55 protein-coding genes (1 of these 55 only partly in view) are annotated in these 56,892 nt (G+C 58.7%); 35 read left to right on the forward strand and 20 right to left on the reverse strand.

Going from position 1 to position 56,892, the window contains the following annotated elements:
• Window positions 1-320: 320 nt before the first annotated feature.
• The 5 genes from AACY11_RS19545 (at window position 321) to AACY11_RS19565 (ending at window position 8,253) form a co-directional block, all read left to right on the forward strand.
• Window positions 321-1,748 (forward strand): di-heme oxidoreductase family protein, encoded by a 1,428-nt coding sequence (locus AACY11_RS19545; RefSeq protein WP_339495556.1) that lies wholly within the window; start codon window positions 321-323, stop codon window positions 1,746-1,748.
• A 26-nt stretch (window positions 1,749-1,774) separates the two neighbouring features.
• A complete protein-coding gene (locus tag AACY11_RS19550; RefSeq protein WP_339433472.1) occupies window positions 1,775-2,839 on the forward strand; it encodes an imelysin family protein in 1,065 nt (354 codons plus the stop codon).
• A gap of 14 nt (window positions 2,840-2,853) precedes the next feature.
• Window positions 2,854-3,954, forward strand: a complete 1,101-nt coding sequence (locus AACY11_RS19555) for a DUF1513 domain-containing protein (protein ID WP_339433473.1) — start codon at window positions 2,854-2,856, stop codon at window positions 3,952-3,954.
• A gap of 101 nt (window positions 3,955-4,055) precedes the next feature.
• Window positions 4,056-5,204: an efflux RND transporter periplasmic adaptor subunit gene (locus AACY11_RS19560; protein WP_339433474.1), complete on the forward strand. Its 1,149-nt coding sequence runs from the start codon at window positions 4,056-4,058 to the stop codon at window positions 5,202-5,204.
• Between the two features lie 13 nt (window positions 5,205-5,217).
• Window positions 5,218-8,253 carry a multidrug efflux RND transporter permease subunit gene (locus tag AACY11_RS19565; protein WP_339433475.1) on the forward strand — a complete coding sequence of 1,012 codons (3,036 nt, stop codon included), beginning with the start codon at window positions 5,218-5,220 and terminating at the stop codon, window positions 8,251-8,253.
• 83 nt (window positions 8,254-8,336) lie between these two features.
• Here AACY11_RS19565 and AACY11_RS19570 read toward each other — a convergent pair whose 3' ends face one another.
• The 5 genes from AACY11_RS19570 to colR all read right to left on the reverse strand — a co-directional run bounded on the left by AACY11_RS19570 (window position 8,337) and on the right by colR (window position 12,065).
• Complete coding sequence (locus AACY11_RS19570) at window positions 8,337-8,564, reverse strand: hypothetical protein (protein ID WP_339433476.1); 228 nt, start codon at window positions 8,562-8,564, stop codon at window positions 8,337-8,339.
• Between the two features lie 2 nt (window positions 8,565-8,566).
• Window positions 8,567-9,283, reverse strand: coding sequence for a lipopolysaccharide kinase InaA family protein (locus tag AACY11_RS19575; protein ID WP_339433477.1), 717 nt, complete (start codon window positions 9,281-9,283; stop codon window positions 8,567-8,569).
• Window positions 9,284-9,287: 4 nt separating this feature from the next.
• Window positions 9,288-9,956 (reverse strand): class I SAM-dependent methyltransferase, encoded by a 669-nt coding sequence (locus AACY11_RS19580; RefSeq protein ID WP_339433478.1) that lies wholly within the window; start codon window positions 9,954-9,956, stop codon window positions 9,288-9,290.
• Between the two features lie 161 nt (window positions 9,957-10,117).
• Window positions 10,118-11,392: a sensor histidine kinase gene (locus AACY11_RS19585; protein ID WP_339433479.1), complete on the reverse strand. Its 1,275-nt coding sequence runs from the start codon at window positions 11,390-11,392 to the stop codon at window positions 10,118-10,120.
• Window positions 11,382-12,065, reverse strand: a complete 684-nt coding sequence (colR, locus tag AACY11_RS19590; protein ID WP_221732077.1) for a two-component system response regulator ColR — start codon at window positions 12,063-12,065, stop codon at window positions 11,382-11,384. The genes AACY11_RS19585 and colR overlap by 11 nt, the downstream gene beginning before the upstream one ends.
• 218 nt (window positions 12,066-12,283) lie before the next feature.
• Between colR and AACY11_RS19595 the strand changes: the two genes are divergently transcribed.
• A complete protein-coding gene (locus AACY11_RS19595; protein WP_339466350.1) occupies window positions 12,284-13,027 on the forward strand; it encodes a phosphatase PAP2 family protein in 744 nt (247 codons plus the stop codon).
• Between the two features lie 108 nt (window positions 13,028-13,135).
• Here the strand turns inward: AACY11_RS19595 and groL are convergent, their stop codons facing one another.
• The 4 genes from groL to AACY11_RS19615 form a co-directional block, all read right to left on the reverse strand.
• Complete coding sequence (gene groL / locus AACY11_RS19600; protein ID WP_339433481.1) at window positions 13,136-14,782, reverse strand: chaperonin GroEL; 1,647 nt, start codon at window positions 14,780-14,782, stop codon at window positions 13,136-13,138.
• A 50-nt stretch (window positions 14,783-14,832) separates the two neighbouring features.
• Window positions 14,833-15,126 carry a co-chaperone GroES gene (locus tag AACY11_RS19605; protein ID WP_007916610.1) on the reverse strand — a complete coding sequence of 98 codons (294 nt, stop codon included), beginning with the start codon at window positions 15,124-15,126 and terminating at the stop codon, window positions 14,833-14,835.
• 259 nt (window positions 15,127-15,385) lie between these two features.
• Entirely contained in the window at window positions 15,386-15,862 is a 477-nt protein-coding gene (locus tag AACY11_RS19610; RefSeq protein ID WP_339433482.1) for an FxsA family protein, read from the reverse strand.
• Window positions 15,863-15,927: 65 nt separating this feature from the next.
• Window positions 15,928-16,659, reverse strand: a complete 732-nt coding sequence (locus tag AACY11_RS19615) for a HugZ family pyridoxamine 5'-phosphate oxidase (RefSeq protein ID WP_339495557.1) — start codon at window positions 16,657-16,659, stop codon at window positions 15,928-15,930.
• 162 nt (window positions 16,660-16,821) lie between these two features.
• Between AACY11_RS19615 and AACY11_RS19620 the strand changes: the two genes are divergently transcribed.
• Entirely contained in the window at window positions 16,822-17,580 is a 759-nt protein-coding gene (locus AACY11_RS19620; RefSeq protein WP_339433484.1) for an SDR family oxidoreductase, read from the forward strand.
• A 65-nt stretch (window positions 17,581-17,645) separates the two neighbouring features.
• On the opposite strand, the gene apbC is transcribed toward AACY11_RS19620, so the two are convergent.
• Window positions 17,646-18,740, reverse strand: coding sequence for an iron-sulfur cluster carrier protein ApbC (apbC, locus tag AACY11_RS19625; protein WP_339433485.1), 1,095 nt, complete (start codon window positions 18,738-18,740; stop codon window positions 17,646-17,648).
• A 155-nt stretch (window positions 18,741-18,895) separates the two neighbouring features.
• On the opposite strand from apbC, the gene metG reads away from it, so the two are divergent.
• The 8 genes from metG (at window position 18,896) to AACY11_RS19665 (ending at window position 25,912) form a co-directional block, all read left to right on the forward strand.
• Window positions 18,896-20,947: a methionine--tRNA ligase gene (metG, locus tag AACY11_RS19630; protein ID WP_339495558.1), complete on the forward strand. Its 2,052-nt coding sequence runs from the start codon at window positions 18,896-18,898 to the stop codon at window positions 20,945-20,947.
• Between the two features lie 131 nt (window positions 20,948-21,078).
• Window positions 21,079-21,648 (forward strand): electron transport complex protein RnfA, encoded by a 570-nt coding sequence (locus AACY11_RS19635; protein WP_339433487.1) that lies wholly within the window; start codon window positions 21,079-21,081, stop codon window positions 21,646-21,648.
• Window positions 21,645-22,853, forward strand: a complete 1,209-nt coding sequence (rsxB, locus tag AACY11_RS19640) for an electron transport complex subunit RsxB (RefSeq protein WP_339466346.1) — start codon at window positions 21,645-21,647, stop codon at window positions 22,851-22,853. The genes AACY11_RS19635 and rsxB overlap by 4 nt, the downstream gene beginning before the upstream one ends.
• Window positions 22,840-23,823: an RnfABCDGE type electron transport complex subunit D gene (locus AACY11_RS19645; protein WP_339495559.1), complete on the forward strand. Its 984-nt coding sequence runs from the start codon at window positions 22,840-22,842 to the stop codon at window positions 23,821-23,823. Before rsxB ends, AACY11_RS19645 begins: the two co-directional genes overlap by 14 nt.
• Window positions 23,820-24,425, forward strand: coding sequence for an RnfABCDGE type electron transport complex subunit G (locus AACY11_RS19650; RefSeq protein ID WP_339495560.1), 606 nt, complete (start codon window positions 23,820-23,822; stop codon window positions 24,423-24,425). The genes AACY11_RS19645 and AACY11_RS19650 overlap by 4 nt, the downstream gene beginning before the upstream one ends.
• Window positions 24,422-24,991, forward strand: coding sequence for an Rnf-Nqr domain containing protein (locus AACY11_RS19655; protein WP_339495561.1), 570 nt, complete (start codon window positions 24,422-24,424; stop codon window positions 24,989-24,991). Before AACY11_RS19650 ends, AACY11_RS19655 begins: the two co-directional genes overlap by 4 nt.
• A complete protein-coding gene (gene nth, locus AACY11_RS19660; protein WP_339433492.1) occupies window positions 24,988-25,626 on the forward strand; it encodes an endonuclease III in 639 nt (212 codons plus the stop codon). Before AACY11_RS19655 ends, nth begins: the two co-directional genes overlap by 4 nt.
• A gap of 106 nt (window positions 25,627-25,732) precedes the next feature.
• The gene (locus AACY11_RS19665) at window positions 25,733-25,912 is read left to right on the forward strand and encodes a PA3496 family putative envelope integrity protein (protein WP_339433493.1); all 180 of its coding nucleotides are present in this window, start codon (window positions 25,733-25,735) and stop codon (window positions 25,910-25,912) included.
• A 90-nt stretch (window positions 25,913-26,002) separates the two neighbouring features.
• On the opposite strand, the gene AACY11_RS19670 is transcribed toward AACY11_RS19665, so the two are convergent.
• Window positions 26,003-26,629, reverse strand: a complete 627-nt coding sequence (locus AACY11_RS19670) for a response regulator transcription factor (protein ID WP_042560733.1) — start codon at window positions 26,627-26,629, stop codon at window positions 26,003-26,005.
• Between the two features lie 516 nt (window positions 26,630-27,145).
• Here AACY11_RS19670 and AACY11_RS19675 point away from each other — a divergent pair.
• Window positions 27,146-27,859 (forward strand): hypothetical protein, encoded by a 714-nt coding sequence (locus AACY11_RS19675; protein ID WP_339433494.1) that lies wholly within the window; start codon window positions 27,146-27,148, stop codon window positions 27,857-27,859.
• 133 nt (window positions 27,860-27,992) lie between these two features.
• Here AACY11_RS19675 and AACY11_RS19680 read toward each other — a convergent pair whose 3' ends face one another.
• Both AACY11_RS19680 and AACY11_RS19685 read right to left on the reverse strand, forming a co-directional pair.
• A complete protein-coding gene (locus tag AACY11_RS19680) occupies window positions 27,993-29,210 on the reverse strand; it encodes an argininosuccinate synthase (RefSeq protein WP_186622245.1) in 1,218 nt (405 codons plus the stop codon).
• 129 nt (window positions 29,211-29,339) lie between these two features.
• Window positions 29,340-30,248 carry a flagellar protein MotY gene (locus AACY11_RS19685; protein WP_339433495.1) on the reverse strand — a complete coding sequence of 303 codons (909 nt, stop codon included), beginning with the start codon at window positions 30,246-30,248 and terminating at the stop codon, window positions 29,340-29,342.
• A 159-nt stretch (window positions 30,249-30,407) separates the two neighbouring features.
• On the opposite strand from AACY11_RS19685, the gene pyrC reads away from it, so the two are divergent.
• Together pyrC and rnt are read left to right on the forward strand one after the other, a co-directional pair.
• Window positions 30,408-31,454: a dihydroorotase gene (pyrC, locus tag AACY11_RS19690; protein WP_221732093.1), complete on the forward strand. Its 1,047-nt coding sequence runs from the start codon at window positions 30,408-30,410 to the stop codon at window positions 31,452-31,454.
• Complete coding sequence (gene rnt, locus AACY11_RS19695) at window positions 31,451-32,128, forward strand: ribonuclease T (RefSeq protein ID WP_095190452.1); 678 nt, start codon at window positions 31,451-31,453, stop codon at window positions 32,126-32,128. The genes pyrC and rnt overlap by 4 nt, the downstream gene beginning before the upstream one ends.
• Before the next feature lie 74 nt (window positions 32,129-32,202).
• Here rnt and AACY11_RS19700 read toward each other — a convergent pair whose 3' ends face one another.
• Entirely contained in the window at window positions 32,203-32,805 is a 603-nt protein-coding gene (locus AACY11_RS19700; protein WP_003227723.1) for a peroxiredoxin, read from the reverse strand.
• 314 nt (window positions 32,806-33,119) lie between these two features.
• On the opposite strand from AACY11_RS19700, the gene AACY11_RS19705 reads away from it, so the two are divergent.
• Together AACY11_RS19705 and bfr are read left to right on the forward strand one after the other, a co-directional pair.
• On the forward strand, window positions 33,120-33,338 hold the full coding sequence (locus AACY11_RS19705) for a bacterioferritin-associated ferredoxin (RefSeq protein WP_003227725.1): 219 nt from the start codon (window positions 33,120-33,122) through the stop codon (window positions 33,336-33,338).
• A gap of 201 nt (window positions 33,339-33,539) precedes the next feature.
• Window positions 33,540-34,013: a bacterioferritin gene (gene bfr / locus AACY11_RS19710; RefSeq protein ID WP_003227727.1), complete on the forward strand. Its 474-nt coding sequence runs from the start codon at window positions 33,540-33,542 to the stop codon at window positions 34,011-34,013.
• A gap of 106 nt (window positions 34,014-34,119) precedes the next feature.
• Here the strand turns inward: bfr and grxD are convergent, their stop codons facing one another.
• The 3 genes from grxD to AACY11_RS19725 all read right to left on the reverse strand — a co-directional run bounded on the left by grxD (window position 34,120) and on the right by AACY11_RS19725 (window position 37,088).
• A complete protein-coding gene (gene grxD / locus AACY11_RS19715) occupies window positions 34,120-34,461 on the reverse strand; it encodes a Grx4 family monothiol glutaredoxin (RefSeq protein WP_016773402.1) in 342 nt (113 codons plus the stop codon).
• Between the two features lie 97 nt (window positions 34,462-34,558).
• The gene (locus AACY11_RS19720; RefSeq protein WP_339495562.1) at window positions 34,559-36,664 is read right to left on the reverse strand and encodes a molybdopterin oxidoreductase family protein; all 2,106 of its coding nucleotides are present in this window, start codon (window positions 36,662-36,664) and stop codon (window positions 34,559-34,561) included.
• Window positions 36,665-36,797: 133 nt separating this feature from the next.
• Window positions 36,798-37,088 (reverse strand): hypothetical protein, encoded by a 291-nt coding sequence (locus AACY11_RS19725; protein WP_339433497.1) that lies wholly within the window; start codon window positions 37,086-37,088, stop codon window positions 36,798-36,800.
• 404 nt (window positions 37,089-37,492) lie between these two features.
• On the opposite strand from AACY11_RS19725, the gene argF reads away from it, so the two are divergent.
• On the forward strand, window positions 37,493-38,413 hold the full coding sequence (argF, locus tag AACY11_RS19730; protein ID WP_339433498.1) for an ornithine carbamoyltransferase: 921 nt from the start codon (window positions 37,493-37,495) through the stop codon (window positions 38,411-38,413).
• Window positions 38,410-39,519 carry an ABC transporter ATP-binding protein gene (locus AACY11_RS19735; RefSeq protein ID WP_339433499.1) on the forward strand — a complete coding sequence of 370 codons (1,110 nt, stop codon included), beginning with the start codon at window positions 38,410-38,412 and terminating at the stop codon, window positions 39,517-39,519. The genes argF and AACY11_RS19735 overlap by 4 nt, the downstream gene beginning before the upstream one ends.
• 119 nt (window positions 39,520-39,638) lie before the next feature.
• On the opposite strand, the gene AACY11_RS19740 is transcribed toward AACY11_RS19735, so the two are convergent.
• Together AACY11_RS19740 and ybaK are read right to left on the reverse strand one after the other, a co-directional pair.
• The gene (locus tag AACY11_RS19740) at window positions 39,639-40,421 is read right to left on the reverse strand and encodes a PhzF family phenazine biosynthesis protein (RefSeq protein WP_339433500.1); all 783 of its coding nucleotides are present in this window, start codon (window positions 40,419-40,421) and stop codon (window positions 39,639-39,641) included.
• Between the two features lie 95 nt (window positions 40,422-40,516).
• A complete protein-coding gene (ybaK, locus tag AACY11_RS19745; RefSeq protein WP_339495563.1) occupies window positions 40,517-40,987 on the reverse strand; it encodes a Cys-tRNA(Pro) deacylase in 471 nt (156 codons plus the stop codon).
• A gap of 361 nt (window positions 40,988-41,348) precedes the next feature.
• On the opposite strand from ybaK, the gene AACY11_RS19750 reads away from it, so the two are divergent.
• The 4 genes from AACY11_RS19750 to glpD all read left to right on the forward strand — a co-directional run bounded on the left by AACY11_RS19750 (window position 41,349) and on the right by glpD (window position 46,462).
• A complete protein-coding gene (locus tag AACY11_RS19750; RefSeq protein ID WP_221732101.1) occupies window positions 41,349-42,200 on the forward strand; it encodes an MIP/aquaporin family protein in 852 nt (283 codons plus the stop codon).
• A 77-nt stretch (window positions 42,201-42,277) separates the two neighbouring features.
• A complete protein-coding gene (gene glpK / locus AACY11_RS19755; RefSeq protein WP_221732102.1) occupies window positions 42,278-43,780 on the forward strand; it encodes a glycerol kinase GlpK in 1,503 nt (500 codons plus the stop codon).
• A gap of 95 nt (window positions 43,781-43,875) precedes the next feature.
• The gene (locus AACY11_RS19760; protein WP_007916700.1) at window positions 43,876-44,631 is read left to right on the forward strand and encodes a DeoR/GlpR family transcriptional regulator; all 756 of its coding nucleotides are present in this window, start codon (window positions 43,876-43,878) and stop codon (window positions 44,629-44,631) included.
• A 295-nt stretch (window positions 44,632-44,926) separates the two neighbouring features.
• The gene (glpD, locus tag AACY11_RS19765) at window positions 44,927-46,462 is read left to right on the forward strand and encodes a glycerol-3-phosphate dehydrogenase (protein WP_339466339.1); all 1,536 of its coding nucleotides are present in this window, start codon (window positions 44,927-44,929) and stop codon (window positions 46,460-46,462) included.
• Between the two features lie 89 nt (window positions 46,463-46,551).
• Here the strand turns inward: glpD and AACY11_RS19770 are convergent, their stop codons facing one another.
• A complete protein-coding gene (locus AACY11_RS19770; RefSeq protein WP_339495564.1) occupies window positions 46,552-47,439 on the reverse strand; it encodes a LysR family transcriptional regulator in 888 nt (295 codons plus the stop codon).
• A 105-nt stretch (window positions 47,440-47,544) separates the two neighbouring features.
• Here AACY11_RS19770 and AACY11_RS19775 point away from each other — a divergent pair, with 105 nt between their 5' ends.
• From AACY11_RS19775 to AACY11_RS19815, 9 genes are all read left to right on the forward strand, one after another.
• Window positions 47,545-48,912, forward strand: coding sequence for an MFS transporter (locus AACY11_RS19775; RefSeq protein ID WP_339495565.1), 1,368 nt, complete (start codon window positions 47,545-47,547; stop codon window positions 48,910-48,912).
• A complete protein-coding gene (locus AACY11_RS19780) occupies window positions 48,893-49,309 on the forward strand; it encodes a DUF4440 domain-containing protein (protein WP_339433505.1) in 417 nt (138 codons plus the stop codon). Before AACY11_RS19775 ends, AACY11_RS19780 begins: the two co-directional genes overlap by 20 nt.
• A complete protein-coding gene (locus AACY11_RS19785; RefSeq protein ID WP_339433506.1) occupies window positions 49,306-50,238 on the forward strand; it encodes a flavin reductase family protein in 933 nt (310 codons plus the stop codon). Before AACY11_RS19780 ends, AACY11_RS19785 begins: the two co-directional genes overlap by 4 nt.
• A 13-nt stretch (window positions 50,239-50,251) precedes the next feature.
• Window positions 50,252-51,550 carry a Rieske 2Fe-2S domain-containing protein gene (locus AACY11_RS19790; RefSeq protein ID WP_339433507.1) on the forward strand — a complete coding sequence of 433 codons (1,299 nt, stop codon included), beginning with the start codon at window positions 50,252-50,254 and terminating at the stop codon, window positions 51,548-51,550.
• Window positions 51,531-52,016 carry an aromatic-ring-hydroxylating dioxygenase subunit beta gene (locus AACY11_RS19795; RefSeq protein WP_339495566.1) on the forward strand — a complete coding sequence of 162 codons (486 nt, stop codon included), beginning with the start codon at window positions 51,531-51,533 and terminating at the stop codon, window positions 52,014-52,016. The genes AACY11_RS19790 and AACY11_RS19795 overlap by 20 nt, the downstream gene beginning before the upstream one ends.
• Before the next feature lie 19 nt (window positions 52,017-52,035).
• Window positions 52,036-53,745 carry an NAD(P)/FAD-dependent oxidoreductase gene (locus AACY11_RS19800; RefSeq protein ID WP_339433509.1) on the forward strand — a complete coding sequence of 570 codons (1,710 nt, stop codon included), beginning with the start codon at window positions 52,036-52,038 and terminating at the stop codon, window positions 53,743-53,745.
• A gap of 31 nt (window positions 53,746-53,776) precedes the next feature.
• Window positions 53,777-55,111 (forward strand): amidase family protein, encoded by a 1,335-nt coding sequence (locus AACY11_RS19805; RefSeq protein ID WP_339495567.1) that lies wholly within the window; start codon window positions 53,777-53,779, stop codon window positions 55,109-55,111.
• 160 nt (window positions 55,112-55,271) lie between these two features.
• The gene (mtr, locus tag AACY11_RS19810) at window positions 55,272-56,531 is read left to right on the forward strand and encodes a tryptophan permease (RefSeq protein ID WP_339433511.1); all 1,260 of its coding nucleotides are present in this window, start codon (window positions 55,272-55,274) and stop codon (window positions 56,529-56,531) included.
• Between the two features lie 263 nt (window positions 56,532-56,794).
• Window positions 56,795-56,892, forward strand: the start of a protein-coding gene (locus AACY11_RS19815; protein ID WP_339433512.1) for a glutamate/aspartate ABC transporter substrate-binding protein. It continues 817 nt past the right edge of the window; the window shows 98 of its 915 coding nt (coding positions 1-98); it begins with the start codon at window positions 56,795-56,797; the stop codon falls past the right edge of the window.

Here is a 56,892-nt window from a genome sequence, read left to right on the forward strand (position 1 = left end):
CAAACGCCCCGAACAAGTCGGGGCGTTTTGTTGGGCCTTCATCAGTGTGTTTTCACACAGTCTGTTCGGCCGGTTTTTTTGTGTCCGTTACTCACAGGCGCCACAGTCCAAAGGTGGGTGGGCTTGCCCGCGAAAGCGGCAGGTCAGACACAGATGAATTGACTGACACACCGCTTTCGCGAGCAAGCCCGCACACAGAGGGGAAACTGCGTTTCTCTAAATCACGGCCTCACATCAAGTAAACGATAATTCCTCTTATTCAAACTCCTGCGCCCTGTTAGACTTTGCGCCTTTGTTTTTGCCCGTCCGCAGGATGTCTGATGCTCTCGCTGCCTCTTCGTTTGTCCGCACTGTTTCTGGCTCTAGGCCTGAGTGCCTGCGATGACGCCCCGCGCTTCACCAAAGCCGAGCCCGGTGAAGCACGCTCAGGCGGTGCGGCGACCGTGCGCAAGACCGATCAAAACGCGTTTTCCCTGCCCTCGGCCAACCTGCCGCCATCGCGCCGGGTGGATTTCAGCGTCGGCAACAGCTTCTTCCGCAGCCCCTGGGTGATCGCCCCATCGACCACCACCGCTCGTGACGGCCTCGGCCCGTTGTTCAACACCAACGCCTGCCAGAACTGCCACATCAAGGACGGTCGCGGTCATCCACCGACACCGCAGGCAAACAATGCAGTGTCGATGCTGGTAAGACTATCGATCCCCAACACCCCGGAACTGGCCGACGTCATCGAACAGGTCGGCGTGGTGCCGGAGCCGGTCTACGGCGGCCAACTCCAGGACATGGCCGTGCCTGGCGTGGTTCCGGAAGGCAAGGTGCGCGTCGAGTACACACCGGTGCCGGTGCGCTTCAAGGACGGCACCGAAGTCGAACTGCGTAAACCGGAGCTGCAAATCACTCAACTCGGTTACGGGCCGATGCACCCCGATACGCGTTTCTCCGCACGCATCGCCCCCCCCATGATCGGCCTCGGCCTGCTCGAAGCGATCCCCGAAGAAGCGATTCTCGCCAACGCCAGCGCTCAGGCCAAAGACAAGAACGGCATCAATGGCCGACCGAACCAGGTCTGGGATGACGTCCTGCACAAAACCGTGATCGGTCGATTTGGCTGGAAAGCCGGGCAACCGACCCTCAACCAACAGAATGTTCATGCGTTCGCCGGGGATATGGGCCTCACGACCAGCATGCGACTGTTCGATGACTGCACCGAAACGCAAACCGCCTGCAAACAGGCGCCGAACGGCAATGGCCCGGACGGTGAGCCGGAAGTCAGCGACAACATCCTGCGTCTGGTGCTGTTCTATAGCCGCAACCTCGCCGTCCCCGCGCGCCGGGACGTCAACGACGCCCAAGTGCTGGCCGGCAAGAACCTGTTTTACCAGGCCGGCTGCCAGTCGTGTCATACCCCGAAATACACCACCGCCGCCAACGCGGCCGAACCTGAACTGGCCAATCAAGTGATTCGCCCGTACAGCGATCTGCTGCTGCATGACATGGGCGACGGTCTGGCCGACAACCGCACTGAATTCCAGGCCTCCGGCCGCGACTGGCGCACGCCGCCGTTGTGGGGCATCGGCCTGACGCAAGCGGTCAGTGGCCACACCCAGTTTTTGCATGACGGCCGCGCACGCAATCTGCTTGAAGCCGTGCTTTGGCACGGTGGCGAAGCGCAAGCGGCGCAGCAACAGGTTTTGTCTTTCAATGCCGAGCAGCGCACCGCGTTGCTGGCGTTTCTGAATTCACTTTAAACACTTAAAAGAATCGGGAGCCCGACATGTTCCGTCCCAAGCTACTGTTCACCAGCCTGGCCGCGCTCGCCCTCGGCGCTTGCTCGCCACAGGATCCGCAAGCCGTCACTTCGGCCGCTATCGCCAAATCGGTGATTCTGCCGACGTATACCCGTTGGGTCGAAGCCGACAAGCAACTGGCGGTCAGCGCCCTCGCCTACTGCCAGGGCAAAGAGACGCTGGAAACCGCTCGCGCCGACTTCCTGCACGCGCAGAAAGCCTGGGCCGAGTTGCAACCGCTGCTGATCGGCCCGCTGGCCGAAGGCAACCGCTCGTGGCAAGTGCAGTTCTGGCCGGACAAGAAAAACCTCGTCGGCCGTCAGGTCGAGCAACTGGTCGTCGCCCAGCCGCAGATCGATGCTGTCGCACTGGCCAAGTCGAGCGTGGTGGTTCAGGGGCTGTCGGCTTACGAGTACATCCTGTTCGACGCCAAGCCTGACGTCGCCAACGCCGACCAGAAAGCCAAGTACTGCCCGCTGCTGATCGCCATTGGCGAACGCCAGAAGCAACTGGCCGAGGAGATTCTGCAGAGCTGGAACAACACCGACGGCATGCTCGCGCAGATGACCAAGTTCCCGAACCAGCGTTACGCCGACTCCCACGAAGCGATTGCCGATCTGCTGCGCGTACAAGTCACCGCACTCGACACCCTGAAGAAAAAGCTCGGCACCCCAATGGGCCGCCAGAGCAAAGGCGTGCCGCAGCCATTGCAGGCCGATGCATGGCGCAGCCAGTCGTCGCTGACAGCCCTGGAAGCGAGCCTCGCCGCCGCCAAGACCGTTTGGGAAGGTGTCGACAACAAAGGCCTGCGCAGCCTGCTGCCAAGCGATCAGAAGCCTCTGGCGGACAAGATCGACGCCGCTTATGCCGCCTCGCTCACCCTGTTCGACAGCACGCAGCGCTCGCTCGGCGAAATGCTCGAAGACGACGCCGGCCGTCAGCAACTGAACGACATCTACGACAGCCTCAACGTCGTCCATCGCCTGCACGAAGGCGAACTGGCCAAGGCGCTGGGCATTCAACTGGGCTTCAACGCCAACGACGGTGACTGATGAGGGCAAGTGCCATGCTGCGACGCCAGGCTCTGACTTTAGGTAGTTTGCTGCTGGGAGCAGTGACACTGGGCGGCTGGACGCTGTTCAAGCGCAAGGATCAGAGCCCGCTGTTGCTCTCGGCGCGCGATGACACCGACGGCAAGCACTACGCCGTCGGCTATCGGCTCGATGGCACACGGGTGTTTGCCACCGAAGTCGGCCAGCGTTGCCACGACATCATCAACCACCCGACGTTGCCGATTGCGCTGTACGTCGCCCGTCGTCCGGGCACCGAAAGCTACCTGATCGACCTGCGCGACGGTACGCTGCTGCAAACCGTGACGTCGCAGCCGAACCGGCACTTCTACGGCCACGCGGTGATTCACAAGGACGGCGAGTACCTGTACGCCACCGAAAACGACACCACTGACCCAGGCCGTGGCCTGCTCGGGGTGTACCGGTTCGAGGGCGAGCGGCTGGTACACCGCGGCGAGATTTCCACCCACGGCCTCGGCCCGCATCAGGTGTCGTGGATGCCCGATGGCGAGACATTGGTGGTGGCCAACGGCGGCATTCGTACCGAAGCCGAAAGCCGCGTCGACATGAATCTCAACGCCATGGAACCGAGCCTGGTGCTGATGCAGCGCGACGGCACCTTGCTGAGCAAGGAAACCCTCGCCCAGCAAATGAACAGCGTGCGCCATCTGGGCATCGCCAGCGACGGCACTATTGTCGCCGGTCAGCAATTCATGGGCGCGTCCCACGAACGTTCCGAACTGCTGGCGATCAAGCGTCCCGGGCAGCCGTTCGTGGCATTCCCGGTGCCGGAACATCAGTTGCAATCGATGGGTCACTACACCGCCAGCGTTGCGGTGCACAGTGAGTTGCGTCTGGTGGCACTGACCGCACCGCGTGGCAATCGCTTCTTCATCTGGGATCTGGACAGCGGCGAAGTGCGCCTTGATGCGCCATTGCCCGATTGTGCCGGCGTGGGTGCGGTAAAGGACGGTTTTGTCGTGACCTCCGGTCAAGGGCGTTGCCGCTACTACGACTGCCGTCAGGATCAACTGTTGGCCAAACCGCTGGAATTGCCGGCAGGGCTCTGGGACAACCATCTGCACTTGATGGCGTGAAATGCCTTTATTGTTTTGCAGAAACTGCCAGTTGGAATACCCCCTGTACTCGGAGTAATGTGCCCGCCTGTCTCACCTGATTTATCCAAGGAACTGGAAATATGCTGCGTCGCCGCATGCTGATCATGTTGGGTGTTGTTTTGCTGGTCGTCCTGGTGCTGGGCGGGTACAAAGCCTTTTCGATCTACACGATGGTCCAGGGCTTTTCCAAGCCGAAACCAGCGATCAGCGTCGCCGTGGCCATTGCCACGGAACGCCCGTGGCAGATGCGTTTACCCACCGTCGGTACCCTCAAGGCACTGCAAGGCGTCGACCTGAGCCTGGAAGTCGCCGGTACCGTCACCGACCTCAAGTTCGAATCAGGGCAGAAGGTCAAGGCCGGGCAACCGTTGCTGCAACTCGACAGCGCTGTCGAAACCGCCCTGCTGGAAACCGCCAAGGCCGATCTGGGGCTGGCGCAACTGGACTTCGGTCGCGGCAGCCAACTGATCGACAGCCGGGCCATCTCCAAAGGCGAGTACGACCGGCTCTCGGCGGTCCTGCAAAAGAGCCGGGCGACGGTCAATCAGCTCAACGCCTCGCTGGCCAAAAAACGCATCCTCGCGCCGTTCAGCGGCACCATCGGCATTCGTCAGGTCGATGTCGGCGACTACCTCGCCAGCGGCACCAAAATCGCCACACTGCAGAATCTGAGCAGCCTTTACGCCGACTTCTATTTACCGGAACAATCGGTGCCGAAACTGGCCATCGGCCAACCGGTGCAAATCTCGGTGTCCGCCTACCCCGGGGAAAACTTCGCGGGCAAGATCAGCGCCATCAATCCGATTGTCGAAAGCACGACGCGCAACATTCTGGTACGCGCCACACTCGCCAACCCCGACGGCAAATTGCTGCCGGGCATGTTCACCAGCCTCGACGTATTGCTGCCGGATCCGCAGACGCACGTCGTGGTGCCGGAGAGCGCAATCACCTACACCCTTTACGGCAACTCGCTGTACGTGGTCGGGCAGAAAAAAGCCGAGGACGGCAGCGTCGAAAAAGACGACAAGGGTCAACCGGTGCTGATCGCCGAGCGCCGCTTCATCGAAACCGGTGAGCGCCGCGATGGCCTGGTGATGATCAACAAGGGCGTGCTCAAAGGCGAACAAGTGGTGACCGCTGGCCAGATCAAACTGGACAACGGCGCGCACATTGCCATTAGCGACGACAAGACCCTCGGCGAGCAGAACAGTCCGCCCCGCGCCGACTGATCAAGGAATCCCCATGGCTTTTACCGATCCGTTCATCCGCCGCCCGGTGCTCGCCACCGTGGTCAGCCTGTTGATTGTGCTGCTGGGCTTCCAGGCCTGGAGCAAGCTGCCGCTGCGCCAATATCCGCAGTTGGAAAACGCCCTGATCACGGTGACCACCGCCTACCCGGGGGCCAACGCCGAAACCATCCAGGGCTACATCACCCAGCCGATGCAACAGAGCCTGGCCAGTGCCGAGGGTATCGACTACATGACCTCGGTCAGTCGCCAGAACTTCTCGGTGATCTCGATCTACGCGCGCATCGGCTCCAACAGCGACCGCCTCTTCACCGAGTTGCTGGCCAAGGCCAACGAGGTGAAAAACCAACTGCCGCAAGATGCCGAAGATCCGGTGCTGAGCAAGGAATCCGCCGACGCCTCGGCGCTGATGTACATCAGTTTCTTCAGTAAGGATTTGAGCAACCCGCAGATCACCGACTACCTGTCACGGGTCATCCAGCCAAAACTGGCGACCCTGCCGGGCATGGCCGAAGCCGAGATTCTCGGCAATCAGGTGTTTGCCATGCGCCTGTGGCTCGACCCGGTCAAGCTCGCCGGGTTCGGCCTCAGCGCCAGCGACGTCACCAACGCGGTGCGCCAGTACAACTTCCTCTCCGCCGCTGGCGAAGTGAAAGGCGAGTACGTGGTCACCAGCATCAACGCCAACACCGAACTGAAATCCGCCGAAGCGTTCGCCGCGATTCCACTCAAGGTCAATGGCGACAGCCGCGTATTGCTCAGTGATGTGGCGCGGGTCGAAATGGGCGCGGAGAACTACAACTCCATCAGCTCCTTCGGCGGCACCCCGTCGGTGTACATCGGCATCAAGGCCACGCCCGGCGCCAACCCGCTGGACGTGATCAAGGAAGTGCGCAAGATCATGCCGCAGCTCGAAGCCCAGCTACCGCCGAACCTCAAAAGCGAAATTGCCTACGACGCCACCCTGTTCATTCAGGCCTCCATCGACGAAGTGGTGAAAACCCTGTTCGAAGCGGTGCTGATCGTGATCGTCGTGGTGTTCCTGTTCCTCGGCGCGCTGCGTTCGGTGGTGATCCCGGTTGTGACCATTCCGCTGTCGATGATCGGCGTGATGTTCTTCATGCAGATGATGGGCTATTCGATCAACCTGCTGACCTTGCTGGCGATGGTGCTGGCGATCGGGTTGGTGGTCGACGATGCGATTGTGGTGGTGGAAAACATTCACCGGCATATCGAGGAAGGCAAGACGCCGTTCGAGGCAGCCCTGGAAGGCGCACGGGAAATCGCCATGCCGGTGGTGTCGATGACCATCACCCTGGCGGCGGTGTACGCACCAATTGGTTTCCTCACCGGGCTGACCGGGGCGTTGTTCAAGGAATTTGCCTTGACCCTGGCCGGCGCCGTGGTGATTTCCGGCATCGTTGCCCTGACGCTGTCACCAATGATGTGCGCCTTTTTACTGCGTCACGATGAGAACCCCAGTGGCCTGGCCCATCGCCTCGACCGCATCTTTGACGGCCTCAAGCGCCGCTACCAAAGCCTGTTGCACGGCACGCTCAATACGCGGCCGGTGGTACTGGTCTTTGCGGTGATCGTGCTGTGCCTGATTCCGGTGTTCCTCAAGTTCACCAAATCGGAACTGGCACCAGACGAGGATCAGGGCATCATTTTCATGATTGCCAACGCCCCGCAGCCGACCAACCTCAATTACCTGAACACCTACACCGACGAATTCATCAAGATCTTCAAGCAATTTCCGGAGTACTACTCCTCGTTCCAGATCAACGGCTACAACGGCGTGCAGTCCGGCATCGGTGGCTTCCTGCTCAAACCGTGGAACGAACGCAGCCGTACACAGATGCAAATACTTCCCGAGGTTCAGGGCAAACTCCAAAACATCCCCGGCGTGCAGGTCTTCGGCTTCAATCTGCCGTCACTGCCCGGCACCGGTGAAGGCTTGCCGTTTGATTTCGTGATCAATACCGCCAATGACTACGAGCAGTTGTTGCAAGTGGCTGACCGGATCAAGAAACGCGCCATGGAATCGGGCAAATTTGCATTCGTCGACCTCGATCTGGCGTTCGACAAACCAGAGGTGGTGGTCGACATCGACCGTGCCAAAGCGGCGCAGATGGGCGTTTCGATGCAGGATCTGGGCGGCACGCTGGCCACCCTGCTCGGTGAGGCTGAAATCAACCGTTTCACCATCGAAGGACGCAGCTACAAGGTCATCGCTCAGGTTGAACGGGCTTACCGCGACAATCCGGGCTGGCTGAACAACTATTACGTGAAAAACACCCAGGGTGAGTTGTTGCCGCTGTCAACGTTGATCACCGTGACTGACCGGGCGCGCCCGCGACAACTCAATCAATTCCAGCAACTCAACGCCGCGAAGCTGTCCGGATTCCCGTTGGTGAGCATGGGTGAAGCCATCGACACTGTCTTGCAGATCGCCCGGGAAGAGGCACCCGTCGGTTTTGCCTTCGACTATGGCGGCGCGTCGCGCCAGTTCGTCCAGGAAGGCAGCGCATTGTGGGTGACGTTCGCGCTGGCGCTGGCGATCATCTTTCTGGTGCTGGCGGCGCAGTTCGAGAGCTTTCGCGATCCGCTGGTTATTCTGGTGACGGTGCCGTTGTCGATCTGCGGGGCGCTGATCCCGTTATTCCTTGGCTGGTCGAGCATGAACATCTACACCCAAGTGGGCCTGGTGACGCTGATCGGGTTGATCAGCAAGCACGGGATCCTGATCGTCGAGTTCGCTAACCAGTTGCGCAAGGACAAGGGGCTGTCGGTGCGTGAGGCGGTGGAGGAAGCGGCGGCGATTCGCTTACGGCCGGTGTTGATGACCACCGCCGCAATGGTCTTCGGCATGGTGCCGCTGATACTGGCAACAGGTGCCGGGGCGGTCAGCCGGTTTGATATCGGGATGGTGATTGCGACAGGGATGTCGATCGGGACGTTGTTTACCTTGTTCGTCCTGCCCTGCGTTTACACCTTGCTGGCCAAGCCGGATCCAAAGAAAACCGCATAACACCCTGTGGGAGCAATTCCCGAAATCTGCACAATAAAAAAGGCCTCGCAACGGCGAGGCCTTTTACTTGGGCTTCAATCGGTTCAACTTTGTGGCCTCATCCCTTGAGAAAGTCCGAACATGAACAACAGCAGATCATGATCGGGTTCGGTCGCCACGGAGGCTTTCGCCGCCCGTGGCACCACGCAATGGGCATCCGCTAGGGATGCACCGATAACCTGCATGCGTGGCTGCTCCCAGGCAGCCACCGCGAGTGATGCAACTGCCAAGGCTCCAGCCAAAAACAAACCTCGTGCAATTTCGAGTTTCATCGCTATAAACCTTTGATAGCGCTGCCAAACGCCGTCTCGTAAAAGTAGACGAGTTTTTTCCAGTCCGTATCCCGGAACGACGAATGGCGACGCAATTGCTTCATGTCGTGAGAGGCGGCGCGATAGGCCGTCAGACGCTGGCGGCATTTCTCCAGGTCGATCAAGGCCACTTCGACCTCGGCGGATTCGCCTTCGCCGGTCACTCGCACAAACACATGTTTGATGTAAATGCAGCTGTGCTGCCAGCGGCCCTTGTGCATGCGCGCCAGGTTTTCGGCGAGATCCTTGAGCACACGCTCATAGATCACATCACCACACTGATCGCGCCCACCGGCTGCCGCCAGCCAATGTTCCAGTTCCTGGAAACCATCCAGAGACTTGGTCACCAGCAGTGCGCGCCACTTGTGCTGCGGATCAGGCTGGGCACCACAGAAAACGATTTGCGGTACTCGCACACCCAGTTTGCTGACGCCGGTCAGTGCATCAAGCTCGCGCAAGACGGTCGGGCGTCCGAAGGGGTGCAACCAACTGCGATAAATGTGTCCAGTCTGGCGTTTGGCATACAGCAATTGGCCGTCCTTGCCCACGATCCGTTGCACACCACTTTCGCCACCGCGGCGCACGTTGGGTTCTTCCACCCATTCACCGCGCTGAGCCCAGTAGTAGTCGAAGCGGTCCTGCGGAGCGACTTCCGTTTCTGCTGCAAATTGCACTGCCATCCTGTTACCTCTTGCGTAATACGTAAACCCGCCACATCGCATAGAGCGGAATAAAGTCCAGTTGTTCCTGAATGCGGAAACCCGCCTCTTCAAATTCTTTTTCGACCGTAGCAGCCGGTAACACAAAGCGATTCTGGTAATCGCGACTGGCACGTTTCTTCTCGGCGCGCTGGCGTTTCCAAGCCTTGAAATTGCCATCGACCCACAATGAAATGATCACGCTGTCACGGGTGACGCGCTCGAATTCACGCAGAATGGCCCGACGATGCTCGGCGTCTCCGATGTGATGCAGCAGGCGCATACAGAAAATGCTGTCGACGGCGTTATCAGGCAAGGCAATGTCGAACGCAGATGTGTGCAAGGGTTGTACCCGTTTCACCACATCGGCGGGTTGCGCCTGCATGGCCGTCTGGATCATCGATTCGGAATTGTCCGCCCCGATGATCACGCGATTGGCTTTTTCACCCAGCAATGGCCAGAAACGCCCCGCACCGCAAGGCAGATCCAGCACCAGCCCCGGCTCACCGGCCAACGCCAGCGCCTTGCGAGCCAACTGTTCGTCCCGCCAGAGGGAGAGACGACGACCAAGGCTGTCTTTATGCTTGCGCAGGTATTTCTGCGCATGTTGATCATCGTACTTTTCGGAAAAATCGAGCTTGATCGGGCCGGCCATCACCAGAACTCCTGAATTACTGATGTCACCACCTTAAGGCGAGGTGTGTCAGCGTCAGGTCATCCAGCTGTGAAAATTTCGTAAGGCCAACCGACAAAGTATTGCAGCGTTATACAGGATTCAGACAGGTTGGCGGGAGTATCATCGAGCCACTATTTGCGTCAGATTTTGCCTAGATCAACTTCGAAACGACAGCCATTGGGTTGCATCGTACTCAAGCTGACACTCCAGCCCTGGTTCTCGCAAATGCGCTGCACCAGCGATAATCCAAGCCCCAGGCCTTCACCGCGTTTTTCACCGCCGCGTACAAACGGCTCGAACATCGCCTCGCGTTTTTCCTCGGGAATACCCACACCGGAATCCTCGACGACAAACCCGTTGGCATTGAGCGTCAGGCGAATGAAACCCTGCTCGGTGTAATGGCAAGCGTTACGCAACAGGTTACCCATCACCGCCGTCAACAGCGTTGCGTTGTAGCAGGTGGCGGGTGGATTACCGGGCTCGAACTGCAAGGTCAAACCTTTGCTTTCGATCGATTCGCGCCATACGCAAAGCAGACTGTCGGCGACCTGACTGAGGTTCTGTTGTGGCGCCATCCCCGCGTCTTCGCGCTGGGCGCGGGCGAGCATCAGGAAGGTCTGTACCAGCTCGCGCATTTCCTCACTGGCCCGCGCAATACGCTCGACCTGTGCACGACCGCGCGTGTCGATTGCCGGGTTTTCCAGCAGCAGTTCGCAGGAACTCGCCAGCACCATCAGCGGTGTACGCAATTCGTGGCTGACATCGCTGGTGAACAGCCGCTCGCGGGTCAATGCCTGTCGCAAACGCCCCAGCGTGGCATCGAACGCCACCGCCAGTTCGCCGACTTCATCAGCCGCGTAGTCCGGCGCCAGCGGTGGTGCCAGCCCGAGCAATTGGTCGCGATGACGCACCTGGCGCGCCAGCCGAACCACCGGAGCCATCACTTTGCGCGCGAGCACCCAACCGAGGAGAACCGCCAAGGCCAGGCTGAGCACGAACCCCACCAGCACCACGGCAAACAACACGCGCTCGCGCTCTTCGAAATCGCTTTGATCCTGCAGCAGCACATACCGCCGCCCATCGACGACCTCGACCATTGCATGATACGAAAGCTGCTCGCGGAACACTTCGTGGAAGCCGGAATCGAGGTGACGCAAGTCCTTGGGCAGTTCGAAATCGCCCGGTCCACCACTGAAGTAGAACAATTGATCCGGTTCTGGCCGATGGCTCCAGTCGGAAACACTGTCCATCAGCAACAGGCGCTGCAGATCGCCGCCCAGCCCTGCCGAAATCAGTTTTTCCTCCACCAGATGCACCGTGGCGACAATGCCCATGGCGAAAGCGCCGGCCACCAGTGCGCTCATCAACGCAAAGGCAATGATGATGCGCTGTGAAAGGCTTTGCTTAAACTCCATCACGCCCCTCGGCCAAACGGTAACCCACGCCGTGCACGGTATGCAGCAGTGGCTTGGCAAATGGCTTGTCGATCACCTGACGCAATTGGTGAACGTGACTGCGCAGGCTGTCGCTGTCCGGGCAGTCATCGCCCCACAGCGCCTCCTCGAGGACTTCACGGCGAAGCACATGCGGGCTCTTCTGCATCAACACCGCCAACAGCTTGAGGCCGACCGGGTTGAGTTTCAGCAGTTTGCCTTCACGGGTCACTTCCAGAGTGTCGAGGTCATAACTCAGGTCACCGACTTGCAGTGCACGGCGTCCTCCGCCCTGGGCACGGCGCATCACCGCCTCGATCCGTGCAGCGAGCTCGGACAAGGCAAATGGCTTGACCAGGTAATCGTCAGCCCCCGACTTGAAGCCCTGAAGACGATCGTCCAGTTGATCCCGGGCGGTCAGCATGATCACCGGCGTGTCCCGACGGGCATCTTCGCGCAGGCGTTTGCACAGGGTGTAGCCGTCGATGCCGGGCAGCATGATGTCGAGCACAATCAGGTCATAGTGCTCGGTAGCCGCCAGATGCAGGCCCGACAGACCGTCCTGGGCGCAATCGACGGTATAACCCTTGAGTCCCAGGTAATCGGCCAGATTGGCCAGGATATCGCGGTTGTCTTCGACCAATAGAATTCGCATGGGCACCTCTTCTTACACAGTAACGGCCGTCATGGCCCGCGCAGCTTACGGCCAAGTGCGGCTCAGGGCTAGGCATGCGTCGGATTGTTTACCCACAAGGATGCTGGCTGTGCCTGCCAACGTATTTTTCACTTTCGGTTAACAAATCGCCGACGCCAGCGGGTGCAGACTCCGCGCGGTAGCGCTCATCGAACACACTAACCGACCAGGGAATTACCATGGTGTCGACCTCTGCCCGCCCCGCTTCACGGCCTCTGAATTTCTGGTTGTGCCTGGGTATACCCACCTTCGCGGCAATTATTCTGCTGCTACTCGAACTGACCGATCTGGACATGGACCTGGCCAGGCTGTTCTACGATCCGGTCGCTGGCGATTTCATCGGCCGACACAGTTTTTTCCTCGAAGACATCCTTCATGATCGAGCCAAGCAGGTGGTGATAGCGTTCTCGGTGTTTGCCATTCTCGGCTTCATCGGATCGTTCTTCATCGCACGACTCAAGCCGTTCAAGCGGGAATTGGGCTGCCTGGTGCTGTCCCTCGGGCTGGCCACTTCGTTCGTGACGCCGGTCAAAGCCGTCACTGCCGTGCAATGCCCTTGGAGCCTGGAGCAATTCGGCGGCCATGAAACCTACAGCAAGTTACTTGATCATCGTCCGCCGACCAACAAACCGGGCCGTTGCTGGCCGGGAGGGCATGCGGCGACGGGGTTCACCTTGTTTGCGCTGTTCTTCGTGCTGCGTGATCGCCGTCCGCGCCTGGCCAGACAAGCGTTCATCTTTGCCTTTGCATTGGGTTCAGTATTCTCGATCAGCCGGATGATGCAGGGAGCGCACTTCTTTTCCCACAACGTGTGGACAGCGATCTTCTGCTGGCTGATTTGTCTGGGGTCGTATTACTGGGTGTTGTACCGCCCGGCGCTCAAGGCTGAAGCGGCAGCGAAAGCACAACCCGTCGGCGCCTGAAACACAGTTCTCTCCCACAGGTTGTGGGTGCGGACGTGAATGGCGGGCAATAAAAAACCCCGCCTGCTCATCGCAGGCGGGGTTTTTCGTTACGGGGGTAAGGCTGGCTTACATCATGCCGCCCATGCCACCCATGCCACCCATGTCTGGCATACCGCCGCCAGCAGCACCTTCTTTCTTCGGTGCGTCGGCAATTGCAGCTTCGGTAGTCAGGATCAGACCACCGATCGACGATGCAGCTTGCAGAGCGGAACGGGTAACCTTGGTTGGGTCCAGGATGCCCATTTCGATCATGTCGCCGTATTCGCCAGTCGCAGCGTTGTAACCGAAGTTACCTTTGCCGTTCTTGACTTCGTTGACCACAACGCTTGGCTCGTCACCGCTGTTGGCAGCGATCTGGCGCATCGGTGCTTCAACAGCACGACGCAGAACAGCGATACCGACGTCCTGATCAGCGTTGTCGCCTTTCAGGTCCAGGATGGCTTCCAGAGCACGGATCAGCGCTACGCCACCGCCAGGTACCACGCCTTCTTCAACGGCTGCGCGGGTTGCGTGCAGGGCGTCTTCAACGCGGGCTTTCTTCTCTTTCATTTCGACTTCGGAACCAGCGCCAACCTTGATCACTGCAACGCCGCCGGACAGCTTGGCCAGACGCTCTTGCAGTTTTTCACGGTCGTAGTCCGAGGAAGTTTCGGCAACCTGGGCACGGATCTGAGCGATACGCGCCTGGATGTCTGCTTCTACGCCAGCACCGTCAACGATGATGGTGTTTTCCTTGGAGATGGTCACGCGCTTGGCGCTGCCCAGGTTTTCCAGGGTAGCGGCTTCCAGGCTCAGGCCGATCTCTTCGGAGATCACGGTACCGCCGGTCAGAACAGCGATGTCCTGCAGCATGGCCTTGCGACGGTCGCCGAAACCTGGAGCCTTGACGGCCGCCACCTTCACGATGCCACGCATGTTGTTCACTACCAGCGTCGCCAGGGCTTCGCCTTCAACATCTTCCGATACGATCAGCAGTGGACGGCCGGCTTTGGCAACGGCTTCCAGTACTGGCAGCATTTCGCGGATGTTCGAGATTTTTTTGTCGACCAGCAGGATCAGCGGGCTGTCCAGCTCGGCAACCATGGTTTCCGGCTTGTTGACGAAGTACGGGGACAGGTAGCCACGGTCGAACTGCATGCCTTCTACAACCGACAGTTCGTTTTCCAGGCCAGTGCCTTCTTCAACGGTGATCACGCCTTCTTTACCGACTTTTTCCATGGCTTGGGCAATGATGTCGCCAATGGAGCTGTCGGAGTTGGCGGAGATGGTGCCGACCTGAGCGATAGCCTTGGTGTCAGCGCATGGCTTGGACAGGTTTTTCAGCTCTTTGACAATGGCGATGGTCGCCTTGTCGATGCCGCGCTTGAGATCCATCGGGTTCATGCCGGCAGCGACGGCTTTGAGGCCTTCGTTGACGATCGACTGAGCCAGAACAGTGGCGGTGGTAGTACCGTCACCAGCGTCATCGTTGGCACGGGAGGCAACGTCTTTGACCAGCTGCGCGCCCATGTTTTCGAAGCGATCTTCGAGTTCGATTTCTTTGGCGACGGAAACGCCGTCCTTGGTGATGGTCGGAGCGCCGAAGCTCTTCTCGATGATCACGTTACGGCCTTTCGGGCCCAGGGTCGCTTTTACTGCGTCAGCCAGAACGTTAACACCGGTGAGCATTTTCTTACGGGCGGAATCGCCGAATTTAACTTCTTTAGCAGCCATGATCGATATTCCTTAAATACTTTGTAGTAGCGGGAAAATGAACGGAGGTATCAGCCTTCGATAACAGCGAGGATTTCGTTCTCGCTCATTACCAGCAGGTCTTCGCCGTCGACTTTCACAGTGTTGCTGCCGGAGTAAGGACCGAACACAACCTTGTCGCCTTCCTTCACGGAAAGTGCGCGCACTTCGCCGTTTTCCAGAGCTTTGCCCGGGCCTACAGCGAGAATCACACCGTGGTTGGCTTTTTCAGCAGCCGAACCTGGCAGGACGATACCGCCAGCGGTTTTCTTTTCTTCTTCGCTGCGACGGATAACGACGCGGTCATGCAGAGGACGAAGCTTCATTGTCGATCTCTCCTAATTGTGGTTTTCATCGGCCGGTGTAGTCCCGGCGGGTTTAACAAATCCGGCCTGCGCCGGTTGCGGTTCGTCGAGCGAGCCGCGCAAGTCTGTCCGACTCAAATATCGGAAACCTTTCGGTGACCGATACATAAGGGCGCACAAGCTTATTACAAGGGCGCCGCTAAAAAATTTTACTGATGTTCTTTACAAAAGCAGCCCATTAACGAGCACGGCACCCGAAGGTGCCGTGTCGATGCAAGCGCTACTTGGAGTCGCGATGTTCGAACTCACCTTCGATCACATCGCCCTCGCGGCCCACAGGCTGTCGCGGTGCAGGACCGCCACGAGGTTGCAGGTCATCGGCGAACGCACGCTGGCGCATGGCTTGTTCTTCAGCACGCTGGCGCATCTTGTTGGCCAGCAGGCGACGAGTGAACGGCAACAGCATCACCAGACCGACCACGTCGCTGATGAAACCCGGCAGGATCAGCAGGCCGCCGGCCAGGGCCAGCATCAAGCCTTCAAGCATGGTTTGCGCAGGCAGTTCGCCGCGGTTCAGGCTTTCACGGGCACGCAGCGCCGTTGCCAGACCGGCGACGCGCAGCACGAACACGCCGAACATCGAGCCGAGAATGATCAGCAGCAGGGCCGGGAAAAACCCGATGGTGCCTGCCACTTTGACGAATACGAATAGCTCCAGCACCGGAAACAGCAGAAAGAGCAACAAAAAAGGGCGCATCAAAAATTCCTCAACGCAAGAAATGCCTTGCAGTAAGCCCTAGATGACGTCGCCCTTTCGTGAATTCAAGCATCGGCCACTGCATTTTTTGGCCACACCTGAGCGTGAGCCAGAGAAACCAAGGCTTCGCGCACTTGTATCGGCGTATGACATGGCGCTTGAAACGGCAGCCAGTAAAGGGCCTGACCGATCCGCAGATGCATGCCTTCAGTGTCGATCCCGGCCAATTGCGCCGGCACACTTTTCGGCAGACCACAGAGGTCGACATAGTGCGCAATGGCTTTGGCATGATCGCTGTTCATGTGCTCGACCATGCTGATTTCAGCCTTGCCGGCGAACGGGTTGGCCAAGGTCAGTTGGTCAATCCAGTGAATCGCGCCAAAACCGCCGATGTAACGATGGCGCACCGGTTTGAGCACCCAGAAATCGAAATCGTGAGCCTTGTGGTAGTTCTGCGAATCGGGGAAGTAGCGGTAGTAGCGCTCGGCGGCCGCTTCAATGGCCACAGCGTCTTCGAGTTTTTGCGCTTCGCCCACATAGGTCAGGCGACCAACGGCCTGCACATCATCGGCCTCACGCTCGCCCACCAGCATCGAGCATTTAGGGTCTTTTTGCAGGTTGTGGGTGTGCTGGGCGATGCGGCTGATCAGGATCAGCGGCCGGCCCTGCTCATCAAGGCAATAAGGCACCACGGAGCCAAAGGGAAAGCCGGGCATCGATTTGGAGTGGGTCGACAGCACTCCCCGGTATTCCTTGAGAAGCAATTCTCGGGCATTCTTGGCCACTTCAACGCTCAATTTATGACTCCTTAAAAAGAATCCGTCGAAAAAACGGACAGATGACCGGGATAAGTCCCGCTCACTCTCGGGGCAATTCTCATGTGCAGCCAGGCCAGGTCGGGCGCAGATCGAGAGGCTCTCTAAGGGAAAACCACTCTGACCTGCTATCGGGGCATGCGAATGCAACTCAACGACAAAGTAATCATTATCACGGGCGGTTGCCAGGGTTTGGGGCGTTCCATGGCCGAGTATTTCGCAGGCAAAGGCGCCAAGCTTGCCTTGGTCGATCTGAACCAGGAAAAACTCGACGACGCCGTCGCAGCTTGCAAAGCCAAGGGTGTCCAAGCGCGCAGCTATCTGTGCAACGTTGCCAATGAGGAACAGGTTGAGCACATGGTGGCCCAGGTGGCCGCCGATTTTGGTGCGATCCACGGCCTGATCAACAACGCTGGAATCCTGCGCGATGGCCTGCTGCTCAAGGTCAAGGACGGCGAAATGACCAAGATGAGCCTGGCCCAATGGCAGGCGGTGATCGACGTCAACCTGACCGGCGTGTTCCTGTGCACCCGTGAAGTGGCGGCGAAAATGGTCGAGCTGAAAAACAGCGGCGCGATCATCAACATTTCGTCGATCTCGCGGGCGGGTAACGTTGGCCAGACCAACTATTCTGCCGCCAAGGCCGGCGTTGTCGCGGCGACCGTGACCTGGGCCAAAGAACTGGCGCGTTACGGCATTCGCGTGGCGGGCATTGCGCCGGGCTTCATCGAAACCGAGATGACCCTGGGCATGAAGCCCGAAGCGCTGGAGAAGATGACGTCAGGGATTGCGCTCAAACGCATGGGAAAACCAGAAGAAATCGCCCATTCGGCGGCATACATCTTCGAAAACGACTACTACACCGGCCGGATTCTGGAGATGGATGGCGGCTTGCGTATCTAACCCCGACACAAGACCAGTGTGGGAGCGGGCTTGCTCGCTCCCACAGTTGATTGTGTTTCAGGCCATCAATCGTCGCTGATGGTGATGTTCGGCATTGCCGGCGTTACCGCTTCCTGCAAGACAATCCGCGCGCCGACGTGGCGGGCCAGTTCCTGATAGACCATGGCAATCTGGCTGTCCGGCTCGGCAATCACTGTCGGCTTGCCGCCATCGGCCTGCTCGCGGATCAGCATCGACAACGGCAGCGAAGCCAATAGCTCGACGCCGTATTGAGTCGCCAGCTTCTCACCACCGCCCTCACCGAACAGATGCTCGGCATGGCCGCAGTTCGAGCAGATGTGCACGGCCATGTTTTCCACCACGCCCAGCACCGGAATGTTGACCTTGCGGAACATTTCCACGCCTTTGCGCGCGTCGAGCAATGCCAGATCCTGTGGCGTGGTGACAATCACCGCACCGGCCACCGGGACTTTCTGCGCCAGGGTCAACTGAATGTCGCCGGTGCCTGGCGGCATGTCGATCACCAGATAATCCAGATCGCCCCACGCCGTTTGCGTGACCAGTTGCAGCAGCGCGCCGGAAACCATCGGCCCGCGCCAGACCATCGGCGTGTTGTCGTCAGTCAGGAACGCCATCGACATGACTTCCACACCGTGAGCCTTGAGCGGCACGAACCACTTCTGATCCTTGACCTCTGGGCGGGTGCGCTCCGGGATGCCGAACATGATGCCTTGGCTGGGGCCATAGATGTCGGCGTCGAGAATCCCGACCTTGGCGCCTTCACGGGCCAGCGCCAGCGCGAGGTTGGCCGCGGTGGTCGACTTGCCCACGCCGCCCTTGCCCGACGCCACGGCGACCACGTTCTTGACGTTGGCCAGGCCCGGAATCTGTGCCTGGGCCTTGTGCGCGGCGATCACGCTGTTGACCTCGACCCTGGCGATGACCACACCGTCGATATTTTCGATGGCCAGTTGCAGCAATTGTGCCCAGCCACTCTTGAACAGACCGGCGGCATAGCCGATTTCCAACTGAACATTGACGCGATCACCGATGATTTCGATGTTCTTCACGCAACCGGCGCTGACCGGGTCCTGGTTCAGGTAAGGGTCGGTGTATTGGCTGAGGACGGCTTCCACCGCTGCGCGAGTGACGGCGCTCATGGGCAACTCCGATAACAAGACTGGGAAAAGATGGCGGGTATCCTACCCCTTCTGCCCTCCTGACGGCATGCCCTGCAACTATTTGCAGGGGTGAAATATCTTTCCCGGCGCTTTATAGTGGCCGACCTCCGTTTCATCAAGTAGCGAAGCCCCACATGTCCGAGCCACGCAAGATCCTCGTCACCAGCGCCCTGCCCTACGCCAATGGTTCGATCCACCTTGGCCACATGCTGGAATATATCCAGACCGATATGTGGGTGCGCTTCCAGAAGCATCGCGGCAACCAGTGCATCTATGTCTGCGCCGACGACGCCCACGGTTCGGCGATCATGCTGCGCGCAGAAAAGGAAGGCATCACTCCGGAACAACTGATCGCCAACGTGCAGGCTGAACACAGCGCCGACTTTGCCGAGTTCCTGGTCGATTTCGACAACTTCCACTCCACTCACGCCGAAGAAAACCGTGAGCTGTCGAGCCAGATCTATATCAAGCTGCGTGACGCCGGGCACATTGCCCAACGCTCGATCACCCAGTACTTCGACCCGGAAAAGAAAATGTTCCTGGCCGACCGTTTCATCAAGGGCACCTGCCCGAAATGCGGCACCGAAGACCAGTACGGCGACAACTGCGAAAAATGCGGCGCGACCTACGCCCCGACCGATCTGAAGGATCCGAAGTCGGCCATCTCCGGCGCCACCCCGGTACTCAAGGATTCCCAGCACTTCTTCTTCAAGCTGCCGGACTTCCAGGAAATGCTGCAGGCCTGGACCCGCAGCGGCACCCTGCAAGACGCGGTCGCCAACAAGATTGCCGAGTGGCTGGACGCTGGCCTGCAGCAGTGGGACATCTCCCGCGATGCGCCTTACTTCGGTTTCGAGATCCCGGGCGAGCCGGGCAAGTATTTCTACGTGTGGCTGGATGCGCCAATCGGCTACATGGCCAGCTTCAAGAACCTTTGCGAGCGCACGCCTGCGCTTGATTTCGACGCGTTCTGGGGCAAGGATTCGACCGCCGAGCTGTACCATTTCATCGGCAAGGACATCGTCAACTTCCACGCGCTGTTCTGGCCAGCGATGCTCGAAGGTGCCGGTTTGCGTAAACCGACCGGGATCAACGTCCACGGCTACCTGACCGTCAACGGCCAGAAGATGTCCAAGTCCCGTGGCACCTTCATCAAGGCGCGTACTTATCTGGATCACCTGTCGCCGGAATACCTGCGCTATTACTACGCGGCCAAGCTGGGCCGTGGCGTCGATGACCTCGACCTGAACCTCGAAGACTTCGTGCAGAAGGTCAACTCCGACCTGGTCGGCAAAGTGGTCAACATCGCCAGCCGTTGCGCCGGTTTTATCCACAAGGGCAACGCCGGCCTGCTGGTCGACAACAATGCCGCGCCAGAGCTGACCGAAGCGTTCCTGGCCGCTGCGCCAAGCATTGCCGACGCCTATGAAGCCCGCGACTTCGCCCGCGCCATGCGTGAAACCATGGCCCTGGCCGACCGCGCCAACGCCTGGATCGCCGACAAGGCGCCGTGGTCGTTGAACAAGCAGGAAGGCAAACAGGATGAAGTGCAGGCGATCTGCGCCACCGGCATCAACCTGTTCCGCCAACTGGTGATCTTCCTCAAACCAGTACTGCCGCTGCTGGCCGCCGATGCCGAGGCGTTCCTCAACGTCGCCCCGCTGACCTGGAACGACCACACCACCCTGCTGGCCAACCATCAGCTCAATGAATTCAAACCGTTGATGACCCGCATCGACCCGGTAAAAGTACAAGCCATGAGCGATGCCTCGAAAGAAGACCTGACCGCCAGCCAGACCGACACCGGTGCAACCGCCCCGGCCGGCAACGGCGAACTGGCCAAGGATCCGCTGTCGCCGGAAATCGACTTCGACACCTTTGCCGCCGTCGACCTGCGGGTGGCGCTGATCGTCAAGGCTGAGCACGTGGAAGGTGCAGACAAACTGCTGCGCCTGACCCTCGACATCGGTGATGAGCAACGCAACGTGTTCTCCGGGATCAAGAGCGCCTACCCGGATCCGTCCCAGCTCGACGGTCGCCTGACCATGATGATCGCCAACCTCAAGCCACGGAAAATGAAGTTCGGCATCTCCGAAGGCATGGTGATGGCCGCCGGCCCTGGCGGTGAAGAAATCTACCTGCTGAGCCCGGACAGCGGCGCCAAGCCGGGTCAGCGCATCAAGTAAGACGGTGCGGTAAATTGATCCCACAGGCGTGCCCCGCATGCCTGTGGGATTTTTCATATCTGGCCCACCCATCGTGGCTGCCGGATAATGCCTAACCTTATGAGACATCCGCCCGTTTTGCTGGCAGAACCATGACCGAACTCCTGCTTACGCTTATCAGTGCTGCGTTGCTCAACAACTTCGTGTTGCACTGGCCGCTGGGCGTCGATCCGCTGTTGGCGGGCAGTCGACGTCAGGTGCATGCGTTGGGACTGGCGACCCTGTGCTTGATGCTGATCGTCGGCGTGGCGGGGTACGTCATCTGGCACTGGCTGCTGGTACCACTGCAACTTGAAGCCCTGCGCTTGTTCGTGTTTCTGCCGTTGAGCGTGTTGCTGATCGCACCGCTGCTGAAATGGCTGGCGTGCGGGCTGCCCGACTGGCCATTCGACGGTTTATGGCCGCTCTTGCTGGGCAATGCCGGCGTACTTGGACTGGCGCTGATCAATGCGCAGAATGATCAGGGGCTGTTGCATGCCGCCGCGCTGAGCCTCGGCGCTGGGCTGGGTTTCTGGCTGGTATTGAGCCTGTTCAGCGATTTGCGTGAGCGCACCGCTGGCAACGATATTCCCCTGCCCTTTCGCGGCTTGCCGATCGACCTGATCAGCGCCGGACTGATGGCAGTGATTTTTCTCGGATTCAGTGGACTGATCAAAACATGAGTCTGATTCAACGCATCGATGCCCTGCTGCCGCAGACCCAATGTGGCAAATGTGGCCACCCCGGATGCAAGCCCTACGCAGAAGGCATCGCCAATGGCGAACCGATCAACAAGTGCCCGCCGGGGGGGGACGAAACCATCGCGGCGCTGGCCGGGTTATTGAAAATACCGGTGCTGGAACTGGACATCAGTCGAGGTTCGGCGCCGCCACAAGTGGCCTACATTCGTGAAGCCGAATGCATCGGCTGTACCAAGTGCATTCAAGCCTGTCCGATCGACGCCATCGTCGGAGCAGCGAAACTGATGCATACGGTCTTGATCGACGAGTGCACCGGTTGCGACCTGTGTGTGGCGCCGTGCCCGGTAGATTGCATTGAGATGCATCCGCTGCCGCCGACTACGTTGCCAGTGGTGGGAGGTCTGGCATTCAGTCTCGAGGAACAGCGCGAGCGCGCGGCCAAACGCGATCACGCGCGCCAGCGTTTCGAGCGACGCAATGCCCGCCTCGAACGCGAAGAACAGCACAAACAGGCCGAGCGTGAAGCGCGCGCCAAACGTTCAGCGCAGCCCCAAGTCTCCACGCTCGACCCGGTGCAGGCTGCGCTGGAACGTGTGCGGGCACAGAAAATGGCCACCACCGATGCCGCATTGAAGAAAGCCAAGATCGATGTCGCGATGAGTCGCGCGCAATTGCACAAGTCGCTGAAAGCCTTCGGTCATCCGCCGACGTTCGAGCAACAGGCGCAACTGATCGTGTTGCAGCAACAATTCGAAGCGGCCGAACAGGCGCTGGCATCACTCGAAAACAGCACTCCAACCGCCCCGCCAGCGCCTGCCCCGGCAAAAGACGCTGACCTTAAACGAGCGAAAATCCAGCTGGCCATGCGCCGCGCCGAACTGAAAAAAGCACAAACTGCGGAAGCTTCAACGGAGCAAATCGCGACGCTGGAACAGGCGCTGCGTGACGCCGAGCAAGCCCTGCATGCCGCTGAAGCCTCCAGTGATCAGCCAGCTCCTGACCTTGTGCGCGTGGAAAAACGCCCGATCGACAGCCAGCTTCGGCAGTTGAAAACCGCATTGGCCTACGCTCGCGCCGACCTCAATAAACTGGAACGCCACGCCGACACCCCAACCGAAACACTCGACAAGGCCCGCGCTCGCCTGCAAGACGCCGAGCGCCAGGTGCAAGACCATGTCGCCCCTTGAGATGCCGGACGATCGCCTGCAACAGGCGATGAAACAGGTGCTGCTCGCGACGCTGCCTGGGTTGCTGGCGTTGTTCTGGTTCTACGGTTGGGGCGTGCTGATCAATCTGATCCTGGCGATAACCACTGCATTGGTCGTCGAAGCGGCGGCCACCCGCTTACGTCATCGCCCCATTCAGTCAACCCTTATCGATGGCAGCGCGGTGGTCAGCGCGACACTGCTAGCGGCCGCCCTGCCCCCTTACTGCCCGTGGTGGCTGACGGTCACGGCGATTGCTTCTGGCCTGCTGCTCGGCAAGCACTTGTACGGTGGCGTCGGAAAAAACCCGTTCAATCCGGCGATGCTCGGATTTGTCTTGGCCATCGTTTTGTTCCCACAGCCAATGACTCATTGGCCGGCCCACGGCATGGACCTGATCGCAGCCTTACAACAGGTGTTCAATCCAGGACAGCCGCCGGATGCATGGGCTCAGGCCACGGCACTGGACAGCTTGCGCATCAACAAAAACCTGACCATCGATGAACTGTTCGCCACCAATCCGGCGTTCGGTGGTGTCGGCGGGCGTGGTGTGGAATGGGTCAACCTGGCGTTTCTCGCCGGCGGACTGTTCCTGCTGCAACGCCGAGTGATTGGTTGGCAGGCGCCGCTCGGCATGCTCGCCAGCCTGTTTGCCGTCAGCCTGTTGTGCTGGAACGGCTCGGGCTCGAACTCCCACGGATCGCCGTTGTTTCATCTGCTGAGCGGCGCGACCATGCTCGGTGCGTTTTTCATCATTACCGAGCCGGTGTCCGGGGCTAAAAACCTGTTCGCCCGCCTGCTGTTTGGCGTCGGCGTCGGGCTGCTGACTTATCTGATTCGCACATGGGGCGGTTATCCCGACGGTGTGGCGTTTGCCGTATTGCTGATGAATCTGTGCGTACCGGCACTGGAACGCTTTGCTGCCGCCCGCCAGACACAGGTGAGTCCATGAACCGCACGACCAGCCTCATCACGCTGTTTTTGTTGGCCTTCCTCGGTATCGGTGCGACGTATCTCGTGCAGCGTAGCAATGCGCCGCAGATCGCCGCCGAACAACGCCTGATCGATAACCGCAAATTACTGGATGTGATCCCGGCCGAGTCTTACGACAATCAACCGCTGGACCAACCTCTGGCCTTGACCGACATTGCCTTAAGCCACAGCACGCTGGCGGGCGGCTATCGGGCGACCAAAGGCGGGCAACCGGTTGCGGTGCTGCTGCGTAGCCTGACCGAGGGATATGCCGGTGTCATCGAACTGCTGATCGCCATTGATGCCGACGGAAAATTGCTCGGTGTGAAAACCCTGAAGCAAACCGAAACCCCGGCGCTGGGAGGGGTTATTGGTGACTGGCCAAATGCCTGGCTGCAAGCGTTCACCGGCCAATCGAGCCATGAGCCGACGAACGCAGGCTGGGCGTTGAAAAGCGATCAGGGACAATTTGATCAGATGGCCGGGGCGACCATCACCTCCCGTGCAGCGATCAACGCGATCCATGATGCGTTGCGCTACTTCGATGAGCATAGGCCGGCGTTGCTGGGGAGTGGATCATGAAGCTGTCGAACACGCTGATGCTGGTGCTGCTGCTTGGCGCCACGCAAACGCTGGCCGCCGCGCTGGGCACGCTACTGATGTTTGTCACTGTCGTGGGGATTTATGGTGTGTGCATGCCGCTGATGCGCTCGCGACTGACCGGGGCAAGTGCGTTGCTGGCCAGTTTGCTGCTCGCCGCTTCGCTGACCAGTTGCGCCGATATTCTTGCGCAGCGCTGGTTGCTGCCATGGCATCAGGCGTTCGGTTTCTATACGGGCCTGATCGCCTTGCAGTGCGTGGTGCTGGAGCACAATGGCTTCTTCCAGCAACCGCCGGCCAAGCGCTTCAAGCTAGCGGGCCTGTTTGGCGGGCTCATGCTGGCGCTCGCCGCACTGCGTGAACTCATCGGTCACGGCAGTCTCGGTCGCGGGCTATCCGAACACTGGCAAGGTCTTGTTTTGCTCAGCGATGGCCTGCATCTGCCAACCACGGTTCCCGGCGCCTTCATCGTGCTGGGGCTACTGCTCGCGGTCCGTCAGGCGTGGACTCGCTCGAACTCTATATCCAAGGAATCGCATCGCCCATGAACGCCGCAAAACGTCATGAGATTTTTCGCAGACTGCATGAAGACAATCCCGAGCCGAAGACTGAACTAGCCTACTCCTCGCCCTTCGAACTGCTGATTGCCGTAATTCTCTCGGCGCAGTCCACCGACGTTGGCGTCAACAAGGCCACGGCAAAACTGTTCCCGGTGGCCAATACGCCAGCAGCGATCCATGCCTTGGGCGTCGAAGGATTGTCTGAATACATCAAGACGATCGGCCTCTACAACAGCAAGGCGAAAAACGTCATCGAAACCTGCCGTCTGCTGGTCGAACGCCACGACAGTGAAGTACCGCAGACGCGCGAAGCGCTGGAAGCCTTGCCCGGCGTTGGCCGCAAGACCGCCAACGTCGTACTCAATACCGCGTTTCGCCAGTTGACCATGGCGGTCGACACGCACATTTTCCGCGTCAGCAATCGCACAGGCATTGCACCGGGCAAGAATGTCGTCGAGGTTGAAAAGAAGCTGATGAAATTTGTGCCAAAGGAATTCCTGCTCGACTCCCACCATTGGCTGATTCTTCTTGGCCGCTATGTGTGTCTGGCGCGCAAGCCACGCTGTGGTAGCTGTCGGATCGAGGACTTGTGCGAGTACAAAGCCAAAACATCGGACGATTGAGCGGCTATTAGCTTTGTTTATTGGTCGATTGAAAAAATCTTTTTTACCCGTCGCTGCATTACCGATATAAGGAGCGCCAAAGGCAGTCTTAGCCGGAGTTAACCTTATGAGTAGCGACAAAGAACAACTGGACATAGAAGATGACGTTGACACCGCAGACGCTGATGCAGAGGAACCGGTCGTGGAAGTCGCCAAAACCAATCTGAGCAAGCGCCGCACGATCGACAACCTGCTGGAGGAGCGCCGACTGCAAAAGCAATTGGCCGATTACGATTTTGATCTCTGATACTTGAAAGCCTCCCGAACCGGAGGCTTTTCACTTTCTATAACTAGCTGAATTCGATCGGCCCATGACCCCGTCAGCTTACTGAGGTATTCAGACAAGCCCATTGCGTTGCGCCAACTCGATCAGATCAACCAGCGAGCGCGCATTGAGTTTCAGCAGCAAGCGAGTCTTGTAGGTGCTCACTGTCTTGTTGCTCAAAAACATGCCATCGGCGATTTCCTTGTTGGTCTTGCCTCGCGCCAACTGTTGTAAAACCATCATTTCCCGCCCGGAAAGGCGATCTACCATGTCGGCTTCGCTGGCATTGCCCAGACTGGTACGTACTGTATGCAACGCCTGATTGGGAAAATAACTGTAGCCGGACAAAACGGCCTTGATCGCGCTGAGCAACTCGGTCAGATCCTGCTGTTTACATACATAACCCGCCGCCCCCGATTGCATGCAACGCATTGAAAAATGCCCGGGCGCCTGGGAAGTCAGCACCAGAACTTTTATGGGCATCGCGACCGAAGTCAGGCGCGCAATAACTTCCAGTCCATCAAGTTTCGGTATTCCAATATCCAGAATAACAATATCGGGCATTTGTTCACGAGCAAGTTGTAGTGCATCTACACCGTTGTCAGTTTCTGCAATGACTTCGTAGCCATGACGTTCCATCAGCATACGTACCGCAAGACGAATGACGGGGTGGTCATCCACGATCAGCACTTTATTCATGGGCAAGTCCAGTTTCGCTGTTCGAATTTTTAGAACACGCACAATAGCCCAGTCACTTGCCTGATGGCATGCCAGCGCTCTCACGCACTTGCATCGAGAGACATACCCTACGGGCATTAAGGATTAATCCTACAAAAATCCCACTCTTCTCTAAATATCCGACAAAGCACCTCGCTCACGCCCCTGAAACATTTCTGTTTTTTACCTGTAACAGCTTGCGACCGACTCCTGTGCAACGCGGTCTCACAGCCGGGCATCATGACATTCAAACTGCGGGACCTGTGTCGAATACCAGCGCCACAACACGAATTCACTCCCAATCAGAAATATCATTCAATGACGGCAATCTCCTACAACTTTAATATACAACCGACCGAATCATAAACACTTGAAACAAGATATTTATACTTAAGCAAACACTTTTGCTATAAATACAAACATCAACAGCACACTTAACCAATAAACAACAAAACACAGTCACCCACAACAAAACCACTCAAAAAAAAGAGCACTTAAATGTTAAAGATAAAAAACAAAATATCCAACCCGATGACGATTATCGCTATATTCGCCGCTATATCCGAGGCCTCCGCCGCCGTTTCTCTGCCGTTCCTTGATAGCGAAGATCGCGAAATCTACGTCTGGTTCCTGATAAGCTTTCCGTTCTACTTGTTATTTCTTTTCTTTATCACTTTAAACTTCAACTACCGCTCACTCTATTCACCCTCTGATTTCGGCAAGGACAAGAGCTTCTTAAAAGTCATCAACAATAATTGTCGCGATAACAAGCGAAACACATCACAGCAGGATCCAGCTCACGGGACTTTCGGAATATCAAGTTTCATCGTGCCCAGCGAACCCGGCGCAGCCCAAGGCAAGGAGTCGTGCAAAATCCACAATGCGCCCGACCCGCCACCAGACATCGGCTCAGCGCCGAACCTGACGGTTCAACACAATATTCACTTGCCTGTCTCCATCAGCCACCTGCACATCATCGATGCAAGGAATATTGATGCATCGAGAGAACTGAACACGATGCTGGAAAGGATCCGCCGTACCGACAAGAAAACTGCGCGGGCCATCGTATTTCTTTCCAATCATGTGTCGGATGTTTCCTTGACCAAGAGTGCGCTATCGCAGATCAGGCACGCGAAGAAAGGCTCGGGCACAACGCTTTGTATTGTTTACAACCTGTGCTCGCAAGCGGTAACGCTGCTGGGGCGGGTTTGACGGGTGAGGACTACCGCAGAAGCAGACAGACCAGGGACATTGCTCGATTAGCACCAAACAAAGAATTGATAAAAAAGGCGGCCTTGTCTCAAAGACAAGGCCGCCTTTTCATTGCGCATCAGTCTGAAGAATCTCAGAACAGTTTGCGGCCCTTGTTGGCAGCAATGCGCATGCGCAGCGCGTTGAGCTTGATGAAGCCCGCCGCATCGGCCTGATTGTAAGCGCCGCCATCTTCTTCGAACGTTGCGATGTTGGCGTCGAACAGCGAATCGTCGGACTTGCGGCCGGTCACGATCACGTTGCCCTTGTACAGCTTCAGGCGAACCACACCGTTCACGTTGACCTGGGAAGCGTCGATCATCTGTTGCAGCATCAGACGCTCAGGGCTCCACCAGTAGCCGGTGTAGATCAGGCTGGCGTATTTCGGCATCAGCTCGTCTTTGAGGTGAGCGACTTCGCGGTCCAGAGTGATCGACTCGATGGCGCGGTGAGCGCGCAGCATGATGGTGCCGCCCGGGGTTTCGTAGCAACCACGGGACTTCATGCCCACGTAACGGTTTTCGACGATGTCCAGACGGCCGATGCCGTGCTCGCCACCGATCTTGTTCAGTGTCGCCAGAACAGTGGCCGGGGTCATTTCGACGCCGTCCAGCGCAACGATGTCGCCGTTGCGGTAGGTCAGTTCCAGATACTGCGGGGTGTCAGGAGCGTTCTCCGGGGAGACGGTCCAACGCCACATGTCTTCTTCGTGCTCGGTCCAGGTATCTTCCAGCACGCCGCCTTCATAGGAGATGTGCAGCAGGTTGGCATCCATCGAGTACGGGGATTTTTTCTTGCCGTGGCGCTCGATCGGGATCGCGTGCTTCTCGGCGTAGTCCATCAGCTTCTCGCGGGACAGCAGATCCCACTCGCGCCACGGAGCAATCACTTTCACGCCTGGCTTGAGTGCGTAGGCACCCAGTTCGAAACGCACCTGGTCGTTGCCCTTGCCGGTCGCACCGTGAGAAATGGCGTCAGCGCCGGTTTCGTTGGCGATTTCGATCAAACGCTTGGCGATCAATGGACGTGCGATGGAAGTACCCAGCAGGTACTCGCCCTCGTAAACGGTGTTGGCGCGAAACATCGGGAACACGAAATCACGCACGAACTCTTCGCGCAGATCATCAATGTAGATTTCTTTGACGCCCATGGCCTGAGCCTTGGCGCGGGCCGGCTCGACCTCTTCGCCTTGACCGAGATCTGCGGTGAAGGTCACCACTTCACAGTTATAAGTATCCTGCAGCCACTTGAGGATCACCGAAGTGTCCAGGCCGCCGGAATACGCCAGAACGACCTTGTTTACGTCCGCCATGCCATCACTCCACGGGGTTCTACGGAAAGCCGAGGAGTCTACCGCTCCAACGCGATAATTTACAGAGGCGCGACAGCTTAAGACGACAAAGCGACAGAATCTGTCGAGAGCGCGACGATGACCGGCAGGTCAGGAAGTCGCCGCGGTATTGGCGGGAGTGCTGGCCTGAGGCGCTGGAGCCGTGGTCGGGGTCACGCGCGTCAAATGCACATTCACCCGGCGGTTCTTCGCCCGATTGGCCGCATTGGTGTTCGGCACCAATGGATAACGTTCACCGTGGAAACGCACAGTGATCTGCGATTCCTGAATGCCGTTGGCCTTGAAGAAGTCGACCACAGCCAATGCACGGCGGCGCGACAACTCGCGGTTGGTCAGGCGATTACCGCTGTTGTCGGAGTGGCCGTCAAGCTCGATGTGATTGACCGTCGGATCGGCCTTCATGTAGTCGAGCATGACCTGCAGTTTGGCCTTGGCGGCAGCATCAAGATCAATGCCCTCGCCAGGGAAGCCGACCTGCGACTGTTTGATCTGATCGAAATTCTGTGGCAGCAATTTCGCCACACAACTCTGGTATTCGTTGAACGCCTTGCTGAACTTGACCGGCAACAGGCGCACTTCCGAAACCCGGCCATCGCCCGAGGCACGGCGTACAACAGGGCTGCGCCCGTCCATCAGGCCGCTCATCAGTCCACCTGCCTGAGACTGCGAACTGCTGAACAGAATGTTGCCGCTGCCCAGCCTGACAGAGCCCAGATTGATGTCGCCGCGCCCCGGCTGCCATGGCGCGGCTGCCGCGAGCAACGTCGCCGAACCGCCGCCCAGCATGGCGTTATAGGCGTTCAAACGAAATATTGCCTGTTCACCGGCCCTGCGCACGAACTCTCCCGAACCGAAATCAGTGATCGGTTGCGTCAGACGGCATTCGAACTTATCGCCGGCGACCGTCCACTCAATGTTCTCCAGTCGAGTCTGGTAGGTCAGCGCCATCGCGGGAAGGCTGGCAAACACACTGAGCAAGGCTAAATAACGCTGGCGCACGGGAGGCTCCATTGGCTTCTGCAACAAAAAGACCGATACACACATGTTTACGGCATACCTATGGGATATCGGAAGGTTCCTGCAAAACTTGATAGCGAGTGCCTGCAAGAGTCTTTTCGGGTAGCATTCCCCTCAGTTTGACCCGCCTGGAATCCCCTCATGTCCGACCGCCTGACCCTGCTGCGTCCCGACGACTGGCACATTCATCTTCGCGATGGTGCTGTGTTGACCAATACCGTTGCCGATGTTGCGCGCACCTTCGGTCGCGCCATCATCATGCCCAACCTGGTACCTCCGGTGCGCAACGCCGCTGAAGCCGACGGCTATCGCCAGCGGATTCTCGCTGCTCGCCCGGCCGGCAGTGGTTTCGAGCCGTTGATGGTGCTGTACCTCACCGACCGCACCCAGCCCGAAGAAATTCGTGAGGCCAAGGCCAGCGGTTTCGTGCACGCCGCCAAACTGTACCCGGCCGGCGCGACCACCAACTCCGATTCCGGAGTGACCAGCATCGACAAGATCTTCCCGGCGCTGGAGGCCATGGCCGAAGTCGGCATGCCGCTGCTGATCCACGGTGAAGTCACGCGCGGCGATGTCGACGTGTTCGACCGCGAAAAGATTTTCATCGATGAGCACATGCGCCGTGTCGTCGAGCGTTTCCCGACGCTCAAAGTGGTGTTCGAACACATCACGACTGGCGATGCGGTGCAGTTCGTCAACGAGGCTTCGGCCAACGTTGGCGCGACCATCACGGCGCATCACCTGCTCTACAACCGCAACCACATGCTGGTTGGCGGGATTCGCCCGCACTTCTATTGCCTGCCGATCCTCAAGCGCAATACCCATCAGGAAGCCCTGCTCGACGCCGCCACCAGCGGCAGTGCGAAGTTCTTCCTCGGCACCGACTCGGCACCGCACGCCCAGCACGCCAAGGAAGCCGCCTGCGGCTGCGCCGGCTGCTACACCGCGTACGCCGCCATCGAGTTGTACGCTGAAGCCTTCGAACAGCGTAATGCGCTGGACAAGCTAGAAGCGTTCGCCAGCCTCAACGGGCCACGCTTCTACGGCCTGCCGGCCAATACCGACCGCATCACTTTGGTTCGCGAAGAATGGACCGCCCCGACCAGCCTGCCGTTTGGCGAGTTGACCGTTATCCCGCTGCGCGCCGGTGAAAAGCTGCGCTGGCGCCTGCTGGAGGAACACGCGTGAGTGAAGACCATTTCGACGACGAACTGGAAGGTCAAGGTGGCGGCGGCGGTTCCCGTCATCCAATGGCAGCGCGTTTTCGCGGTTACCTGCCGGTTGTCGTCGACGTAGAAACCGGTGGCTTCAACTCGGCCACCGATGCATTGCTGGAGATTGCCGCGACCACCATCGCCATGGATGAAAAGGGTTTCGTTTACCCGGATCACACCTACTTCTTCCGCGTTGAGCCTTTTGAAGGCGCCAACATCGAAGCGGCGGCACTGGAGTTCACCGGGATCAAGCTTGATCACCCGTTGCGCATGGCCGTCAGCGAAGAAACGGCGCTGACCGATATCTTCCGTGGCATCCGCAAGGCGTTGAAAGCCAACGGCTGCAAACGGGCGATTCTGGTCGGCCATAACAGCAGCTTCGACCTCGGCTTCCTCAATGCCGCTGTTGCGCGACTGGATATGAAGCGCAATCCGTTCCACCCATTCTCCAGCTTCGACACCGCCACGCTGGCCGGTCTGGCCTACGGTCAAACCGTACTGGCGAAAGCCTGTCAGGCAGCCGATATCGATTTCGACGGCCGTGAGGCGCACTCCGCGCGTTACGACACCGAGAAAACCGCTGAGCTGTTCTGCGGCATCGTCAATCGCTGGAAACAGATGGGCGGCTGGGAAGACTTCGACGACTGATGGTTTTCGAATAAATCCCGCGCATGAAAAAACCGGCTACGTGAGCCGGTTTTTTTGTACCTTGACGTTGCGCCTTACAGGGCAGCAGCGTTCTCGGTCAGGTAAGCCGCAACACCTTCTGGCGAAGCGTTCATGCCTTTGTCGCCTTTCTTCCAGTTGGCAGGGCAGACTTCGCCGTGCTCTTCGTGGAATTGCAGAGCGTCGACCAGACGGATCAGCTCTTCCATGTTACGGCCCAGCGGCAGGTCGTTGATGATCTGCGAGCGGACAACGCCTTTGTCGTCGATCAGGAAGGCACCACGGAACGCCACGCCGCCTTCGGATTCAACATCGTAAGCCTTGGCGATGTCGTGCTTCATGTCGGCAGCCATGGTGTATTTCACCTGGCCGATGCCGCCATTGTTGACCGGGGTGTTGCGCCAGGCGTTGTGGGTGAAGTGCGAGTCGATCGAAACCGCGATCACTTCAACGTTGCGTGCCTTGAAGTCGGCCATGCGGTTGTCCAGAGCGATCAGCTCGGACGGGCAGACGAAGGTGAAGTCCAGTGGGTAGAAGAACACCAGGCCGTATTTGCCTTTGATGGCCGAGGACAGGGTGAAGCTGTCAACGATCTCGCCATTGCCGAGTACGGCCGGTACGGTGAAGTCAGGGGCTTGTTTGCCTACGAGTACGCTCATTGATATCTCCTGGTGTAAAAACTTGAAGTTCAGGGTCCGGGCCAGCCTGCCACCCTCAGGCGACAGCCCTGTGACACGAACCCCCTTCGCAAGGGCCGACCATCATACACTGCGTTTTTGGCCTGTCCTTAAAGGTTTTTTGGGGCAGGCGAATAAGGACGCTGCATTTACAGGGCCAGGCAAATAGCCACTTGTCACCGTTCGTCAGTCACTGGCCATTCTGGCCAAAAGCTTTGCGAAAGCACTTTGACAATCATTCTCGTTAACATTAAGATCCATCGCAATTGAGTCACAACCAGCGACGGTTCTCACTTATGTATGTTTGTCTCTGCACTGGCGTCACCGACGGACAGATCCGCGAAGCGATCTATGAAGGTTGCTGCAGCTACAAAGAAGTTCGCCAGGCCACCGGCGTCGCCAGCCAATGTGGCAAATGTGCTTGCCTGGCCAAGGAAGTGGTTCGCGAAACCCTGACCAAGCTGCAAACCGCCCAGGCCGCGATCCCCTACCCGGTAGAATTTACTGCCGCGTAAATACCCTCATTTCAAAGAACCGGACTTGATGTCCGGTTTTTTTATGCCTGAAAATCAATTGGTTAGGCTCCAGACGCGGAACACAAACATTCTTATTCAGATTTATTTTCATTTATTATTCAATAACTTAGGTTTGACACTTATAAAAGTGCAGCCCAAACTCCGCCCTATATACAGCTAATACAGGGCAGGACTCCCATCATGAAAGGCGACATTACAGTCATCCAGCATCTCAACAAGATCCTTGCCAATGAACTGGTCGCGATCAATCAGTACTTCCTGCATGCCCGCATGTATGAAGATTGGGGCCTGAACAAGCTGGGCAAGCACGAGTACCACGAGTCCATCGACGAGATGAAACACGCGGACAAGCTGATCAAGCGCATTCTGTTCCTCGAAGGGCTGCCGAACGTGCAGGATCTGGGAAAACTGCACATCGGCGAGCATACCCAGGAAATGCTGGAATGCGACCTGCGTATCGAGAAGACCGGCCATGCTGACCTTAAAGCCGCGATTGCGCATTGCGAATCCGTTGGCGATTTCGGCAGCCGTGAACTGCTCGAAGACATTCTCGAATCCGAAGAAGAACATATCGACTGGCTGGAAACCCAACTGGGCCTGATCGATAAAGTCGGTCTTGAGAACTATCTGCAATCGCAGATGGGCGAAGAGTAAGTTAGCGCCCGCTAAACGCGAGACACTGAAAAGCCCCGCCCTCTTTTGAGGCGCGGGGCTTTTTATTGCTCGGGTTTCAGCATTGGCCGAAACCCGAAAAAGCCGATCAGGCTTCGGACTTGTTCGCAGCAGCGGCTTCGACAGCCGCTTTGATGGTGCTTTGCAGCGAACCGTCTGCAGCCATCTCGGTCATGATGTCGCTACCGCCGACCAGCTCACCGCCCACCCACAATTGCGGGAAAGTCGGCCAGTTGGCGTACTTTGGCAGGTTGGCGCGGATTTCCGGGTTCTGCAGGATGTCCACGTACGCAAACTTTTCGCCACACGCCATCACAGCCTGCGCAGCTTTCGCGGAGAAGCCACACTGTGGGGCATTCGGCGAACCTTTCATGTAAAGCAGAATGGTGTTGTTGGCAATCTGCTCTTTAATCGTTTCGATGATATCCATGGAGCACCTCGGCTGAACTTTCCGACTCATGGGTCGGCACGGTGGCGCATTGTAACGGAATCCCGAGCGCCATGCTCGGTCTCCCCGACAGACATGCTCAGGCTGCCACCACCGTCACCGGAACGCCATTGAGCGCGGCATTACCCGACAGCTCGTCAAGCTGACACTCATCGGTCAGGTCGTTGGCACTGGAACCCGGCTGACTGCTGGCAATCGCCATCTGTACACCGGGACGCGCATGCCCCCAGCCGTGAGGCAAGCTCACCACGCCTTTCATCATGTCCAGACTGCCGAGCACTTGGACTTCGATCTGCCCGACCCGTGAACTGACGCGCACTAACTGGCCATCTTCAAGCCCACGACTGGCGAGGTCATCCGGGTGCATCAGCAATTGATGCCTTGGCTTGCCTTTCACCAGACGATGATAGTTATGCATCCAGGAATTGTTACTGCGCACATGGCGGCGGCCGATCATCAGCAACTCATCGGCGGCGGGCGCCTGCAATGTCGCGAACCGTGCGAGGTCGGCGAGTATCTCCGGCGGCGCGGCCTGCACGCGTTGATTCGGCGTTTTCAGGCGTGGCGTGAGATTGGGTTTCAGCGCGCCAAGGTCAATGCCGTGCGGATGATCGAACAGCGTTGCCAGCGACAGTTTCTGCTCGCCCGCGTCACCGTAGATCCCCATGCGCAGGCCCAAGTCGATCATCTTCGCCGGCGGCATTGTTGGCTTCAGTTCCTTGCCGGTTTTTTCGGCAAACGCTTTGGCCAGGCCGACGAAAATCTCCCAATCATGCAAGGCGCCCTCGGGTTTGGCGAGAATTGCGCGATTGAAACGGGTGACATTGCGCACCGCGAACAGATTGAACGTGGTGTCGTAGTGATCGTTCTCCAGCGCCGAAGTCGACGGCAGGATCAGGTCGGCATAACGCGTGGTTTCGTTGATGTACAGGTCGATGCTGACCATGAACTCCAGACCGTCCAGCGCCTGCTCCAGTTGCCGCCCGTTAGGCGTCGACAGCACCGGGTTACCGGCGACGGTAATCAGTGCGCGCACCTGCCCCTCGCCGTCGGTGAGCATTTCTTCGGCCAGCGCCGACACCGGCAACTCGCCGCCGTACTCGGGACGGCCCGACACACGGCTTTGCCATTTATTGAAATGCCCGCCCGAGGTCGATGCCACCAGATCCACCGCAGGCTCCGTGCACAGCGCCCCGCCGACGCGATCAAGGTTGCCGGTCACCAGATTGATCAACTGCACCACCCAGTGGCACAAGGTGCCGAAGGCTTGCGTTGAAACGCCCATCCGCCCGTAGCAAACCGCGCTGGGCGCGGCGGCAAAATCGCGGGCCAACTGGCGGATCTGTTCGGCGGGCACGGCGCACAACGGGCTCATGGCTTCTGCGGTGAACGTCGCCACGGCGGCGCGCACCTCGTCCAGGCCGTCGACCGGCAAGTGACTGTCGCGGGTCAAGCCTTCGCCAAACAATGTGTTGAGGACACCAAACAGCAAGGCCGCATCGCCCCCGGGCCGCACAAATAGATGTTGATCAGCGATTGCCGCCGTCTCGCTGCGCCGTGGATCGACCACCACCACTTTGCCGCCCCGGCCCTGAATGGCTTTGAGGCGCTTTTCGACGTCAGGCACGGTCATGATGCTGCCGTTGGACGCCAGCGGATTACCGCCCAGAATCAGCATGAAATCGGTGTGATCAATATCAGGAATCGGCAACAGCAAACCGTGGCCGTACATCAGATAACTGCTCAGATGATGGGGCAACTGATCGACCGAGGTCGCCGAGAAGCGATTGCGCGTCTTCAGCAAACCGAGGAAGTAGTTGCTGTGGGTCATCAACCCGTAGTTGTGCACGCTAGGGTTGCCCTGATAGACCGCCACCGCGTTCTGCCCATGGCGCTCCTGAATCGCCGCCAGACGCTCGGCCACCAGCGCAAACGCCTCATCCCACTCGATCGGCAGCCATTCACTGCCAACCCGGCGCATTGGCTGGCGCAGGCGATCGGGGTCATTCTGAATATCCTGCAACGCCACGGCCTTGGGGCAGATGTGCCCACGGCTGAACGTGTCGAGGGCATCGCCCTTGATCGAGGTGATCGCAACATTGCCATCGGTTTCGGTGGTCTCGAGGGTCAGGCCACAGATGGCTTCACACAGGTGGCAGGCACGGTGATGGAGAGTCTTGGTCATGGCCAGTCTCTGTCTTGTTCTGGGGCGGGCACTACGCCTGCGGGAACAAAACTATGGCCCGGGCGCCGGCCGGGCGCCAGCGACGTTCGTCTTGTGAATCGACGGTTATCAGGCGAGCCGATAGCCCATTGCGTCAGTTCTGCGGCAAGTGCGGTGGCGCCTGCAACTGAATTTCCTGGATGGTTTCGATCTGTTCGTGGGCGATATGCACGCCGGTGAGTTCACCGATAAGACGCCAATGCTCGTCGAGCCCGGCGCTGATGGTTGCCATCCGGTCGATCATGTGCCGACCGGCAGTCTTGACCACTTCGTCCTCGCTGCGCAGCAGCTCGAAGGACATCGAGGTGACCGAGGCGGTGAGATGGGTCAGTGAGCGAGCCGTGTGGCCCAGCAATTCCATTAACAGTTGTTCTTTCGATTCCATGCGGAGGCTTCCTGCGTCGCTCGAAATGTATTTATAACCCAGCACTTTGCTTTAGCAAATGTTTCAGCCCGAGCACCCGACCAAGCGATTCGTGGCGCTGTGGTCGTAAACCGACCAAAGCAGCGTCATCTGCGCCACGGCGGATTGCCAAGCCCCTTGAGGCCAGTGTACAAAGAAGCTCGCTGCTGTCCTGAACCCGGCTTCAAATGCGCGACTGCAACTCCAAGTCCGCCCTCCGAATTCCGCAAAAAACCGTAGCCTATTGGAAAAACGCGACATTTAGTGTCAATATCGCGCCTTCCCCCATTTTCGTCGCCCCGTGCGGCTTACGCCGCAGGTCTCGCCCGTTGTTCCGTTAAACAAGGCTTTGAGCATCTGCGGTGTGTAGCAAAAGGTAGTCAATGATGAGCGCAAGGCACTTTCTCTCCCTGATGGATTGCACGCCCGAAGAGCTGGTCAGCGTGATCCGTCGAGGCGTTGAGCTCAAGGACCTGCGTAACCGCGGCGTACTGTTCGAGCCTCTGAAAAACCGTGTGCTGGGGATGATCTTCGAGAAATCCTCGACGCGCACCCGGATCTCCTTCGAAGCCGGCATGATCCAGCTCGGCGGCCAGGCGATTTTCCTTTCGCCACGCGACACCCAACTAGGCCGTGGCGAGCCGATAGGCGACTGCGCCATCGTCATGTCGAGCATGCTTGATGCGGTGATGATCCGTACTTTTGCCCACAGCACCCTGACCGAATTCGCAGCCAACTCCCGCGTGCCCGTGATCAACGGCCTGTCCGATGACCTGCACCCGTGCCAGTTGCTGGCCGACATGCAGACGTTCCTCGAACATCGCGGCTCGATCCAGGGCAAAACGGTTGCCTGGATCGGCGACGGCAACAATATGTGCAACAGCTATATAGAGGCCGCGATCCAGTTCGACTTCCAATTGCGCGTCGCCTGCCCGGAAGGCTACGAGCCAAACCCGGAGTTCGTCGCCAAGGCCGGCGACCGCGTGACCATCGTCCGCGACCCACAGGACGCCGTGCGCGGCGCGCACCTGGTGAGCACCGACGTCTGGACGTCCATGGGCCAGGAAGAAGAAACCGCCAAGCGTCTCAAGCTGTTCACCCCGTTCCAGGTCAATCGTGCCCTGCTCGATCTGGCCGCCGAGGACGTGCTGTTCATGCACTGCCTGCCCGCGCACCGTGGCGAAGAAATCAGTCTCGACCTGCTTGATGACCCGCGCTCGGTCGCTTGGGATCAGGCAGAAAACCGTCTCCACGCACAGAAGGCCCTGCTCGAGTTCCTCGTCGAACCGGCATATCACCACGCATGAGCCATGAATTACTGCTGAACCTGCGCAACCTCGCTTGCGGCTATCAAGATCAACGTGTGGTGCAGAACCTCAATCTGCACCTCAACGCCGGCGATATCGGCTGCCTGCTCGGCTCATCCGGGTGCGGCAAGACCACCACCCTGCGCGCCATCGCCGGTTTCGAACCGGTGCACGAAGGTGAAATCACCCTCGGTGGCGAGACCCTTTCCAGCCCTGGTTTCACCCTGGCACCGGAGAAACGCCGGATCGGCATGGTGTTTCAGGACTACGCGCTGTTCCCGCACCTGAGCGTCGCGGACAACATCGCCTTCGGCATTCGCAAGCATCCGCACAAGGAGCGCGTGACCGAGGAGTTGCTGGAACTGGTCAACCTGAAGGACCTTGGCAAACGCTTCCCGCACGAATTGTCCGGTGGCCAGCAACAGCGTGTCGCCCTCGCCCGCGCCTTGGCGCCAGAGCCGCAACTGCTGCTGCTCGACGAGCCCTTTTCGAACCTCGATGGCGAACTGCGCCGCAAACTCAGCCATGAAGTACGCGACATCCTCAAGGCTCGTGGTACCAGCGCGATACTGGTGACCCACGATCAGGAAGAAGCCTTTGCCGTGAGTGATCACGTCGGCGTTTTCAAAGAGGGGCGACTGGAGCAATGGGACACCCCGTACAACCTGTATCACGAACCGGCGACGCCTTTTGTGGCCAGTTTCATCGGTCAGGGCTACTTCATTCGCGGCCAGCTCGGCAGCCCGGAATCGGTGCAGACCGAACTGGGTGAACTGCGCGGTAATCGCGCCTATACCTGGCCGGTGGGTGGTGCGGTGGATGTGCTGTTGCGTCCGGACGACATCGTTTATGCGCCGGACAGTGCTTTGAAGGCGAGGATTGTCGGCAAGACGTTCCTGGGGGCTTCGACGCTTTATCGCCTGCAACTGCCGACCGGTGCGCAACTGGAGTCGATCTTCCCCAGTCATGCCGATCACCACGTCGGTGCCGAGGTGGGGATTCGTGTTGCAGCCGAACATCTGGTGTTGTTCCAGGCATCCGGTAGCACGGCAGCGCAGATTCCGGCAGTGGAAAACGGCGTGCGCCGCTACAGCAGCGCGCTCTGATTCAACACGATAGAAAATGTGGGAGCGGGCTTGCTCGCGAAAGCGTCGTGTCATTCAGCACGAGTGTTTGCTGATACACCGCCTTCGCGAGCAAGCCCGCTCCCACATTGGTTTTTGTCTTAACCCAGGCGCAGTGTGCCGCTCGCCACCAGCGTCGCATGACCGCCAATCTTCACCCGCTCACCTTCCAGCCGACAGAACAACTCCCCGCCCCGCGCCGAACGCTGGCATGCGGTCAGGCTCGATTTGCCCAATTTCTTTGACCAGTATGGAATCAAGCTGCAATGGGTCGAACCGGTCACCGGGTCTTCATCGATACCAATCGCTGGCGCAAAGTAGCGCGAGACGAAATCGTGTTGATTGCCGCGAGCGGTGACGATCGCACCCAACCACGGCAGCTTGGCCAGCGCGACCCTGTCCGGCTTGCAATCCAGAACGGCCTGCTCCGACTCCAGCACCACAAACAGCTCACTGGAGCCGAGCACATCCAGCGCCTCGACTCCCAACGCCCGCTCGACATCCTGCGTCACACCAATCTCGCAAGGCTCGATCGACGGGAAGTCCAGCCACAATCGCCGCCCCTCACGACTGACACTCAGCGGCCCGGACTGACAGACAAAATCCAGGCGTTCGGCGGTTTCCTTGTAAATTTCGAATAGCACATAGGCACTGGCCAACGTGGCGTGACCGCATAACGGCACTTCGGTGGTCGGGGTGAACCAGCGGATATGCCAAGCCTGACCTTCGCGTACCAGAAACGCAGTTTCCGCCAGATTGTGTTCGGCGGCGATTTTCTGCATCAACTCGTCCGCCAGCCAGGCGTCGAGCCGATAGACCATCGCTGGATTGCCACTGAACGGCCGATCACTGAACGCGTCGACCTGATGAAACTCGAGTTGCATAACCTTCTCCCTCAGTCCGTTGATCGAGCATGCAACTGACACCTGATCCGCGCCAGTGACAGAACCGGCCAATTTTCTTCATACAGTGCAAATGGTCATGCGCGGCCGATGTCGGCAAATGTGGCCTGGGTATGTTCGGCCAACACGGCAGGCGCCAACTCGACCTCAAGCCCGCGTCGGCCGGCACTGACGTAAAGGGTCGCAAACCCCTGAGCCGAGCGGTCAATAAAAGTGCGCAAGCGTTTCTTCTGCCCCAGAGGGCTGATGCCACCCAACAGATACCCCGTAGAACGCTGTGCCGCCACCGGGTCGGCCATTTCGACTTTTTTGACACCGGCGGCGTGTGCCAGACCTTTTAGATCGAGACTTCCGACGACCGGCACCACGGCGACCAGCAATTCACCCTTTTCAGTGGCGGCCAGCAGCGTCTTGAACACCTGCGCAGGCTCAAGCCCCAGTTTTTCTGCGGCCTCCAGCCCGTAAGACGCGGCTTTGGGGTCATGTTCGTAACTGTGCACGCGATGTTCGGCACGAACTTTTTTCAACAAGTCCAACGCAGGGGTCATGACAGCTCCAGGCTCGGCAGTGACAGAAAAATCCTGCGCAGAATTCTAGGCCATCGCCGGCGAAAAGGCTCTAGCACAAGCCACGTTTCCCGTGGCCTGCAGGCGAACAACCGAAAAAACTTCCATCCTCCAAAAAGGATCATTCACCGCACTGATAGTTTTATTGTGACCAATAGTTCACTTTCGACCTTTGACAGGTTTGTTTCTTGTCTATATTTTTTCGAATCTGAATAATGTAAGAATTATGATCACGGCAGCACCCAGCAGTAAACCGAGAACGGGATGGGGATCCCGCCTCGGTGAAAATCGCGCCTTGCCCTGTCGGCAGTGCGCCAGACAACAACAAAAATCGAGGTTTTCAATGACAACTGCTTTACAGCAACCATCGCTTTCAGGCCAATGCATGGCCGAGTTCCTGGGCACTGCACTCCTGATCTTTTTCGGTACCGGTTGTGTCGCCGCGCTCAAAGTCGCGGGCGCCAGCTTCGGTCTGTGGGAAATCAGCATCATCTGGGGCGTAGGCGTGAGCATGGCGATCTACCTCACCGCAGGCGTTTCCGGCGCGCACCTGAATCCGGCGGTCAGCATCGCGCTGACCATCTTCGCTGACTTCGAAAAGCGCAAACTGCCGTTCTACATCCTTTCGCAGATTGCCGGCGCCTTCTGCGGCGCGCTGTTGGTTTACACGCTGTACAGCAATCTCTTCTTCGATTTCGAACAAACTCATCAAATGGTGCGCGGCTCGGCGGCCAGCCTTGAGTTGGCGTCGGTGTTCTCCACCTTCCCGAACCCGGTGCTGTCGACCGCCCAGGCATTTCTGGTCGAGATGATCATCACCGCCATCCTGATGGGCGTGATCATGGCCCTGACCGACGACAACAACGGCCTGCCAAGAGGCCCGATGGCGCCGCTGCTGATCGGTTTGCTGATTGCGGTGATTGGCAGTTCGATGGGCCCGCTGACGGGCTTTGCGATGAACCCGGCCCGTGACTTTGGTCCCAAGCTGATGACTTTCTTCGCCGGCTGGGGTGAAATTTCCTTCACTGGCGGTCGCGACATTCCGTACTTCCTGATTCCGATTTTTGCACCGATTGTCGGTGCCTGCCTCGGCGCTGCCGGGTATCGCGGGCTCATCGCCCGTCACCTGACCGGCGCCACACCTGCTACAAAGGATGCAGAACCGGCCATTGAAGGCAAACCAAGAACTTCTTGAAACAGTCGGCGCAGGCTCCTGCCCAATAGAGCCTGCGCCAAGGCCCACTCTCCCTTTTTTCGTCCAAGGCAATCGACATGACCGACATTGAGAATAAGAACTACATCATTGCCCTCGATCAGGGTACGACCAGCTCCCGCGCGATCATTTTCGACCGCGACGCGAACGTGGTCTGCACCGCGCAGCGCGAATTCGCCCAGCATTACCCACAAGCCGGTTGGGTTGAACACGACCCGATGGAAATCTTCGCCACCCAAAGCGCAGTGATGGTTGAAGCGCTGGCTCAGGCTGGCTTGCATCACGATCAGGTGGCTGCCATCGGCATCACCAACCAGCGTGAAACCACCGTAGTCTGGGACAAGACCACCGGCCGCCCGGTGTACAACGCGATCGTCTGGCAGTGCCGCCGCAGCACCGAGATCTGTCAGCAGCTCAAGCGTGACGGCCACGAAGACTACATCCGCGACACCACGGGCCTGGTCACCGACCCGTACTTCTCCGGCACCAAACTGAAGTGGATCCTCGACAACGTTGAAGGCAGCCGCGAACGTGCGCGCAACGGCGAACTGCTGTTCGGCACCATCGATAGCTGGCTGATCTGGAAATTCACTGGCGGCAAGGTTCACGTCACCGATTACACCAACGCCTCGCGCACCATGCTCTTCAACATCCATTCGCTTGAATGGGATTCGAAGATGCTGGAGATCCTCGACATCCCGCGCGAAATGCTGCCGCAAGTCAAAGCCTCCTCGGAAATCTACGGTCGCACCAAGAGCGGCATCGCCATCGGCGGTATCGCCGGCGACCAGCAAGCGGCACTGTTCGGCCAGATGTGCGTCGAGCCGGGCCAGGCGAAAAACACCTACGGCACCGGTTGCTTCCTGCTGATGAACACCGGCGACAAAGCGGTGAAATCCAAGCACGGCATGCTCACCACCATCGCTTGCGGCCCGCGCGGCGAAGTGGCTTACGCACTGGAAGGCGCGGTATTCAACGGCGGTTCCACCGTGCAGTGGCTGCGTGATGAACTGAAGATCATCAACGACGCCCACGACACCGAATACTTCGCCAATAAAGTCAAAGACAGCAACGGCGTGTATCTGGTGCCAGCCTTCACTGGCCTGGGCGCACCGTACTGGGACCCGTATGCCCGTGGCGCCCTGTTCGGTCTGACCCGTGGCGTGCGCGTGGATCACATCATCCGTGCCGCGCTGGAATCGATTGCCTACCAGACCCGAGACGTGCTCGACGCCATGCAGCAGGACTCCGGCGAACGCCTCAAGGCCCTGCGTGTGGACGGCGGCGCAGTTGCCAATAACTTCCTCATGCAGTTCCAGGCCGACATCCTCGGCACGCAGGTCGAGCGCCCGCAAATGCGCGAAACCACTGCCCTGGGCGCTGCCTATCTGGCGGGTCTGGCGTGCGGTTTCTGGGGCAGCCTGGACGAACTGCGCGGCAAAGCGGTCATCGAACGCGAGTTCGAACCGAGCCTGGACGAAGTGGCAAAAGAGAAACTCTATAAAGGCTGGAAAAAAGCCGTCAGCCGTACCCGTGACTGGGAACGCGAAGACGCTGAATAAGACAGTCTCGGGATCCTTATAGGGTTCTAACTGGTAGGGAGCGGATTCCTGCGGCATCATGGGCAAATTTTGCACGGCAGCCCAAAGGAAGCCCCATGAATCTGCCTCCCCGTCAGCAGCAAATCCTCGAACTGGTCCGCGAACGCGGCTATGTGAGTATCGAGGAAATGGCCACGCTGTTCGTTGTTACCCCGCAAACCATTCGCCGCGACATCAATCAGCTCGCGGAAGCCAATCTGCTTCGTCGCTACCATGGCGGCGCCGCCTATGACTCCAGCGTCGAAAACACGGCTTATGCGATGCGCGCCGATCAGATGCGCGATGAAAAACAACGCATCGGTGAAGCCATCGCCGCCCAGATCCCCGATCACGCCTCGCTGTTCATCAACATCGGCACCACCACCGAATCGATTGCCCGCGCCCTGCTCAATCACAACCACCTGAAAATCATCACCAACAACTTGCATGTGGCGTCGATGCTCAGTGCCAAGGATGACTTTGATGTGTTGCTGACGGGCGGCAATGTGCGCCGTGACGGCGGGGTTGTCGGTCAGGCGAGCGTGGATTTCATCAATCAGTTCAAGGTCGATTTCGCCCTGGTCGGTATCAGCGGTATCGACGAGGACGGCAGCCTGCTCGACTTCGATTATCAGGAAGTACGGGTTTCCCAAGCGATCATCGCCAATGCGCGGCAGGTGATCCTGGCGGCGGACTCCAGCAAATTCGGGCGCAATGCGATGATTCGGCTCGGCCCGATCAGCCTGATTGATTGCCTGGTGACGGATCAGCAGCCAGTGCCAGCGTTGGCGCAGTTGCTGAGTCAGCACAAGATTCGCCTGGAAGTCGTTTAACCCCTCAAATATTCATCGGCTGTACCGACGCCTTCGCGAGCCAGCCCGCTCCCACCTATGGAATGCGCTCCCCTTGTGGGAGCGGGCTGGCTCGCGAAGAGTCCCTCACAAACAGCACATCTGCCGCGCTCTTGCGCACATTTGATGTTCGAATATCTTCTTTTAACCGCCCTTCGATGAGTTTTTTCAATCGAAGTCGACTGGCTGTGCGCGTCTTTATGAGCTACCATTTTCGAAAATGAACATTAATGTTCGATTTCCAATACAGAAAATCAAAAGAGCCCGAGGCCAGCCGATGTCAACATCTACCTTGCGTACGCCCCCTATCTCTGAGATCTACGACCTCGCCGTCATCGGTGGCGGGATCAATGGGGTCGGGATCGCAGCGGATGCCGCCGGTCGCGGTCTCTCTGTTTTCCTTTGCGAAAAGGATGACTTGGCCAGCCATACCTCGTCGGCCAGTAGCAAGCTGATCCACGGTGGTCTGCGCTACCTCGAACATTACGAATTCCGTCTGGTGCGCGAAGCACTGGCCGAGCGCGAAGTCCTGCTGGCCAAGGCGCCGCACATCGTCAAGCCGATGCGTTTCGTGCTGCCGCACCGCCCGCACCTGCGTCCGGCGTGGATGATCCGCGCCGGTCTGTTCCTGTATGACAACCTGGGCAAGCGCGAAAAGTTGCCAGGTTCTAAAAGCCTGAAGTTCGGCGCCGACAGCGCACTGAAAAGCGAAATCAAAAAAGGCTTTGAATACTCCGACTGCTGGGTCGATGACGCTCGCCTGGTTGTTCTGAACGCCATGGCCGCCCGGGAAAAAGGCGCCCACGTCCACACCCAGACCCGTTGCGTCAGCGCCCGTCGCGCCAAAGGCTTGTGGCATCTGAACCTGGAGCGCGCCGACGGGAGCCTGTTTTCGATCACCGCCAAAGCGCTGGTAAACGCTGCCGGCCCGTGGGTCGCCAAGTTCATTCGTGATGACTTGAAGATGGAGTCGCCGTACGGCATCCGTCTGATTCAGGGCAGCCACATCATCGTGCCGAAACTGTACGAAGGCGAACATGCGCACATCTTGCAAAACGAAGATCAGCGCATCGTTTTCACCATTCCGTACCTGAACCATTTCACGCTGATTGGCACCACCGACCGCGAGTACACCGGCGATCCAGCCAAAGTGGCGATCACCGAGGGCGAAACCGATTACCTGCTGAAAGTGGTCAACGCCCACTTCAAGAAGCAGATCAGCCGCGACGACATTCAGCACAGCTATTCGGGTGTGCGTCCGCTGTGCAACGACGAATCCGACAACCCGTCGGCCGTGACCCGCGATTACACCCTGGCGCTGTCCGGCAGCGGCGAAGAAGCACCGTTGCTGTCGGTGTTTGGCGGCAAGCTGACCACCTACCGCAAACTCGCCGAGTCGGCGATGGCGCAGTTGATGCCGTTCTTCACCCAGATGCGCCCGAGCTGGACGGCGACCGCTACCCTGCCCGGCGGCGAAGACATGACCACCCCGCAGGCCTTGAGCGCACTGATTCGCGACAAGTTCGACTTCGTGCCGACTGAAATCGCTCGCCGCTGGTCGACCACCTACGGCAGCCGCACCTGGCGCATGCTCGAAGGCGTGGAAACCTTCGCCGACCTGGGCGAACACCTGGGTGGCGGGCTCTACACCCGTGAAGTCGATTACCTGTGCAGCGAAGAGTGGGCGACTACCGCGCACGACATTCTGTGGCGCCGCAGCAAGCTGGGGTTGTTCACCACTGCGGCCGAGCAGGAGAAACTGGCGGCGTATCTGGGCAAGGTCGAGCACAATGGCAAGATTGAAGCGGCCTGATCACTGATCATCGCTTGAACGGAAAAGCCCCTGAATCGTGAGATTCAGGGGCTTTTTCTTTTCTACGGATCGGGCGCTGACCAGCGAGGTCAGCGCGCCAGATGCAACAACAGAAAATCAATAAACGCCCGCGACTTGTGCGGCAGGTGCGGGCTGTTGGGGAATACCACGTTGATCGATTGCGAAGGCAGTGCGTACTCAGGCAGCAAACGCACCAGACGCCCGCTGGCGATGTCATCCTCGACCACCCACGCCGGCAATACCGAAACCCCCAGCGACGACAGCGTCATCGAACGAATGGCCGTGGAGGAATTCGACTCGAAGTGATTGATGCCGTTGATCTCGACGCTTTGCCCTTGCCCGTCACGCAGGCTCCACTGTGTCGGTGCCTGCAGATTGCTGTTGGCGATCCACGGCACATTGTTCAGAGCCTGTGGCTCATTCACCGGATAACGAGCGAGAAACCCTTCGCTGGCGACCAGCACAATTTCGTAATCCGCCAGCTTGCGGCTCTTGAATGCCGAGTCTGCCAAGTTGCCGAGGCGAATCACCAGATCGAGTTTTTCCGCCACCAGATCATTCAATGAAGAATTGAAGTTGTAGCACAAGCGAATTTCCGGATAGCGCTCGGAGAACAATGGGATCAACGGCAGAATATACTTTTCGCCATATTCACTCGTGGAACTTATGCGCAACTTACCGGAGACACGATTATTACCCTTCAATACGTTATCGAAGGCATTATCGATGTCCGCGACTATTCCCTTGAACTCTTCATAAAAGTCCTGACCAATTTCCGTCAGCGATATATTGCGCGTATTGCGAATAAGCAATGTCGCAGACAAAACCTCTTCCAGCGCCTTGACATGCAGGCTGGCCATGGCTTTGCTGATACTCAGGTAATTGGCGGCCTTGGTGTAAGAACCAAAATCAACCACCGCGAGAAACGTCTGAACCCGATTAAGATGAGAGTGCATGGCGCTATGGCTCACTGTTAAATCCTGTCAAACATTGTTTTAAGCATAGTCGTATCGACACTTCAAGTCCACCGCCCCTATGCTGCGCGGCAAAGGGGATACAACATGAACTATCGCTATAAAATCGCGCTGATTTTTTTGATCGGATTTTTTATTGACTGCATTAATATATTCATGTCGGCTGTGGCATTGCCCAGTATATCGGCAACTTTGCAAGTCAGTACTTCGTCTGTGGCCTGGGTCGCCAATGCTTATATTCTCGGCCTGACCCTGATTATTCCAGTGAGCACCTGGCTCGCGGGCCGCTTCGGCAGTCGCGAGATTCTCACCGCCTCGATGCTGGTATTCACCGGTTCCGTATGGATGTGCGGTTTGTCCGACAGCTTCCATGAACTGGTGATCTGGCGTTTTATCCAGGGCATCGGCGGCGGGCTGCTGATTCCAGTGGGCCAGGCGCTGACGTTCAATCTGTTTCAGGGCGAGCAGCGGGCAAAAATCTCCACGCTGGTCATGGCAGTGGCACTGATCGCCCCGGCCATTTCGCCCACGGTCGGCGGCATCATCGTCGATAGCAGTTCCTGGCGCTGGGTGTTCTACAGCAACATCCCGTTCTCGTTGATCGCTGCCGGGCTGTCGTGGTTCTGGATCAAGGAAAGCAAACCCGCCAGCCTGTCCCGCCCGGACATCAAGGGCCTGTTGCTGGTCAGCGCAGCACTGGCCAGCCTGCTGATGGGCATGTCGCTGTATGGCGGCGACTACCCGGCAGCGGCCGCGATCGCCTGCTTGGTCGCGGGCCTGATATTCATCGCGCTGTACCTTGCGCACTACCGTAAATCCAGCAACGCAATCATCGAACTGTGCCTGCTCAAGAGCAAAAAACTCAGCACTTCGATCTTCATCTATTACGCGATTCCGGGGGTGTTCACCGGGGTCAACCTGATGAGCATTTTCTTCCTGCAGAACACCCTGCACTTCAGCGCCCGGCTGACCGGGATGTTCATGATCCTCTATGCCATCGGCGCATTCATCGCGATGACGATCTGTGGCCGGGTCTACAACCGGGTCGGCGCCAAACGCCTGTTCATCCTCGGCATGCTCTTGCACAGCGCGGGCATCGCCACGCTGATGCTGGTGAATGCGCCGACGGATCTTTGGGTAATCGTGATTGCTTACAGCCTGATGGGCATCGGTGGCGGCATCGGCGCCAACACCGCGCAAACCACTTCGCTGATGGATTTTGCCGGCGGCGACACGCACAAGGCCAGCGTGATCTGGAACATCAACCGGCAAATGTCGTTCAGCCTCGGTGCCGCGCTGTTTCTGATGATCTTCAACCTGCTGCTCAAGCAGTTCGACACCACGGCGGCCTATCACGCGACCTTCGCGATTGCGGCGCTGGTCGGGCTGTTTCCGCTGTTTCAAATGAGCCAATTGAACCCTCCAAAGGAATGTCATGAACAACAACCTGGTTGAACAAGCGCAACACAGCATTCACCACGTGCATGAACTGATTCATCGCGTGTTTACCGATACCGACGGCACGGGCGAAGCCAGCGTGGAACCGCTGATGGCGGTCTTCGCCGAGCACTTCAGCATGGTCACCACCTCAGCCGCGGTGGTCGGCCGGGCGCAGGTCGAACAGTTGTTCAAAGGTGCAATCGGCGCCCGTAAAGGCCTGGAAATCCTGATCAGCGACCTGCATACGGTCTGGCACGAAGGCGCGACAGTAGCGCTACGCTACAAGGAAACCCATCGCCTGAACCAGGTTGAAACGTCGCGCATCTCGGTAGCGATCCTTTGCGTTCAGCACCACGACGTCCAATGGTTGTACCTGCACGAAACGCCAATCAGCCCGGTAAAGCCCGCATGAAATACACCGTCACCCAATGCCGGATGCTGTCGGCGTCGATCAAGGAAATAACGGTCAGCGGCCCGGCCACCCTGGCCGCCATGAGCCATGCCGGGGCGCATTTCAAGTGGTTGATCCCCGGGCTGAGCGACTGCCGTCACTATTCGACGGTACATCTGGATGAGGCCGCCGACGGCAACTTCACCTTTGCTATCCGCCTCTCGCCGGATTCCGCCAGCAGCCGCTACATCGGCGCTCTGGCCGTGGATGACTGCGTGGAACTGGAAGGCCCGTTCAACACCTTCAACTACCCGCTCGACGCCAGCACCGGCCGCGATATCGCCATTGCCGGCGGTATCGGCATTACACCGTTGACCGGCATCCTGCGCCATCTGCATACGCTTGAGCGAACGCCGCTCCTGCACTACTTCGCGAAAAGTGCCGATGACGCCGCTTACGCCGAACATCTGCAAGCTCAGTTGCAGGAGCGCATGCAGTTGCACCTGTCCGGCAGCCGCCCGGCGATCAATCAACTGCTCGCCGACCTCGACGCCGACGACCGTCTCTATGTCTGCGGCCCGACTTCGATGCTCAACGAAATCTTGAGCCATGCCGAAGCCGTCGGCCTGGCCCGTGAGCGCATCCATCTTGAGGTGTTCAACGTTGCCCGCAACGATGCCGCACAAGGCTTTGTGATCGACGCGGCCGACTCTGGCGTTAGCGTCGAAATCGGCCCTGAGCAAACGCTGCTCGAAGCCCTGGAAGCGGCCGGGCTCGATCCGTTGTACGACTGCCGTCGCGGCGAATGCGGCGTCTGCGCACTGGACGTACTGGAAGGCGAAGTCGACCACCGCGACTTCATCATGAGCGAACAAGAAGCTGCCTGTAGCGCACGGATCTATCCCTGTGTTTCACGGGCGAAAAGCCCACGCCTGAAGCTGGCGATCTAAAGAGGACACCCCGTTGGACAACTACTTCAATGGCAGAGAAGTGCATAAATCTCTGTACCTTGATCAGTCACTCTTCGAACAGGAACAACAGCGGGTTTTCGCCGCGAGTTGGTGTTACCTGGGTCACGACAGCCTGATCCCCGAAACCGGTGACTACTTCACTACCACCCTCGCCCAGCAGCCGCTCGCGATGGTGCGCCAGAAGAACGGCGCGATCGTCGTGCTGCACAACCGCTGCCCGCACAAGGGCGTGAAAGTCCTGGCCGAGACTCGTGGCAATGTCGGGCGTTTCATGCGCTGCCCGTACCACGCCTGGACGTTCAAGACCGACGGCGAGTTGTTGAGCATTCCGGTAAAAAAGGAATACGACGACTGCGACCTCAGCAGTTGTTCCGCGCACAAGGGCATGCGCAACGTGGCGGCGGTGCATAACTATCGCGGCTTCGTGTTCGTGCGTTTGACGCAAGAAGGTATCGGCTTCGACGAGTTCTTCGGCGAATCGCTGTCGACCCTCGACAACATGGTCATGCGCTCGCCGCGGGGTCAGTTGAAAGTGATCGGCCAACCGCTGCTGCACCGCCATCGCTGCAACTGGAAAATGGTCGTCGATAACCAGACTGATACCTGCCATCCGATGATCGCTCACGAGTCCTCGGCGGGCGAAGCGATTCGTCTGTGGAAGGAAACCGGGGAACAGGGCAAGCCGCCGATGGCCGTCGAACTGTTCTCGCCGTTCATGGCTTCTTACGAGTTTTTCGCCGGTATGGGCATTCGCGTCTGGCCCAACGGCCACGGGCACACCGGGGTCAGCAACTCGATCCACAAGGCTTACACCGATATTCCCGGTTACTGGGAGTTGATGGTCGACAGCTACGGCGAAGACCAGGCCCGGGCGATCCTCGACGACACCCGGCATAACACCGTGTACTTCCCCAATCTGATGGTCAAGGGCCCGATCCAGACGCTGCGCGTGATCAAGCCGGTCAGCGCCCGGGAAACCATCGTCGAATCGTGGATCTTCGAACTGCAAGGCGCGCCCGTGCAGTTGCTCGAAAGAACCGTGCAATACAACAACCTGATCAACTCGCCGTGCTCGATGGTCGCCCACGACGACGTGGAAATGTACGAGCGGGCGATGGAAGGCCTGGGCAGCGATGCCAACGAATGGGTCAACGTCAGTCGCTTGTTCGAACCCAATGAAACCTACGAGCAGACCCAGGTGGTGTCCGGCACCAGCGAAATGGCGATGCGTAATTTCTATAACAGTTGGCAGCACTTGATGCGGGGCGACCATGCGACACGATCCATCTAATCACCACGCCATCGAGCAACTGATCGAGACCGAACTGCACCTGCTCGACCAGCAGGATTTCGACGCCTGGCAACAATTGCTCAGCGACGACTACACCTACTGGATCCCCATGACCCGCGAGCAACGCAGCCCGTTGCATGAATCATCGCTGGTGTATGAAGACCGCTTTCTGACCACGCTGCGCATCAATCGGCTGGCCAATGCGCGCAACTTTTCCCAGCAGCCCAAGAGCCGCAGCCTGCACATCGCCCAACGCCCGCGCATCACCCTGGATGAATCGTCGTACAGCGCCGTCGCCAGCAGCAACATGCTGTATTGCGAAGCCCGTGGCGACAGCGAATGGCATTACCCGGTGACCGTCGAACACCAACTGATCAATATCGATGGCACCTGGAAAATCCACGGCAAAAAGATCCTGTTGCTCAACCCCGCACGCGCCCTTGAAAGCCTGCAGCTCATTATCTGATCGACCGAGAATCCCCCCTGTGAACCCTACTTCCAAAGGCTCCAACCAGGCGTCCGCGTGCCTGTCTTTTCCCTATGTCGATCTGCTGTATGACTACGGCCAGTTCCTGCGCAATGCCGAAGAAGCCATCGGTTACCTGCCAGTGGAAACCGCCGAGAAACACATCGGTATCGTCGGTGCCGGCCTGAGCGGGCTGGTCGCCGCCTACGAATTGCTGCGCTCGGGTGCACGCCGCGTCACCTTGTTCGAAGCCGAACCGGAACACGTCGGCGGTCGTCTGCTGACCCAGTGCTTTGACGAAGACCAACCGCAATTCATCGCCGAAATGGGCGCCATGCGCTTCCCGCCCAGCGAAGTCGGACTGTTCCATTACCTCAACCGCTTCGGCATCGAAACCACCGAAGCGTTTCCCGATCCGGGCGTCGTCGACACAGAAATCCACTACCGTGGCGAGGCCCATCACTGGGCTGCGATGCAACCGCCGCCGGCCTTGTTCAGCACCGTACACCAAGGCTGGAACGCATTTTTGCGCGAAGGCGTAACACTCGATGACGGCAGCAGTCTCGCACCGCCGCTGCTGCTGACTGAATTGCTCAAGCAGCACAACTACTGCGAAGTGCAGCCGGAGTGGCAGCGCTATCTGGATTGCTTCGGCGACAGCTCGTTTTACTCGGCGATGGTGCGCATTTTCACCGGCAACAATCCGCCCGGCGGCCGGGCGTGGCGCAAGCCGGAAGACTTCCACCTGTTCGGTTCGCTGGGGATTGGCTCGGGCGGTTTCCAGTCGGTGTATCGCGCCTCGTTCACGGAAATCCTGCGGCTGGTGGTCAATGCCCTGGAGGTCAATCAACGCCTGGTGCCCAACGGCATCTCGGCGCTGGCCGAACTGATCGCCGACACCTCGTTCAACGGTATTCAGGTACGCGACATGATCTGTCGCACGCGCATCGAATCGATCAACAAAGGCCCGGACGGGCAAATCCTGCTGGCTGGCAGCAACGGCGAAACCTACGCCTGCGACCGGGTGATTACCACGACCACGACCCGCGCACTGCAAGTCAACCTCAAGCTCACGCAGAACCAGGCCTTCGTCAATCGCGACGTGGCGCGGGCAATCAATGAGACCCATATGGTCGGTTCGTCCAAGTTGTTCATCCTGACCAAGGACAAGTTCTGGCTCAAGCACGGCCTGCCACAAAACATCCAGACCGACACCCTGGTCAAAGGCGTGTATTGCCTGGACTACGCACCGCAGGACCCGGAATCCTGGGGCGTGGTGCTGATCAGTTACACCTGGGAAGATGACTCGCACAAAATGGTCTCGATGTCCGACAAAGTGCAGCGCTGCCTGCGTCTGGTCGATGAGCTGGCGATGAGTGCACCGGAATTTGCCAGCCATCTGCTGCCGCTCGGTGGCGACTACCAGCGCTACGTTCTGGAATACGACTGGCTGACCGACAAGCATGCGCTGGGCGCCTTCAAGCTGAACTTCCCCGGCGACGACATTTATTCCGAACGCCTGTTCTATCAGTTCCGCACCGCGCTCGATCCGAATCAAGACACCGGGTTGTACCTGGCCGGTTGCGGCGCCTCGTTCACCGGCGGTTGGGCCGAAGGTGCGATTCAGACGGCACTCAACGGTGCCTGCGCAGTGATCAGCAGCCTGGGTGGCGACTTGATTGCCGGCAACCCGCTCGATGACCTGCACTCGCAGTATCGCTACTGCTGAATCCGCCCCTTTCAATCGCCGAGACACATTCATGTACAGCCAGCTTTCTATTGAAGCGCTCGTCAACGGATTCCGCAGTGGCCAACTCTGCCTGGACACCTGGCAGCAAGCGCTGCGCGATCGTCATGCGATGGCGCAACACCTGAACAGCTTCATCACCTTCGACCCGGCGGCGCTCAAGGCCGATGGGATCGGGCGTGACAGCGCACTGTTTGGCCTGCCCGTGTCGTTCAAAGACAACATCAACGTCAGCGGCATGCCGACCACCGCTGGCACCCCCGGTCTGTCCGATTACTTTCCGCAGCACGATGCGGGCATCGTCCAGCGCTTCAAACAATTGGGCGCACGGGTCGTGGGCAAGAACAACATGCACGAACTGTCGTTCGGCGTGACGTCGGCCAACCATACCCATGGCGCCGTGATCAACCCTGCCAACGAGCGCCACAGCGCCGGCGGCAGCAGCGGCGGTTGCGCCGCCGCTGTCGCCGCCGGGCTGGTGCCGTGCGCGGTCGGCACCGACACCGGCGGGTCTGTGCGTATCCCGGCAGCGTTCTGCGGGATCGTCGGTTTCCGCCCGACCACCGGGCTATATCCCGTAGACGGCATCGTCCCGGTGTCGCAGACCAAGGACACCTCGGGCCTGCTGACCCGCACCGTGGAGGACTGCCAGTTTGTTCACCGCCACCTCACCGGTAGCCGTCCCGTCCGTTTGGCCGATGATCGGCCGCTGCGCATCGGCATCCCGGAACGTTTCCTGTGGGCCAATCTTGAAGATAACGTGCAACGCGACTGCCGCGCCGCGATCGACAGCCTGGCCGATCGCGGCGTGAGCATCGTGCCGGTCGACGATGCCCTGATCGGTGAAATCAACGAAGCCATTCAGTTTCCGTTGCCAATCTATGAGTTCTTCATCGACTTCCCTCGTTTCCTCATGGGGCAAGGGCGTGGTGGGCAGTTCCTCGACATCCTCGCGCAGATCCGCGATCCGGCGATCAAGCGGATTCTCACCGCCCAACTGGAAAGCCCGGCGATCTCCTACACCGACTACGTGCAGGCGTTGATGAGCAAGCTGCGCCTGGAAAAGGAATACCGGGCGTTGTTCGGCCAGCACCAACTGGACCTGCTCGCCTACCCTACCGTTGCGTGCAGCGCGCCGTTGCTCAGCGATTGCTCGGACGAGAGCAATTTCGAGACCTTCGTGCGCAATACCGACCCGGCGAGCAACCTGGCGGCGCCGAGCATCAGCATTCCGGTCGCCCGCGCCGGTTCGTTGCCGGTGGGGTTGTCGTTCGATGCGCTGCCGGGGCAGGACGACTTCCTGTTGGCGAGCGTGCGGCAGCTGACGCACCTGCTGAACATCGTTTGAATCGCATCGTGCACAAAACCCTGTGGGAGAGGGCTTGCCCGCGATGGCGGCGGATCAGTCAACAGAGACGTTGAATTCGATGGCCTCTTCGCGGGCAAGCCCGCTCCCACAGGGGTCGTGTTAGCCGTACCTATAACAACTCAAATTGCAGGCCCTTGCCATGCGCGTCACTTCAATAGCTTCCCTTCCCGCTGTCGAACGATCACCTTCGATCCTTGGCGGTGCCATGATCATCGGCGGCACGATCGTCGGCGCGGGCATGTTTTCGTTGCCGGTGGTCATGTCCGGCCTGTGGTTTTACGGCTCGGTGGCGGTCCTGCTGTTCGCCTGGTTCTGCACCCTGCATTCGGGCCTGATGATCCTCGAAGCCAATCTCAACTACCGCGAAGGTGCGAGTTTTTCCACCATCACCCGGGATCTGCTCGGACGCCACTGGAACCGGCTGAACGGCCTGAGCATTGTCTTTGTGCTCTACATCCTGACCTACGCGTACATTTCGGCCAGCGGTTCGGTGATCCGCCATACGGCGCAATCAATGGGCCTGGATCTGTCATCGCGTGTCGGCGGTCTGGGCTTCACGCTCTTGGTGGCGTTTATCGTCTGGCTCAGCACCACGGCAGTCAGCCGCATGACCACGCTGGTGTTCGGGGCAAAAATCCTCGCGTTCTTTCTGACCTTCGGCGGGCTGCTCGGCCATGTGCAAAGCACCACCCTGCTCAATCTCGATAGCGCCGACAGCCACTACTGGCCCTATCTGCTGGTCACCCTGCCCTTCTGCCTGACGTCGTTCGGTTTCCACGGCAACGTGCCGAGCCTGATGAAGCATTACGGCAAGGACCCACAGCGGATTCGCGCCTGCCTGGTCAGCGGCACGCTGATCGCGCTTGGCCTGTACCTGGTGTGGATGCTGTGCAGCATGGGCAACATTCCCCGGGACGGGTTCAAGGACATCGCCCGGCAAGGGGGCAATATCGACGTGCTGATCAGCGCATTGGGCGCGCGACTCAACAGCGCCAACATCGATCTGTTGCTGACCTTCTTCTCTAACTTTGCCGTGGCGTGCTCGTTCCTCGGGGTCACCCTTGGCCTGTTCGATTACCTCGCCGATGTGCTCGGTTTCGATGACAGCCCCATGGGCCGCCTGCAGACCGCCGCGGTCACGTTCCTGCCACCGATGCTGTGTGGGTTGCTCTGGCCCGAAGGGTTTCTTCACGCCATCGGTTTCGCCGGACTGGCCGCTACCCTGTGGGCGGTGATTACCCCGGCCTTGCTGGCCAGAGCCTCGCGCCAACGCTTCGGCAGCCCGCGCTATCGGGTCTGGGGCGGTACGCCGATGATCGTTTTGGTGCTGTTTTTCGGGGTGATCTGCGCGGTTTCGCACCTGCTGTTTGTTTTTGATTGCCTGCCGGTCTGGCGCTGAAGTGGCTGTATTCGGTTTTCCGAACGCGACCTTCCGGTCGATTCGGATAACCGGATCAGTTTTCCCGAATAACACCGACACAAAAACTTAATAACCAAGCAGATCAAGCAGTTAACCACTTTCGACTGGTTTGGCACGACTCATGCTCTACACTCTCGCGACGAATGTCTGTTGAGCCAATCCTTCAGGAGCCGTCAGGCATTCGAAGCACAAAAGGGCCGACGAACTGGCTCCATAAAAAAAACAATGTCGAGGAAAATTTGATGCGCATCGTTCCCCATATCCTGGGCGCAGCCATTGCTGCCGCTCTGATCAGCACGCCAGTTTTCGCCGCCGAACTCACCGGCACCCTGAAGAAAAT

It is taken from the genome of Pseudomonas sp. RA_105y_Pfl2_P56, assembly GCF_963970845.1.
GTDB lineage: Bacteria > Pseudomonadota > Gammaproteobacteria > Pseudomonadales > Pseudomonadaceae > Aquipseudomonas > Aquipseudomonas baetica_A.

Excerpts from the sequence above, each read along its gene's own strand:
- AACY11_RS19760 (WP_007916700.1), top strand. The coding sequence starts at position 43,876 with ATGAATCTGCCTCCCCGTCAGCAGCAAATCCTCGAACTGGTCCGCGAA.
- bfr (WP_003227727.1), top strand. The coding sequence starts at position 33,540 with ATGAAAGGCGACATTACAGTCATCCAGCATCTCAACAAGATCCTTGCC.
- AACY11_RS19665 (WP_339433493.1), top strand. The coding sequence starts at position 25,733 with ATGAGTAGCGACAAAGAACAACTGGACATAGAAGATGACGTTGACACC.
- AACY11_RS19805 (WP_339495567.1), top strand. The coding sequence starts at position 53,777 with ATGTACAGCCAGCTTTCTATTGAAGCGCTCGTCAACGGATTCCGCAGT.
- AACY11_RS19770 (WP_339495564.1), bottom strand. The coding sequence starts at position 47,439 with ATGCACTCTCATCTTAATCGGGTTCAGACGTTTCTCGCGGTGGTTGAT.
- colR (WP_221732077.1), bottom strand. The coding sequence starts at position 12,065 with ATGCGAATTCTATTGGTCGAAGACAACCGCGATATCCTGGCCAATCTG.
- AACY11_RS19785 (WP_339433506.1), top strand. The coding sequence starts at position 49,306 with ATGAAATACACCGTCACCCAATGCCGGATGCTGTCGGCGTCGATCAAG.
- AACY11_RS19560 (WP_339433474.1), top strand. The coding sequence starts at position 4,056 with ATGCTGCGTCGCCGCATGCTGATCATGTTGGGTGTTGTTTTGCTGGTC.
- AACY11_RS19545 (WP_339495556.1), top strand. The coding sequence starts at position 321 with ATGCTCTCGCTGCCTCTTCGTTTGTCCGCACTGTTTCTGGCTCTAGGC.
- AACY11_RS19705 (WP_003227725.1), top strand. The coding sequence starts at position 33,120 with ATGTATGTTTGTCTCTGCACTGGCGTCACCGACGGACAGATCCGCGAA.
- glpK (WP_221732102.1), top strand. The coding sequence starts at position 42,278 with ATGACCGACATTGAGAATAAGAACTACATCATTGCCCTCGATCAGGGT.
- AACY11_RS19580 (WP_339433478.1), bottom strand. The coding sequence starts at position 9,956 with ATGGCCGGCCCGATCAAGCTCGATTTTTCCGAAAAGTACGATGATCAA.
- pyrC (WP_221732093.1), top strand. The coding sequence starts at position 30,408 with ATGTCCGACCGCCTGACCCTGCTGCGTCCCGACGACTGGCACATTCAT.
- AACY11_RS19740 (WP_339433500.1), bottom strand. The coding sequence starts at position 40,421 with ATGCAACTCGAGTTTCATCAGGTCGACGCGTTCAGTGATCGGCCGTTC.
- AACY11_RS19570 (WP_339433476.1), bottom strand. The coding sequence starts at position 8,564 with ATGAAACTCGAAATTGCACGAGGTTTGTTTTTGGCTGGAGCCTTGGCA.
- AACY11_RS19750 (WP_221732101.1), top strand. The coding sequence starts at position 41,349 with ATGACAACTGCTTTACAGCAACCATCGCTTTCAGGCCAATGCATGGCC.
- AACY11_RS19650 (WP_339495560.1), top strand. The coding sequence starts at position 23,820 with ATGAACCGCACGACCAGCCTCATCACGCTGTTTTTGTTGGCCTTCCTC.
- rsxB (WP_339466346.1), top strand. The coding sequence starts at position 21,645 with ATGAGTCTGATTCAACGCATCGATGCCCTGCTGCCGCAGACCCAATGT.
- glpD (WP_339466339.1), top strand. The coding sequence starts at position 44,927 with ATGTCAACATCTACCTTGCGTACGCCCCCTATCTCTGAGATCTACGAC.
- AACY11_RS19655 (WP_339495561.1), top strand. The coding sequence starts at position 24,422 with ATGAAGCTGTCGAACACGCTGATGCTGGTGCTGCTGCTTGGCGCCACG.
- grxD (WP_016773402.1), bottom strand. The coding sequence starts at position 34,461 with ATGGATATCATCGAAACGATTAAAGAGCAGATTGCCAACAACACCATT.
- AACY11_RS19610 (WP_339433482.1), bottom strand. The coding sequence starts at position 15,862 with ATGCGCCCTTTTTTGTTGCTCTTTCTGCTGTTTCCGGTGCTGGAGCTA.
- AACY11_RS19735 (WP_339433499.1), top strand. The coding sequence starts at position 38,410 with ATGAGCCATGAATTACTGCTGAACCTGCGCAACCTCGCTTGCGGCTAT.
- AACY11_RS19585 (WP_339433479.1), bottom strand. The coding sequence starts at position 11,392 with ATGGAGTTTAAGCAAAGCCTTTCACAGCGCATCATCATTGCCTTTGCG.
- AACY11_RS19700 (WP_003227723.1), bottom strand. The coding sequence starts at position 32,805 with ATGAGCGTACTCGTAGGCAAACAAGCCCCTGACTTCACCGTACCGGCC.
- metG (WP_339495558.1), top strand. The coding sequence starts at position 18,896 with ATGTCCGAGCCACGCAAGATCCTCGTCACCAGCGCCCTGCCCTACGCC.
- AACY11_RS19595 (WP_339466350.1), top strand. The coding sequence starts at position 12,284 with ATGGTGTCGACCTCTGCCCGCCCCGCTTCACGGCCTCTGAATTTCTGG.
- AACY11_RS19575 (WP_339433477.1), bottom strand. The coding sequence starts at position 9,283 with ATGGCAGTGCAATTTGCAGCAGAAACGGAAGTCGCTCCGCAGGACCGC.
- ybaK (WP_339495563.1), bottom strand. The coding sequence starts at position 40,987 with ATGACCCCTGCGTTGGACTTGTTGAAAAAAGTTCGTGCCGAACATCGC.
- mtr (WP_339433511.1), top strand. The coding sequence starts at position 55,272 with ATGCGCGTCACTTCAATAGCTTCCCTTCCCGCTGTCGAACGATCACCT.
- AACY11_RS19645 (WP_339495559.1), top strand. The coding sequence starts at position 22,840 with ATGTCGCCCCTTGAGATGCCGGACGATCGCCTGCAACAGGCGATGAAA.
- AACY11_RS19670 (WP_042560733.1), bottom strand. The coding sequence starts at position 26,629 with ATGAATAAAGTGCTGATCGTGGATGACCACCCCGTCATTCGTCTTGCG.
- AACY11_RS19795 (WP_339495566.1), top strand. The coding sequence starts at position 51,531 with ATGCGACACGATCCATCTAATCACCACGCCATCGAGCAACTGATCGAG.
- AACY11_RS19775 (WP_339495565.1), top strand. The coding sequence starts at position 47,545 with ATGAACTATCGCTATAAAATCGCGCTGATTTTTTTGATCGGATTTTTT.
- argF (WP_339433498.1), top strand. The coding sequence starts at position 37,493 with ATGAGCGCAAGGCACTTTCTCTCCCTGATGGATTGCACGCCCGAAGAG.
- AACY11_RS19550 (WP_339433472.1), top strand. The coding sequence starts at position 1,775 with ATGTTCCGTCCCAAGCTACTGTTCACCAGCCTGGCCGCGCTCGCCCTC.
- AACY11_RS19605 (WP_007916610.1), bottom strand. The coding sequence starts at position 15,126 with ATGAAGCTTCGTCCTCTGCATGACCGCGTCGTTATCCGTCGCAGCGAA.
- AACY11_RS19680 (WP_186622245.1), bottom strand. The coding sequence starts at position 29,210 with ATGGCGGACGTAAACAAGGTCGTTCTGGCGTATTCCGGCGGCCTGGAC.
- AACY11_RS19780 (WP_339433505.1), top strand. The coding sequence starts at position 48,893 with ATGAACAACAACCTGGTTGAACAAGCGCAACACAGCATTCACCACGTG.
- nth (WP_339433492.1), top strand. The coding sequence starts at position 24,988 with ATGAACGCCGCAAAACGTCATGAGATTTTTCGCAGACTGCATGAAGAC.
- AACY11_RS19720 (WP_339495562.1), bottom strand. The coding sequence starts at position 36,664 with ATGACCAAGACTCTCCATCACCGTGCCTGCCACCTGTGTGAAGCCATC.
- AACY11_RS19635 (WP_339433487.1), top strand. The coding sequence starts at position 21,079 with ATGACCGAACTCCTGCTTACGCTTATCAGTGCTGCGTTGCTCAACAAC.
- AACY11_RS19555 (WP_339433473.1), top strand. The coding sequence starts at position 2,854 with ATGCTGCGACGCCAGGCTCTGACTTTAGGTAGTTTGCTGCTGGGAGCA.
- AACY11_RS19675 (WP_339433494.1), top strand. The coding sequence starts at position 27,146 with ATGTTAAAGATAAAAAACAAAATATCCAACCCGATGACGATTATCGCT.
- groL (WP_339433481.1), bottom strand. The coding sequence starts at position 14,782 with ATGGCTGCTAAAGAAGTTAAATTCGGCGATTCCGCCCGTAAGAAAATG.
- AACY11_RS19725 (WP_339433497.1), bottom strand. The coding sequence starts at position 37,088 with ATGGAATCGAAAGAACAACTGTTAATGGAATTGCTGGGCCACACGGCT.
- AACY11_RS19620 (WP_339433484.1), top strand. The coding sequence starts at position 16,822 with ATGCAACTCAACGACAAAGTAATCATTATCACGGGCGGTTGCCAGGGT.
- apbC (WP_339433485.1), bottom strand. The coding sequence starts at position 18,740 with ATGAGCGCCGTCACTCGCGCAGCGGTGGAAGCCGTCCTCAGCCAATAC.
- AACY11_RS19565 (WP_339433475.1), top strand. The coding sequence starts at position 5,218 with ATGGCTTTTACCGATCCGTTCATCCGCCGCCCGGTGCTCGCCACCGTG.